The sequence below is a fragment of the Pseudomonas sp. TH08 genome, from assembly GCF_016651275.1.
In the GTDB taxonomy this organism is placed as follows: domain Bacteria; phylum Pseudomonadota; class Gammaproteobacteria; order Pseudomonadales; family Pseudomonadaceae; genus Aquipseudomonas.
Genome location: NZ_JAEKEE010000003.1, coordinates 636,681 through 692,102, shown reverse-complemented (window position 1 = coordinate 692,102; position 55,422 = coordinate 636,681). Strand labels below are relative to the sequence as shown.

Below are 55,422 nucleotides of genomic sequence, written 5' to 3'. Positions count from 1 at the left end.
CAACACCAGGGCGCGGGCGATGGAGATACGCTGGCGCTGACCGCCGGAAAATTCATGGGGGTAACGATGACGGCTTTTCGGATCGAGCCCGACTTCTTCCAGTACGCGAATCACTGCCGCCTCGCGCTCAGCCTCGGTGCCGATGCCATGGGTCAACAAGCCCTCGGCAATGATCTGTTGCACCGACATCCTTGGGCTTAGGCTGCCGAACGGATCCTGAAACACCACCTGAATCTGCCGCCGCAATGGCCGCATCAAACGTTGATTGAGCAGGCTCAGTTGCTTGTTGCCGAAACGAATATTGCCCTCCGATTCCACCAATCGCAGGATCGCCTGGCCCAGCGTCGATTTGCCCGAGCCGGACTCGCCAACAATGCCCAGCGTCTTGCCCCGTTGCAGGGTGAAGCTCACGCCGTCCACCGCTTTGATGTAGTCCTGCTGACGGCTGAACAACGCTTTGGGCAATGGAAACCAGACCTTCAGATCATCCACCTCCAACAGGTTGTGATCGAACTGGCTCGGCACCGGCGCACCGCTCGGTTCGGCCTCGATCAGCAAACGGCTGTAGGGATGCTGCGGTGCGCGGAACAGCGTTTCGCAATCAGCCGCTTCGACGACTTCACCGTGACGCATCACGCAGACCCGCTGCGCGATGCGCCGCACCAGATTGAGGTCATGGCTGATCAACAGCAGTGACATGCCGAGCCTTTGCTGCAGCTCGATCAACAGTTCGAGAATCTTTTGCTGCACGGTCACGTCCAGCGCGGTAGTCGGCTCATCGGCGATCAACAGTTCTGGCTCATTGGCCAACGCCATGGCGATCATCACCCTTTGTCGCTGCCCACCGGAGAGCTGATGTGGATAGGCTTTCAAGCGCTGCAAAGGCTGGCGAATGCCGACCAGCTCAAGTAACTGCAAAGTCCGTTCGCGGGCAGCGCGGCCCTTCAGGCCTTTATGAATCTCCAGCACTTCACTGACTTGCTTTTCCACCGTGTGCAGCGGATTCAGCGAAGTCATCGGCTCCTGGAAAATCATTGCAATCCGGTTGCCACGCAAACCGCGCATCTGCTGCTCGCTGGCGTGCAACAAGTCCACGCCGTTGTAGCTGATCGAACCGCTGCTGCTAACGTTTTTGCCTGGCAGCAAACGCAGGATCGAATGCGCCGTCACCGACTTGCCTGAACCCGATTCACCAACCAGCGCCAAACACTCACCCCGACGAATATCCAGGTTCAAACCGTGCACCACTTCCTGCCCGGCAAAGGCAACGCGCAGGTCACGTATCTCGATCAAATGGTCTTTCATCTCAGCTCCTCGGATCAAACGCATCTCGGCAAGCCTCACCGATGAAAACCAGCAACGACAGAATCAACGCCAAGGCAAAAAACGCCGTCAGCCCCAGCCACGGCGCTTGCAGATTGCGCTTGGCCTGGCCAATCAGTTCACCCAGCGACGCCGTGCCCGCTGGCATGCCGAAACCAAGAAAGTCCAGTGCAGTCAGCGTGGCGATGGCGCCCGTCAGAATGAACGGCAGGTAGGTGAGGGTGGAGGTCATCGCGTTGGGCAGGATGTGCCGACGCATCAGTTCGCTGTCGGTCAGGCCCAGCGCCCGTGCGGCTTTGACGTATTCCAGATTGCGCCCTCGGAGGAACTCGGCGCGCACCACATCGACCAGTGCCAGCCACGAAAACAGCGCCATGATCCCCAGCAGCCACCAGAAACTCGGCGAGACGAAGCCGGACAAAATGATCAGCAGATACAGCACCGGCAGCCCCGACCAGATTTCCAGCACCCGCTGCCCGAGCAAGTCGACCCAACCGCCGTAATAACCCTGCAGCGCCCCGGCAACGATGCCGATCAACGCACTGATGCCGGTGAGGATCAGCGCAAACAGAATCGAAATACGTGTGCCGAAGATCACCCGCGCCAACACGTCGCGCGCCTGATCGTCGGTGCCCAGCCAATTGCTGGAGGAGGGCGGACTCGGCGCGGGTTCGCTGAGGTCGTAATTGACCGTGTCGTAGCTGAACGGGATCGGCGGAAACAGCATCCAGCCGCCCTGATCCTCGATCAACTTATGCACGTAGCTGCTGGCGTAGTCCGGCTGGAATGGCAGCTCGCCGCCGAAATCGGTTTCCAGGTAATCGCTGAGGATCGGAAAGTAAAAAGCATCGTGATAACGAATCACCAGTGGTTTGTCGTTGGCGATCAACTCGCCGCCGAGGCAAATCAGGCACAGACCGATAAACAGCCACAGTGACCAGCGACCTCGCCGATTGGCTTTGAATTGCGCGACACGGCGCCGGCCCAGAGGGGAAAGTGTGAACATCAGGCAGTCCTCGCCGAGAAGTCGATGCGCGGGTCGAGCAGGGTGTAGCAGAGGTCGCCGATCAGCTTGATCAGCAGGCCGAAGAGGGTGAACAGAAACAGCGCGCCGAACACCACCGGGTAGTCGCGCGAGACCGCCGCTTCGTAACTCATGCGGCCGAGGCCATCGAGGTTGAAGATGGTTTCAATCAACAGCGAACCGGCGAAGAACACCTCGATCAGCGCCGACGGCACCCCCGCGACCACCAACAGCATGGCGTTGCGAAACACATGGCCGTAGAGCACGCGGCGCTCGGTCAGGCCCTTGGCCCGGGCGGTGATCACGTACTGGCGGCTGATCTCGTTGAGGAAGCTGTTTTTGGTGAGGATCGTCAGCGTCGCGAAGCCGCCGATCACCAGTGCCGTCACCGGCAACACCAAGTGCCAGAGGTAGTCACCGACCTTGCCCAGCGTGCTCAGGCTGTCGAAGTTATCCGAGACCAGTCCTTGCACCGGAAACCAGTTGACGTAGCTGCCACCGGCAAATACCACGATCAACAGAATCGCAAAGAGAAACGCCGGCATCGCGTAGCCGACGATGATCGCTGTACTGCTCCAGACATCGAAAGCGCTGCCGTTTTTGATCGCTTTGCGAATGCCCAGCGGAATCGAAATCAGGTAAGTGATCAGCGTCGCCCACAAGCCCAATGACAGCGACACCGGCAGCTTCTGCACGATCAGGTCGGTGACCTTGGCGCCACGGAAGAAACTGCTGCCCAGATCCAGTTGCGCGTAATTTTTCAACATCAGCCACAGGCGTTCGTGCATCGGTTTGTCGAAGCCGTAGTGGTGTTTGATTTCCTCGATCAGTGCCGGGTCGAGACCCCGACTGCTGCGCCCGGCACCGCCAATCGCGGCAACCTCGCCACCGCCGCCCATGCTGTGGCCGCCGAAGCCTTGCAGGCGGGCGATGGCTTGCTCCACGGGGCCGCCCGGCGCGGCCTGCACAATGAGGAAATTGACCACCAGGATGCACAACAGTGTGGGGATGATCAGCAGCAAACGTCGACTCAGATAACGCAGCATGTCACTGGCCTCCCGCGAGTCGGGCGTTCATCTGTTGGCTCGTCAACGTTTTGGCCGCGACTTCCCACCAGGTTTCCAGCCCTTCGTTGTAAAGCGGTTGCTGCGCCGGCATGCCAAAACGGTTCTGATACACCGTCGGCGTGCCCTTGGAGTAGTAGTTGGGAATCATGTAGTAACCCCATTGCAGCACCCGGTCGAGGGCGCGGGCGTAATGCACCATGGCTTCGCGGGTGTTGGCCTGCACCAGCCCGTCGATCAGTTGATCGACCGCCGGATTGGCCAGCACCATCGAATTCGAACTGCCGACCTGCGTGGCACTTTGCGAGGCGTACAGGCTGTACAGCTCGCGGCCGGGGGAGACGATCGGATCGCCGCTGCGCGGGAAACTGGTGACGATCATGTCGTAGTCGCGGGCGTTCAGCCGATTGACGTATTGCGCCGAATCGATGCGGCGTAAATTCAGCGTGATGCCGATCTGCGCGAGGGTGCGTTTGAACGGCAGCAGCATGCGATCGAAACCGCCCTGACCGTCGAGGAAGGTGAATTCCAGCGGCTCGCCGTCAGCGTTGACCAAACGATTGTTTTTCGCTGTCCAGCCCGCCTCGGCGAGCAGCTTCAAGGCTTGCAGTTGCTTGTCGCGGATGTAGCCGCTGCCGTCGGTTTTCGGTGCCTCATACACCGTGGTGAAGACCTCGTCGGGGACCTGCCCGCGCAACGGTTCGAGGATCTTCATTTCTTCGGCATCAGGCAGTGCTGTGGCAGCCATTTCACTCTTCGGCCAGAAGCTGTTCTGGCGCACGTAGAAGCCGCGCATCATCTGCTTGTTGGTCCATTCGAAATCCCACAGCAGACTGATTGCCTGGCGGACGCGGCGATCCTGAAAGATCGGGTTTTGCAGGTTGAATACGAAGCCTTGCGCCGCCGTCGGTTTTTCCGGGGCGAGGATCGACTGTTGCAAGCGACCATCGCGCAAGGCCGGGCAGTCATAGCCGACCACGTAACCGGACGAGGAAAACTCGCGGTTGTAGTCGAACGCACCGGCCTGCAAGAGTTGGCGGGCGACGTCGGTGTCGCCGTAGAAATTCACCGTAAGCGTGTCGAAGTTGTACAGGCCGCGACTGACTGGCAGGTCCTTGCCCCACCAATCCGCATCACGCTGGAAGCTGATACTGCGCCCGGCGTCGACTTTGCTCACGCGGTACGGGCCGCTGCCCAGCGGTGGCTCGAAACCGCCGCCGTTAGCGAAATCGCGGGTTTGCCACCAGTGCTCCGGCACGACGCGCATCGTCGCCAGATCCAGCGCCAGTGTGCGGTTGAGGTTGTTCTTGAAGGTGAAGCGCACTTGCCGTGGGCCTTCGATGAGCACGTCCTGCACGTCGGCGTATTGCTGCCGATAACTCAGGCTGCCTTTGGTCATCAGCAAGTTGAAGGTGTAGCGCACGTCTTCGGCGGTGATCGGCGTGCCGTCGGCGAAACGTGCTTTTGGATTGAGGGTGAAACGCACCCACAAGCCTTCGGGGTCGCGCTCCATCTGTTGCGCGACCAGGCCGTAGACGGTGTACGGTTCGTCCAGTGAACGAAACGCCAGCGGCGAGTACACCCAGTCGTTGACCTGCACCACGCTGATGCCTTGATCGGCATACGGCGCGATGTAGTTGTACTGGCCGATTTCCATCGACGCGCGGCTGAGCGAACCACCCTTGGGCGCGTCGGGATTAACGAAGTCGAAATGCTCGAAACCCGCCGGGTACTTCGGCGCCTCGCCGTATACCGTCATCGCGTAGCTGCCGCCGGCCAGCGCCGGTGCCACATTGCACAGCAGCGCGCCGCCAAGCAGCAGGCCTGCCATGTTGCGCATGAAAGTCATGAAGTCACTCCTGAGCCCCTGAAAGATCACGGTTCAACCTGTCGGAGTGAGCCTGTGTGGCGAGGGGATTTATCCCCGTTGGGGCGCGAAGCACCGCCAAAACCTGCAACCGCGAATGACCAGACAGACCGCGATCAATGGTTACGACTGCTGCGCAGCCGGACGGGGATAAATCCCCTCGCCACAAGACTCATTCCTACAGGGATTACGGTGTTGCGGGTTAGAAGTGGTACGTCATGCGCGCAAACAGGGTGCGGCCCAGCGGGTCGGTGTAGCGTGGGTCATAGCCGCTCTGGAAGTTGTAGGCCTGGTTGGAGAACGGCGGGTTGCGGTCAAACATGTTCTTCATCCCGGCATCGACATCCAGCACTTTATTGAAGGTGTAACCGGCCGACAGATCCCACACCGAATACGACGCCACGCGCGCATGGGTATCGCGGTCGTAGTCGTTGTAACCGGTGGTGAAGCGGTTGGTCAGCGACGCTCGCGCCGCGCCGAAGGTCCAGCTGCCGGTGAGGTTGTGCTTCCAGCGCGCGATCACGCCGTCACCCTCGAAGTCGCCGACCTTGTCGGTGAACGGGCCCTTGATGGTGCTCTGGAAGTCGTACTCGTCGACATAGGTGCCTTGCAGGCCCAGGCCGAATTGACCGTACGGCGTGTTCGGGAAGCGATAGTCCAGCGACACATCGACCCCGTTGGTTTCGACGATGCCGAGGTTGGCGTTGCCGGTGACGATGTAATTGAGCGTGCCGTCGGCGTTGCGCACGAAGCGATCCGGGTAGGAACCGGCCTGATCAAACACGGTGGATTCCGGGAACGGCTGAATCTGGTTGGAGATGTGAATCCACCAGAAATCCAGGCCCACCGACAGGTTGTTGATCGGCTGGTAGACGAAACCCAGCGTCACGTTGCGCGCCTTCTCCGGGGCCAGGTCTTCGTTGCCGCCAATCTGGTTGAGGAACTGCTGACCGCAATCGCGGCCGCCATTACCACCCGGTTGCACCACGCCGCCGGTACACAGCACCGGATCGTTGTAGTAGCCCTGAGTGAAGGTGATGCTGCGCGGCGAATACAACTCATACAGCGACGGTGCGCGGAAACCTTCGCTGTACGCGCCGCGCACCACCAGCTCTTTGAGCGGCTGATAACGGAACGAATATTTCGGATTGGTGGTGCTGCCGAAGTCGCTGTATTTGTCGTGACGCACGGCGGCGGACAGTTCGAGGCTGTCGAGCACCGGCACGTTGATTTCTGCGTAAGCAGCTTTCACGCTGCGGTCGCCCTCGACACTGCCGTTCGGGTCGATGCCGAGGCTCTGGATGTCGCCGGCGAACGACTCGAAGTCCTGATGGAATTTCTCTTTGCGGTACTCGCCACCCAGCGCCAGACCGGACGGGCCCGCGCCGAACCAGTCGCCAATCTCACGGCTGATACGCCCGTCGAATCCGGCCACGCGGCCGACCGCAGTGGAGTAGGCGCCGTGGTACATCGCTTCATCGATGTATTGCTGACCGGCCGTAGACTGCGGGCCGAACGGGTTGAGCAGACCGCTGGCCAGACCATTGATCATCGCTTGATCGCTGACGTAACCGCTGGTGACGCTGGAGACGATTTTGTTCTGGTTGTACGAGGCGCCGACGTTGTAATCCCAACCGCCGACCAGACCATCGAAGCTCAGCAAGAAGCGCTGACTGGTGTTCTGGTCTTTCGACTCACGGGGCCCGGCAGCGGTTTCGCGCCAGTTCACATCAACCGGTTGCGTCGGGTCGAGGGCGAATCCGCTCGGGCCGGGTGTAATGCCGTTGCCGGGGTAGTAGGGCGACGACGAATCGAGGCTCAAACCGGTCAGTGGCGCTGGGCCGACAGCGGTGGCGTTGTTGTTGCGCGACCAGAAGTATTCGAGGTTGACGTTGTGATCGTCGGCGAGTTTGCCGGTGGTCTTGCCGAAGAACGACGTCTTCTCGGTTTGCGGCACCAGGTCGATGTATTCGCGGGTGCTGAAGCGGCACAAACCGTCGCGCGCCACCAGGTTCGGCCCGTTGCAATTGCTGTTGGCCAGTGGATTGGTGGCGTTGCCGTTCTGGCTATAGTTGCCGGGGAACGCGGTGCCGGAGGTCTGATCGAGGCCACGCCCGGGATCGTAGTCGCGGGCGAAGGAGCGGTCGTTGGCGTCGAGGTTCTGCTGCTTGTTGTAGTTGAACACGCCAAGGACGTTGAAGCGGTCCTGCTCCAGATCGCCGTAGCCCCAGCTGGCGCTCATGTCTTTGGTTGCACCGCCGCCGCTGTGGGTCGGGGTTTCGCCGCCAAGGGTGAGTTGGCCATCGGTCATGGATTTCTTGGTGATGAAGTTGATCACGCCGCCGATGGCATCGGTGCCGTACAGGGCCGAAGCGCCGTCGCGCAGCACTTCCACACGCTCGATGGCGGCAAACGGGATCATGTTCAGATCCACCGCACCGCCGGCCGAGTTGGTCCCCGACAAAGCGTTGTTGGCCAGGCGTCGACCGTTGAGCAGCACCAGCGTCTTGTTCGCGCCGATGCCGCGCATGTCGGCGAACGAGGCGCCACCGGTGGCCGCACCGACCGAGCCGGCGCTGTTGTTGATCGACTGGCTGCCGGTGATCCGCTGCACCAGTTCGGCGGTGGTGGTCACGCCCTGTTTGCGCAGCTCGTCAGCCTTGAGAATGGTGATCGGCACCGCCGTTTCCGCATCGACACGGCGAATCGCCGAACCGGTCACTTCCACCCGTTGCAGTTGCGTGGTCGGCGCAACCACCGCCGCCGCTGCGGGGACGGCCGCATTGTCGTCCTCCGCGGCCTGCACAGTCCCGGCGCCCATCCCCATGGCCACCAGATACAACGGAACAAAACGGTGACGAGAAATCGTCGCCACCAAAGGTTTCAGCGTAAAGCGTGGAGTGTTCATCAGCATGGTTGTTTCCGACTTTGTTAGACGTTATCGAAATGGCCTTGTGAGCCCTGATTGCGCAGGTCACGGTGGTGCCGCGCCGCGAAAAACCACTTTCTTCAAGCAAGCCGATCCCCTCCGAAGACGCGTAGCGTTTTTTCGGTCGGCCGAGTGCGACGGGATTTCTTCAGCGGTGCCGGGCGCGTATTTTCAACGCGCGCCCGGCACCGCACTCAGTGGGTGGTCATCACCGAAATCTTGCTGATGCCCGAGCGTTCGATGGACGCCATGGCCTTGGCGACCTGGCCATAATTCACCGAGGAATCGGCCTGTAGCTGAACGCGTACTTCGGCGTCCTTGGCCTTGACCTCCTTGAGGCTGGCCTCCAAAGATTCCGGGGCCAGTTCGGTCTTGGCCAGATAGAACTTGCCGTCCTGATCGACGCTGACCACCACCGGGTCCTTTTTCTCGGCGGGGGCGACGGCGTCGGTTTTCGGCAGGTTGACTTTGATCGCGTTGGTCATCAGCGGCGCGGTGACGATGAACACCACCAGCAGCACGAGCATCACGTCGACCAGTGGCGTGACATTCATTTCGCTGAGCACTTCTTCGCTGTCTTGAGTGGAGAACGACATCAGCTGGCCTCCCGCACGGCGGCTGTGGTTTTGCTGGCGATGGCCTGGCGGCTGATGGAAAACGCACTGCGCGAGGCGAGGGCGTCAAAGTCGTGGGCGAAATCGTCCATGTCCGCCGATGCGAGTTTCAGACGACGCAGGAAGAAGTTGTAAATCAGCACCGCCGGCACCGCGACGGCGATGCCCACGCCAGTAGCGATCAGCGCGTGGCCGATGGGCCCGGCGACCGCTTCAAGGCTGGCCGAGCCGGTTTCGCCGATGCTTTTCAGCGCTTCCATGATTCCCCACACGGTGCCGAACAGACCAATGAACGGCGCGGTGCTGCCAATACTGGCGAGGATCGCCTGGCCGTTTTCCAGCGAGCGGCGTTCCTTCTGGATCTGCTGGCGCAAGTTACGCTCCAGTCGATCCGAGCGGTTGATGGTGTGCGCCAGTTGCTGCGTGGTGCGCGGCGAATCTTCCACCAGCAGGGCTTCGAAACCGCTGCTGGCAATGCGCGCGAGCGAGCCCGGATACTGGCTGGCGTGTTCGGCGGCAGTGAGCAGATCGGGCGCGCCCCAGAAGGCTTTGCTGAACTGTTTGTTCTGCGCTTTCTGGCGCAGGTATTGCGCCGATTTGACCAGCAGGATCGCCCAGCTGACCACGGAAAACAGCACCAGACCCCAGAGCACGCCGGGGACAATCATCGAAGACAAATCGTTCATGGTGATACCTCGCTTGCGTTATTCGGTTGTGCGTTGATTGAGCGTTCGGTTATTGCGGCAATTTGAAATCGATGGTCTGGGTGGCGAAGCCGTCAATCGGTGTGTCACCGCGTTTGGCCGGAATAAACTTCCAGTTCTTCACGGCGGCAACGGCGGCGTCATCCAGTTGCGGCTTGCCGCTGGATTTGGTCACGGTCACTGAACCTGCACGACCGTTGGCCAGCACTTGAATGCGCAGCACCACGCTGCCTTCCCAGTTGCGCCGCAACGCCAGCGACGGGTATTCCGGCGGCGGGTTGCCGAGGCTGGCGAGGCCGGAAATCGCCGCCGATTCCTTGACCGGGCCCGGGGCCGCTGCGGGAGCCGGTGGCGCGCTTGGTGTGGCCGGCGCAGCAGGGGCGGCCGGTTGTGCCGGAGCGGGCGGCGCTTTCGGCGGCTCGACTTTCTTCACCGGTTTTGGCTTCTCGACCGGTTTCGGTTTCTCGATGGGCTTGGGCTTTTCCACCGGTTTCGGCGGTGGCTTGACCGCGTCTTCGTCTTCCACCGGTTGCTCGGGTTCGGGCGGTGGTGGCGGCGGTGGCGGTGGTTCCGGCGTCGGCGGAGCGGGTGGCGTCGGGCTGGTCAGCTCGACGGTCATTTCCGGGATCTGTGGCGGCGTCGGCAACGGCTCCGGTCGCGATTGCTGGAGAAACCACCAGGTACCGCCATGTATCAGCGCCGACACGGCGACCAACAAGACCATTTGCTGTTTGTTCAACCCGCCGGGTTGCGAGGTATTGGCTTTAAAGGCCGGCCTGCCCGAAGTTGGCGGGATCGGCGCGTCCCGTAACAAACCCGGCAGGGTTCTGTGCTTTACCGCATCGTTCATTAAAGCTCCCTCGGGTTGATGAAGGGCAATAAGGTGCCGTCCGAACATGTGGGTCATGTTCGAGTGGATGGGTGTAACTTTCTTTTGGGTGTGCAGAAGCCGATAGTTGAACTATCCGGTTAACAAGGCTTGTGCAACTTACTGGCTCAGCGCCATCGACTTCGTCGGTTCATTACCCATTCCCTGGTGTTGTTCTATAGGTAGGAGCTGCCGCAGGCTGCGATCTGTTGATCTTGTTTTAAATGATCAAGATCAGATCAAGGTCAACAGATCGCAGACTTCTCGAATTGTGTTTTGCAACCGCTGTGCCAAATGTTGCTGGAATGTAGGTGGGTTATTTCATTGATGTTACCCATGTCGCATTTATATAAGTTTCGATGGCTGGCCTGTTTATCTTCGGCGCATACAATCCCGTCGCCGCGTACGCAGCGGCTTTTTTCAGGGCGAGTCTGGCCGTGTGCTCTATCTCGCGGATTGGCGAGGCAGAGCGGCAATTCTCGTGTCAGTCGGGGCACTTGCTGGTGCGCGGCGGACTGATTTGGTGCGGGTCAATGTTTTAGCGGGTCACAGGGGCTATTCCTTGTTCTTGTTTAAATGAAATCAATGCCTGAGTCTTTGCTTAGTTGCAGTCGTTGGTGCAGTTTTGGTGCAAATATAAAATAGCTGAAGTTATTGTCTGACAATCCAGCTGAAGACTGATTAGTGCATGGCTCGCGCAATGATATTCAGCGTTGTATTTAAAAAATAAATAAGACTGTGCGCTCGGTGAATAACTCATCGCCGAGCACAGTGGGGGTATTGGGTTAGGTAATACAGTAAACGCGCAGGTGGCCGGTGCTGTTCAGATGAACTCGGCTGTTGGCGTAAAGAGATGCAAAGGCAGTGATGCGGCAGAACGATTGAAGATTCACGCGGTGAACTCCTTGTTGCCAGCTCGGATACGCGAACTTTTGGTTCGGTATCGCACCTTACAAGAACGCGGATAGCGTTCGATGATTGCTCTTGGTGCGGGATCGGCACCGTAAGCGCTGTTTCGCGAGGGTTGAATTCGCAAGTGGCGAGCGCATGGGAAATTCGTGCCAAAACGGATACACAGCCAAGAAATTTCTACATCCGGACAGCCGCCATCTATTCTGTGGCGTGTGACTTTTGTGGTGAGGGGATTCAGCGAAACGTCGCACCGCCCCGATGGCCCGCGCAGCGGTTCAAAAACCAGGCAGCGCTGTTTGCATGACACACCGCGTCGGACAATTTCAGGGCTGCTTCGCAACCCATCGGGGATAAATCCCCTCGCCACAGGTCATCAATAGAGAAGGGGGAGTCATGTATCAGCTCTACGGACATCGCAATTCAGGCGCAGCCGCCATCGAAGCGGCGCTGGAGTTGTGCCAGATCGCCTACCGCTTCATCGATACCGAAGCCAGTGCCGAAGCTGCTGACGCATTGGCGCAACTCAATCCGCTGAAGCAGATCCCGACCCTGCAACTGCCCGATGGCAGTGCGCTGACCGAGAGCGCGGCCATTCTGATTCACCTGGGTCTGGCGTTTCCCAAGTCCGGCCTACTGCCGGCGCAGGCAGCCGCTCGCGACCAGGCCATTCGCGGTCTGGTCTACATCGTCAGCAATTGCTACGCGGCGATTGGCGTTATCGACTACCCCGAGCGCTGGTTGCTGATGCCTGACGAAGCGTCACGGCAGAACCTGATGGCCGGCGCCCGAGAGCGCTTGCACTGGAGCTGGGAGGTGTTTGCCGACCAATTTTCCGCCGAGTTGTACCTGGACGACGAAACGCCGGGGGCGCTGGACGTGCTGGCGGCGGTGGTGACGCGCTGGGCCGGCAGCCGCGAGCACTTGCGCCAGACGCGGCCGGGGTTTTATGCGTGGTTGCAGAGGATTGACCGGCATCCGGTGTTGGCTCCGGTGTTTGCCCGGCATTGGCCAGCCTGAACCCACCACACAACCAAATGCAGGAGTGAGCCCTGTGGCGAGGGGATTTAGCGAAGCGTCGCACCGCCCCGATGGACTGCGCAGCAGACCCTGTTTATTTGGGGGTGCTTCGCGCCCCATCGGGGATAAATCCCCTCGCCACAGGGCTCACTCCTGCGGGGGGATCTTGAGGGGTTTATTCCCCGCGGATGTACTGCTCCAGCTGTTTGATCAGCTCGGCCTGTTCGGCAATCGCTTCTTTCACCAGGTCACCAATCGACAGCAAGCCGATCAACTTGCCGTTCTCCACCACCGGCAAGTGACGCAGGCGTTTGTCGGACATGATGCCCAGGCAGGTGTCGACGGTCTGGTGGGTGTCCACGGTGATCACGTTCGCCACCATGATGTCGCGAACCGGCGTGCCCACCGATGAGCGGCCATGCAGCACCAGTTTGCGCGCGTAATCGCGTTCACTGATGATGCCTACCACTTTGTCGTCTTCCACCACCAGCAAGGCGCCGACGTTCTTCTCGGCCATCTTCATCAGTGCTTCGAGCACCATGTGATCAGGTTTGATCTGGTGCACTTCCTGATTTTTCTGATCTTTGAGCTTGAGCAGTTGGGCGACGGTCTTCATGGCGGTTACTCAGGTGTTGTCGTTGTTATCCAAGCATCGTAGACGCTGACGTACAGAGCAAGGTGGCAAAGCGGCAGATAACACGCAAAAAACGTCATTTACTGAAAATACCTACCCTGAGCCTTTGTGAAATGGAGTTCCTGTGGCGAGGGATTTATCTGTGGCGAGGGGATTTATCCCCGTTGGCCTGCGCAGCGGGCCCAAAAACAGACAACCGGGTTTTCCTGGTACACCGTGTCGGATGGTTTTGGGGCTGCTTCGCAACCCAACGGGGATAAATCCCCTCGCCACAGATAAACCCTCTCATCACAAAGTATTCCAAACTGAAAACGCGGGCGATGAAGGGGCAGCGTAGAATGCGCACCAGATTCAGTTTCCCGAGGTTGCAGTGGTGGATTTACCGCAGGGCTTCGTCCTGACCCGGCATTGGCGCGATACGCCGGTCGGCACCGAAGTCGAGTTCTGGCTGGCGACTGACGCCGGGCCGCGCCGTGTGCGCTTGCCGCATCAGCCGTCGGTGGCGTTTATCCCCGCCGAGCAGCGCGCAGCGGCTGAACGCCTGCTGCACGATGAAAAGAACGTCGAACTGCGCCCGTTGGCCCTGCAGGATTTCGAGCATCGCCCGGTGCTCGGTTTGTATTGCCAGCAACATGGTCAGTTGATGCGCCTGGAAACAGCGCTCAATCGCGCGGGTGTCGACGTATACGAAGCCGATGTGCGCCCGCCTGAGCGCTATCTGATGGAGCGCTTCATCACCGCCCCGGTGTTTTTCAGCGGCACGCCCGATGCCGACGGGGTTTTGCTCAACGCACACCTCAAACCCGCCCCGGCTTACCGACCGAAGCTGCGGCTGGTCTCGCTCGACATCGAAACCACCGAAACCGGTGAGTTGTATTCCATCGCCCTGGAAGGCTGCGGCGAGCGTCAGGTGTACATGCTTGGCGCCGCGAACGGTGATGCCAGCATCGTCGATTTCGATCTCGAATATTGCGACTCGCGCACGCTCATCCTGAAGAAACTCAATGACTGGTTCGCCCGCCACGACCCCGACGCGATCATCGGTTGGAACGTCGTGCAGTTCGACCTGCGCATCCTCCACGAACATGCCCGGCGCCTCGGTGTGCCGCTGAAAATCGGCCGTGGCGGCGAAGAGATGCAATGGCGTGAGCACGGCAGCCGCAATCACTATTTCGCCTCGGCAGCGGGGCGGCTGATCATCGATGGCATTGAATCGCTGCGCTCGGCGACCTGGAGTTTTCCCTCGTTCAGCCTGGAAAACGTCGCCCAGACGCTGCTGGGCGAGGGCAAATCCATCAACACGCCGTACCAGCGCATGGACGAAATCAATCGGATGTTCGCCGAGGACAAACCGGCGCTGGCCAAGTACAACCTCAAGGACTGCGAACTGGTCACGCGGATCTTCGCCAAGACCGAACTGCTGACGTTCCTGCTGGAGCGCGCCAGCGTCACCGGCCTGCCGGCGGATCGCAGCGGTGGTTCGGTGGCGGCGTTCACCCACCTGTACATGCCGTTGATGCACCGCCAGGGTTTTGTCGCGCCGAACCTGGGGACAAACCCGCCGCAGGCCAGCCCCGGCGGCTTCGTCATGGACTCGCGCCCGGGGCTCTACGAGTCGGTGCTGGTGCTCGACTACAAAAGCCTTTATCCGTCGATCATTCGCACCTTTCTGATCGACCCGGTGGGGCTGATCGAAGGCTTGCAGCACCCGGACGACACCGACTCGGTGCCGGGCTTCCGTGGCGCGCGGTTCTCGCGCACGCGGCATTGCCTGCCGTCGATCGTGTCGCGGGTGGCCGAAGGTCGCGAGACCGCCAAGCGCGAGCACAACGCGCCATTGTCCCAAGCGCTGAAAATCATCATGAACGCCTTCTACGGCGTGCTCGGTTCCAGCGGCTGCCGGTTCTTCGATACGCGATTGGCCTCCTCGATCACTTTGCGCGGCCACGAAATCATGTTGCGCACGCGCAAGCTGATCGAAGAGCAGGGGCACGCGGTGATCTACGGCGACACCGATTCAACCTTCGTTTGGCTGCGTCGTCCCCACGGCCAGGCAGAAGCCGCAGAGATTGGCCATGCACTGGTCAAGCACGTCAACGATTGGTGGCGCGAGCATGTACGGGACGAGTTCGGCCTGGAAAGTGTCCTGGAATTGCAGTTCGAAACGCACTACAAACGCTTTCTGATGCCGACCATTCGGGGCGCGGAGGAGGGCAGCAAGAAGCGCTATGCCGGGCTGGTGAGCCGCGCCGATGGGACGGAAGAAATGGTCTACAAAGGCCTGGAAACCGTACGCACCGACTGGTCGCTGTTGGCCCGGCAGTTTCAGCAGGAACTCTACGAGCGGATTTTCCAGCGCAAGCCGTATCAGGATTACGTGCGCGATTATGTGCGCAAGACGTTGGCCGGCGAGTTCGATGATCGACTGATCTATCGCAAGCGCCTGCGCCGCACTCTCGACGATTACGAACGCAATGTGCCGCCCCATGTGCGCGCGGCACGGCTGGCCGACGAATACAACGTGCAGCACGGCCGTCCACGGCAATACCAGAACGGCGGCTGGATCAGCTACGTCATCACCCTGGCTGGGCCGGAGCCGCTGGAAGTGCGTCGCGCGGCCATCGACTACGACCACTACATCACCCGGCAACTGCAACCGATTGCAGACGCGATTCTGCCGTTTGTCGATGACGACTTCTCAACCCTGATCGGCGGGCAACTGGGCCTGTTTTGAGTCAAGCAACTGCAATGTCCACTCATCAAGAATGCCGTGGAAGTAACGTTCCAGTGCCTGATGGAAGAGGCTGTCTTCGGCGGCAAACTGAGCGAACAGCGTCATTGACGAGTGGAATTTCAGGTCATCCGGGTGACCAAAGATTTCTGCAATCGAACGTTGCTGCACGTTCAGCACCAACTGCGTGCACGTGCGCAGCCGCGCGCCAAGCAGCTCATGCGCCAGATAGGCCTGGGCTTCCTCGGCCGCGCCGATCGCATAGCGCCGGGACATTTCACTGCCGCCCAGCCCGGCGAACTGCGGGAACACGAACCACATCCAGTGGCTGCGTTTGCGGCCGTCTCCGAGTTCGCGTTGCACGCGCTCGAACACCGGATCCTGGGCCTGAACAAAACGTTGCAGGTTGAACGGGTCGTACTGATCCGTGCTTCTCATCGCGAAGCCCTCGCCAGTCGGCAGCGGCTCAGACCATGGCCAGCCGCTGCTTGCGTTGTGGCGCTTGAAACGCCTGGTCCAGCGCCGCCAGATCCCCGGCTTCCAGTTGCAGCTGCGCCGCTTTTGCATTGAGTTGCACGTGTTCCGGTCGCACAGCCTTGGGAATCGCAATCACACCATCCTGACGCAGAATCCACGCCAGCGAAACCTGCGCGGGGGTTACGCCGTGACGAGTGGCAATCTGGTTCAGCAACGGTTCAGCCAGCATCGCGCCGCCCTGACCGATCGGACAGTAGGCCATCAGCGGCATACGCTGCTGTTGGCACCATGGCAACAGATCGAATTCGATGCCGCGCTCTTCGAGGTTGTAGAGCACCTGATTGGTGGCGCAGGCCGGATTGGCCAGTTCCTGCAGGTCATCGACATCAAAATTCGACACGCCCCAGCGGCCGATCTTGCCGTCCTCGCGCAGGCGTTCGAAGGCCTCGACGGTTTCCTCCAGCGGATACTGGCCGCGCCAATGCAACAGATAGAGATCGATGTAATCGGTGTCGAGCCGACGCAGGCTACGCTCGCAGGCTTGCGCGATGCCCTTGCGACTGGCGTTGTGCGGATAGACCTTGCTGACCAGAAATACCTGATCGCGCAGGCCGGTGATGGCTTCGCCGACCACTGTCTCGGCACCGCCCTCGGCGTACATTTCGGCGCTGTCGATCAGGGTCATGCCCAGCTCGATCCCCGTGCGCAGGGCTGCGACTTCACGCTTGTGGGCGGAGCGGTCTTCACCCATACGCCAGGTGCCCTGGCCAATCACCGGCACCTGCACGCCGGCCAATTCGAGGGTACGCATGCAAACCTCCTAGCTGAAAATGTCGATACCTTTAGTGGGCAGCAGGATAGCCCAGGGGTTCAAAAAGCAAAAAGATCGCAGCCTGCGGCAACTCCTGCTTCAGGTTCGGATTTCCCCCTGTAGGAGCTGCCGCAGGCTGCGATCTTTTGATCTTCAGCTTTTATTTGGCGGAGAACTTCAGCACCACGCTGTGCGTGTAATCCTGCCCCGGATCCAGTCGCGTACTCGGGAAGTCCGGCTGATTCGGCGAGTCCGGATAGTGCTGCGTCTCAAGGGTAAACGCGCCCCAATGCGGATAAACCTTGCCACCCTTGCCCTTGACCGTGCCATCGAGGAAGTTGCTGGTGTAGAACTGCACGCCGGGTTCCGTGGTGAACAACTGCAGCACACGACCGGACTGCGGATCACTCACCTCAGTAGCAACTTTGCCGATGTCGCCCTTGGTATCCAGCGCCCAGTTGAAGTCGAAACCACCCTGTTTCGGCTCAGCGAATTTCAGCTGCGGATGATCAGCCTTGATGTGCGTGCCGATCGCGGTCGGTTTGCTGAAGTCCATCGGTGTGCCGGCCACTGGCGCCAGTTCACCGGTCGGGATCAGCTTGGCCGTCACCGGCGTGTAGTGGCTGGCGTGCAGGGTGGCGACCTGTTTGAGAATGTCGCCATTGCCGGCGCCGGCGAGGTTGAAGTAGCTGTGGTTGGTCAGGTTGAGCACCGTCGGTTTGTCGGTGTTGGCCTTGTAGTCGATGCGCAGTTCGTTGTTGTCGGTGAGGCGATAGGTCACCTCGGTGGTGAGGTTGCCGGGGAAGCCCATTTCACCGTCCGCCGACAGGTAAGTCAGGGTCACGCCGACCGAATCCTTGTCCTTGGTTTCCTGCGCTTTCCAGACTTTCTTGTCGAAGCCCAGTGTGCCGCCGTGCAGCGCATTGGTCTTGTCATTCTGCGGCACTTGATAGCGCTTGCCGTCGAGTTCAAACGCACCTTCGGCCAGGCGATTGCCGAAACGGCCGATGGTCGCGCCGAAGTACGCGGTGCCTTTCTGATAGCCCTGCACATCATCGAAACCGAGCACGACGTCATCGAACTTGCCGTGCTTGTCGGCGACTTTCAGCGATTGCAGGGTTGCGCCGTAAGTAATGACGGTGGCTTGCATGCCGTGGCTGTTGCGCAGGATGTATTGCTCGACGGGCGTGCCGTCATTGGTTTTGCCGAAGGCTTTGTGTTCGGCGCTGAGGCCCGCCGCGTTGGCGGAAAGGGTGGCGATCATCAGAGAGAGTCCGAGGCCGGAGAGCAGGTGACGGGATTGAAGCATGGTTGACCTTCCTTTTTGTTGTTGTTTTCAACTCCCCGCGTAGGAGCTTTCTAAGGCTGCGATCTTTTGACCTGGTCGTTTAAGAACAAGATCAAGAGATCGCAGCCTTCGGCAGCTCCTACAAGGGTGGCAATAGTCATGCTATTTGTGGTGTGAGTAAAAATTTATAGCGGATTAGAGGTTTATTGCAAAGATAAAGTCGGACTAAATGATCGGGCTCGTCACGCCGAAGGTCGGGAAGCGGCGTCAGCACTGCACTTTTCTGAATTCAGCGGCTCTATCCATGGCCAGGATGCGGTGACTCCCGCCGCACAGGAATGTGCCCGTTCGAGAATTCATGCCGAGAGTTTTTCATCTGATCGCCCGTTCAGTTTGCCGCCCATGCCTGTTGCTGGCCTGTTTGTCGTCGCTGTTGATCAGCGGTTGCACGCATCAGGACGGCAACGGCTTCATCAACCAGATTCGCGAAGGTCAGCCTCAGGAGTTCCTGCAGACCAGTGTCGACCGCATGGCCACCCTGGCAATGCGCGACAACCTCAACAGTCTTTATCGATTGATGGGCAAGCTGTACTTGCGTAACCCGGACGAGCTGCGCAAATCCGGGTTTCTCAACATCAACACGGCGGTGAAACAGGTACGCCTGGCGATCGAGCAACAACAGCCACTGCCGGTGCTCGGCGGGCGCAAGGATCTGGCGGCGCTCAGCTACGCGATGAGCCCGGAATTTCTCGGTGATCGCGTCGGCGCGTTCATCTATGCCATCGGCAGCATGCTGGTGACTGCCCATGGCAACCGGGTCGAGTTCTACATGACCGATGCGATCAACCCGACCTTCGTCCACAACGCCGCGCGCAACATCGAAAAAGCCACGTGGATTTTGTCTCAGCGACAGAACAAGGAAGGCCAGCCGCTGCTGTTCTCCAATGAAATTTCGGAGGAGGGCAGCAACCTGAGTTTTGCCACCGAGTTCGGCAAAATCGTCGCGCGCCTGGATCTGCTCACGCAAATGCTCGATGAGCGTTACAGACGGATCGGCCTTAACTACGCGCAGAGTCTGCTGTTCCTGAATTTTTTGCCGGTGCAGTGAGTTCGCGGGGGTGATGACGGTCAACGCACCACAAGAGTTTGTGGTGCGCAGAGATCCAGTGTGGGAGCGAGCCTGCTCGCGAAAGCGGTATTTCAGGCGCTGAAGTATTGACTGATCCAGCGCATTCGCGAGCAGGCTCGCTCCCACATTGATCAAATAGCCAATGCGGTTTTTGTATACAATCCGTCACCGCTATTGATCAAAATGGAGCAGCCCCCGTCATGACCGACCCCGCAAGCGCCGATTTCAACTGCGTCGACCGCACCGCCCGTGCGGACAAACTGCCCTACGCCGCGTTGCTGGCGTTCGCCATGACCGGTTTTATCGCCATCCTCACCGAAACCCTGCCGGCCGGGCTGCTGCCGCAAATCGGCGCGGGCCTCAATGTCAGCGAGGTGCTCGCCGGGCAATTGGTGACGCTTTACGCGCTGGGCTCGATTGTCGCGGCGATTCCGCTGACCGTCGCCACGCGCGGCTGGCCACGACGGCGGGTATTGTTGATGACGGTGGGCGGGTTTCTGGTCTTCAACACCGTCACCACGTTTTCCAGCCATTACGGTTTGACCCTGGCCTCGCGCTTCTTGGCCGGGATGGCGGCGGGGCTGTCGTGGGGGATCATGGCTGGTTACGCGCGCGGGATAGTGCCGGTGCATCAGCAGGGGCGGGCGCTGGCGATCGCCATGCTCGGCACCCCGGTAGCGCTGTCGTTGGGCACACCGGCAGGGACTTGGCTGGGCAATCTGATCGGCTGGCGTGCGTCGTTCGGGATCATGTCGGCGCTGGCTCTGGTGCTGGCGGCGTGGATCGTCATTGCAGTGCCGGATCGACCGGGACAGGCCAGTGACGAGCGTCTGCCATTGCTCGAATCGTTGCGCCTGCCGGGCGTACGGCCGGTGTTGTTCGTGGTGCTGACGTGGATGCTCGGGCACAACATTCTTTACACCTACATCTCACCTTTTCTGATGCAGGCCGGTCTCGCGGACCGGGTCGATCTGGTGTTGCTGGTGTTTGGCCTGTGTTCGCTGGTGGGGATCTGGATCATCGGCTTGTTGGTGGATCGCTGGTTGCGCTGGCTGACGCTGATCAGCCTTGCGGTTTTTGCACTGACGGCACTGGTGTTGGCGCTGATCACGCCGTCACCGTTGCTCATTTATGCCTGCATGGCGGTGTGGGGCTTGTCCTTTGGCGGCTCGGCAACCTTGCTGCTGACCTCGGCGGCGGACTCGGCCGGTGAGCATGTCGACGTGGTTCAGGCGATGCTCACCACCTCGTGGAACGTAGCGATTGCCGGCGGTGGTTTGTTCGGCGGCTTGCTGCTTGATCGGGCGGGGGCAATGTCGTTTCCGTGGGCATTGTTGATTCTCTCGCTGATTGCATTGGCCACGGTGTGGATCAACAGCCATCACAGTTTCAAACCGGGCCGGCGGGTGCATTGATCTTCTAATCACTACATCATCCCTGTGGGAGCGAGCCTGCTCGCGAATGCGGTGGGTCATTCAACTCATCTGTCGACTGACATTACGTCTTCGCGAGCAGGCTCCCTCCCACAGGTGGAGAAGGGTGCTGAGTGCGATATGGCATAACGATAGACCGTATCGATATATGTAGTTATAAGAAAAATCGCTATGCTGCGGGCCAGATTTTTCCTGTCGTTTTTCTGGACGTCTTAATGGAATTGGCAAATTTCGGCCTGGTGATTGCCGGGCTGGTGGTAGGTTTTATCGTCGGCATGACCGGTGTCGGCGGTGGTTCGTTGATGACGCCGATCCTGCTGTGGTTCGGTATCAACCCGGCGACAGCCGTAGGCACCGACCTGCTGTACGCCGCCATTACCAAATCCAGTGGCGTGCTGGTTCACCGCAAGAACAAGAACATCGACTGGGCGATCACCGGTTGGCTGACCCTCGGCAGCGTGCCGGCGGTCGTGATGACCCTGTGGTTCCTCAGCACCCTGCACACCGCGCCGGATGCGATGAATGCCATCATCAAACAGGCGCTGGGCTTCGTGCTGTTCGCCACGGCGCTGGCGATTTTCTTCAAAAAACGCTTGCTCGAATTCGCCCATAAACGCGCCGGCGGCAACTACAACCCGAGCGGTTCACGGCTGAATGTGATGACCGTGATCACCGGTCTGATCCTCGGCACCATGGTGGCTCTGACCTCGATCGGTGCCGGCGCCCTCGGTACTGTTGCACTGTTCATCCTCTATCCGCTGTTGCCGACCCGTCGTCTGGTCGGCACCGAAATCGCCCACGCCGTGCCGCTGACTTTGGTTGCGGGTCTGGGCCATGCCAGCATGGGCAACATGGATTGGGGTGTGCTGGGCTTCCTGCTGGTCGGTTCGCTGCCGGGTATCTGGCTCGGCAGCCATCTGACCGGACGCATTTCCGATGAAGTGCTGCGCCCGTGCCTGGCGACGATGCTGGTGCTGATCGGCTACAAACTGGCGTTCTGATCCGGCCTCGATCCCTGAGCCGGAACAAAACCTGTGGTAAGGGGATAAATCCCCTCGCCACAGGGGTTAACTCAGTCAGCAAAGGTGTACTTCATCACCGTTACCGGCAAATCTTCGTACACCACATCCTCAATGACCTCCCAGCCCAGCCGCGCATACAACGACTGCGCCGCGTCGGTGTACAGATACAACTGCGGCACACCCAGCGCTGCAGCCTCTTCGACTATGCGCTTGACCAGTTGCGACGCGACCCCGCGCCCGCGCTGTTCAGTCTTCACATACACCCCGGCCAGCCACGGCGTCAGCTCGGGACGGGTTTTCATGTCGCTGTCGATCAGCAGGGCGCCACCGAGCAACGTACCTTTTTCAATCGCCACCACCACGCTTGGAATCGCGCCCTTGCCACAGGCCGCGCGCATGCGTTCGGTACGCGCCTCAAGGGTGTCGCCCGGACGAAACTCACCCCATTCCTTGAAGTTGAGTTCGGCCAGTTCTTCAATCAATTCGGGGTGATCGCACAGGTATTCAATCTGCATGGGGGGAACTCCATTCCGTCGTCAGAACTGCCACCCTAATGCGGTCATAAAAGGTAATCAAATCCGCGTTGTTATCGCGCTGGATATGTTGCGCAATGTCGCGCCTGACCTAAGCTTCTGACAAGGCGACAGATATTTGCCGGGTCAGCCCGGAACAATCGCCACGATGCGCAATCATTAGAGCGTGGATATCAAAAGGAGATGCGCATGCTCATCAGGTCACTGACCCTGACACTCTTGCTGGCGATTGCCGGCCCCTTGTTCGCCGCTGACAACGATTCGCCCATCGCCGGGGATATGGGCCGCGCCCGACCGCTGATCGTGATCGCACAAAGCACCGTCGACCCCGTGTGGGTCAGCCTGAAAAAGTCGCTGGAGGATCCAGCCAACAAGAAGGGTGTCGCCGACCGCAACATCAAGGTCTACACCATCCTCAACATGTCCGGCCAACTCGACGGCAAGGACATGGGCCAGCAAGACACCATGGCGCTGCTGCGCTCGCTGAAACTCGGCGCCGGGGCTTATCCGAAAGTATTCCTGGTGGGCAAGGACGGCGAGACCAAACTCTCGGCATCGGGTGATGAGGCGAAAGCGCTCGACCTGAAGAAAATCTTCGACACCATCGACGCCATGCCAATGGCCGAGAAGGAAGCCGCCGCCGCTGCCCAGGCACCGGTCGCTGCTGCGCCAGAACCGGCAAAAGGTACCAAAGGTGCCAAGCCAACCAAACCCGCCAAACCAAGCAAGCCGCCGGAAATGCCGGACGATTGAGCGCATGGCCTGAATCAAAAAAATGGGCGACCTCAACAGGTCGCCCATTTTTTATTGCCTGCAAAGATCGCAGCCTGCGGCAGCTCCTACAGGATCGGGTTTTCACTCGGTCAATGTAGGAGTTGCCGCAGGCTGCGATCTTTTGATCTTCAAGTTTTGCCAATATCAATCGGCTGCCAGGTGCATCACGGCAGAATCTGGCGGATTACATTGACCAAAACGGGAGAGAAGGGCTGAAGCTGACCCTTTTGAGGCGTCAACATATCTTCGAGAAGGATGCTCAAGAGATCTTCGTCCTCCAGTCCGTCAGGTCGCAGCCCTCCGGTAAAGATAAGGTCATCGACCATCCGTTTGCGTTTTTCGATGAGGCCCCGATTGCTTTCTTCGGTATCGCCCAGATTCAGCGTCTTGATTGATTCTGTGGCACGGTCGGTTTTGCCAACGACACGTCCGGACAGGTAAAACTTGAGCTCGGTTTCGCACTCAGCCATGAACGGCGTCACTTTAAGCGGCTGAGTCTTTCGACCATGCCCACAGTGATGACGGTTTTCGCAACTGGCAACGATATTGCTGAAATCCAGGGTGCGCGCAGGGAATCGATCCTGCGCGGCGATGTGTTCGTTGTGGGCAGCGCCGACGGTGATGGATTGGCAGCAATAAGCGCAGAGTCCGAATTGTTCATTGATACAAGCCGTGCGAACGGATTGACGTTCTTCTGCGGGCAAATCGCGATAAGTCGCGGTGTTGTTTCTGACCTTCCATTGGCTCAGCGATGCTGGCTCAGTTCCTTTGAGAATCTTACGCACTGCGCAACTCCAGTTTGCGGATCAGCAAAGCGGCTTTTGCCAGCTCGATATGCCCCTCGGGAAGCTCCTTGGAAAGCTCGGCGAAAAGCGTCTGAGCTTTCTTCAGCTCACCGTCCTGCAAACATTCCATCAATCGATTGAGGCGTTTCTGCACGTCGCTGTTGCGGATGTCGGTGTCCATGACTTCCAACAGCACCTGATTGGCATCTAGACCGTACAAGCCGCTGTGTTCGTGGATTTCACCGTCATTAAGCACGTAAACCAGCACATCTTTGGCATCGCTGATCACCAGCGGCGAGTGCGTGGTAAGGACGAACTGGCAGTTCGGGAAGGTTTCGCTCAACTGTCGGATAAGGCTGCGCTGCCATCTCGGGTGCAGGTGCAGATCGACTTCGTCGATCAGCACGATGCCGTCGCCGTGCAGCGGGTTGTCCAGCGACTGGTTCATCATCGCCAAGCGCCGTGCGATGTCACCGACCAGCGCCATCATCGATTTCTCGCCTTGGGAGAGTTGGGCGACGTTGAGGGTGACGCCGCCCTTGTCGATTGCCATGTGCAGGCGCGGTTTGCGCTGGACGCGCAGATTGGTGAAGCCTGGCATGAATGCGGCGATGGCTGAGCGCACGGCGGTCAACTGGCGGTCGCGGGAGGAGGCTTTCAGATTGGCGAGGGTTTTCCAGACGTCGCTGTCGGTGCCGAATTTCTCGGAGATTTCGGCCAGTGCGGTGTCGGAAATGCCGGTCTCGTTTTCGCTGTCTTCGCGCTCGCGAAACCATTCGAAGAAACGACGGAAGTCGACGCCTCGGTTGAGCGAGTTGTCGTAACCGTCGAGTTGGTCGAAGGTGTGTTTGGTGCGGATTTTTAGCGGGATTTCGAGGACGGAGCGTTCGACCGGGTAGTAGGCGATCAGGGGAGGGAGGCTTTGTCGTTGGCGGTGAGCTGGGTGCGGTAGTGGTCTGCGAGACGGCTGATACCCGACAGCTCGTTATGCGCAGTACTCTTTCGTCCTTGTCTAGTTCTGGCAATTCCCCACATTGGAGGAATATCAATATCGTAGACAGGCGCATCTGAACTTAGATGTGCTTCGTCCGTTACGCCAAGCATGATTAACGCACTTGAAGCACCATTTCGAATGCTTTCCTCAGCAGGAAAGTTGCCACTCCCTTTCTCATTGCGAATTCGGGCAACCAACCAGCTCAGTAAGGTAGCCATCGACTTTAAAACGGTGGTCTTACCTGCGCCGTTATTTCCTACCAGAACCGTAACGTTCGAGTGATGTTTCTTGGTGGGAGCCAGCACAATTCTCAAGTCGGTGAATCGGCCGACATCTTTCAGTATTAACGCTTGTATTTCCATTACAACGCCCTTTGAGGGTCAGTCGGTTTAGAGGCTTTGGCGCGCATTATGTCACCCGTTGACGCGGATTGATTCGATGCAGTGTAGATACAACAAATTCAGTCGTTCCTCAAAATTCGTTGCAGCATATTCCTACAGAAATGTCTGAGGCAAAGGCCTGCGTCGACCGTGGATTTTTCCTGCAAGTCGCGGCGGCGTTGGTGAACTGGTGCGCTGTGGGGCAGGGGGATAACCTTCTTTGGCCGCTGGAAAAAACAGTGGTCGGATGTGGAAGTCCGGGGATGGTTGTGAGCGTATGTGCGCCTGTAAACACATGTTGGAGGTTTTATGCCAACATTGTTTGCTTATGGCAGCTATGCGCAGGAGCACTCTCGAGTGCACCGGGTTCCTCACGACCTCCCCGGACTTCCACACCTGCGCAAAGCTGCCACCCTCTCGTGGAAGTGAGTTCGGCAGTTTTTTCTTCAAAATATTGAGGTCGTCACTTATGAAAAAACACACTCCGAATCCCCCTGAATCCTTAACCGATTCAGGATCCTTCGACTCCCGCAACAATCGCCTCCGCGACCCGAATCATCCCGATCCCGTCAGCTACGTTTTCACCCTCCGTCCCGATATCGATACCCCCACGCTACTCACCCACGCCCGCGAAACCCTCGCCTCGCTCAACGTCCTGACCACCGACATGGCCTGCAAGCTGGACGATTCCCAGCGCAGCCTCGCCTTGGCGGTCCAGCAATTGGCCGTGATCGGCGAGTTGCTGGTCAATCGCGCACTGGACAATCTCGACCCGGTGCAAACCGCAATTCAACATTGAACACGGAGGTTCAAGCATGGCGCGCTACATCCCCATCACCGGTATCGACTGCAAGATTCCATGCCTGCTGATCGACAGTGAAGCACCCGTAGACGTGTTGCACGGTACGGCGGCGTATCGCTTGCGCTGCGTGACGCAGTTGCTGGAAACCCTGGCGCTGGAGGAGGGCAAGGGACACGATGCCTTGCTGTTGCAGGATTTCGCCCGGGTATTGGCGATTCCGTTGCGTGACAGTTGTGACCTGATGGATGTCATCGGGTGGCGGTTGCAGGCGCAGCTTTAAGCGCTGAAACAAAAAGATCGCAGCCTGCGGCAGCTCCTACAGGATCGGGTTTTCACTCGGTCAATGTAGGAGTTGCCGCAGGCTGCGATCTTTTGATTTTCAGTCCTTCAGCGCGCTGAATATTTCGTGGGCAATTTTCACCCGTTGCGCATTCGGGTAATTCTTGTTCGCCAGAATCACGATGCCAACGTCCTTCGACGGCACAAACGCCACGTACGCGCCAAAGCCACCGGTTGCGCCAGTTTTGTTGTAGAACACATTGGCCGGTTCAGGCTGTGGCGGAGTCAGCCATTTGACCTTGTGCGCCTCCATCGCCATCGGTGTCGAGTTGCCGTTCTGCAGTTTTTCCAGGCTGATCGGGTAAGCATAGCTTTCCCAACCAAGGCCTTGGGTCATGTCGCCGACGGTGTAGTAACCGGTGTGGGTCGCGGCGATGGCTTGTTGCAGCGGCGCTTCAAGGCTGGCCGGTTTCAGGTTGGCCTGCACGTAACGCAGCAAGTCCACTGCACTGGTCTTGATGCCATAGGCTTCGGAATCCAGTGCGCCCGGACTGACCCGAACGGGTTGGTCTTTCTTGTCATAGCCCTTGGCGTAGAGTTTCTCTTCGGCTGCGGGCACTTGAATGTAGGTGTGCTTGAGGCCAAGTTTCGGCAGCAGGGTTTGCGTCATCGCCTGATCAAACGGCTGGCCCAGACTTTTCGCCGTCAGGTAACCGAACAAACCCAGGCTCGGATTGGAATACAGGCGATGACTGCCCGCCGGATAATCAGGTTTCCACTGCTGGTAATAGCCGAGCATCTTGTCCGTTGAATCCGCGTCGGCGGGGAATTGCAGCGGCAAACCGCCCGCGCTGTAGGTGCCCAGTTGCAGCACGCTGACGTTGTCGAAAGCGCTGCCTTTGAGTTCCGGCCAGAGTTGGCTGGCCTTGGTCGACAGATTCAGTTTGCCCGTTGCCTGGGCGTAACCGGCGAGGGTTGCGGTGAAGGTTTTGCTCACCGAACCGATTTCAAACAGGGTGTTTTCGCTGACTTTCTGCCCGGTGTCTTTGGCCGCGACGCCGTAGTTAAAGTAATGCGGTTTACCGTTAATGGTCAGTGCAACGGCCAGGCCGGGAATATTCTGTTGTTGCATCACTGGCGTGACGGCAGCGTTGACCAGTGCTTGCAGTTGTTCGTCGGTTTGCGGTGCGGCCATGCAGGTGGCGGCGCCGAAGAACAGGCCGAAAGCGCTGCAGGAAATGACTTTGCTCGGGTTGATGAATGACATGAGTGAACCACTCTCCATGAGTGTTGAGGGTGTTATCCCGCTAGACTGCGGGCAAATGCAACGTTGGGCGGCTGATCAGCGCCGACAATTTAGGCAGTCTGGCACTCATCGACAAACGATGAAATCTCGGATTAGCCATTAGAAAAATTTGGGACTGGGCATGATTCGACCTCAATTGCCGCTCAATGCGCTGCGCGCCTTCGAGGCCTCGGCGCGTCATCTGAGTTTCACCCGTGCGGCCGTGGAGCTGTGCGTGACTCAGGCTGCCGTCAGCCATCAAGTCAAAAGCCTTGAAGCGCAGCTCAACGTAACGCTGTTCAAACGCTTGCCCCGTGGGCTTATGCTGACCAGTGAAGGCGAAACCTTGTTGCCGGTGCTGAGCACCTCGTTCGATCACATCGCACAGATTCTGGAACGACTTGCCGGCGGACACCCTCGCGAAATGTTGACCGTCGGCGCAGTCGGTACATTCGCTGTCGGTTGGCTGTTGCCGAGGCTGGCCGATTTCAAGGCGAAACATCCGCTCATAGATTTACGGCTGTCGACCCACAACAATCGCGTGGATGTTGCGGCGGAAGGGCTGGATTACGCGATCCGTTTTGGCGCCGGGGCGTGGCATGGCATCGAAGCGACGCGACTGCTCGATGCGCCGCTGTCGGTGTTGTGTGTGCCGGAAATCGCTCGGCAATTGCACACGCCGGGGGATCTGTTGCAGCAGACGTTGCTGCGTTCCTATCGCACAGATGAGTGGCCTGAATGGTTTCAGGCAGCGGGTCTGGCGACCCAGGCGGCGCCGCCGCAAAGCATTGTCTTCGACTCGTCGCTGGCAATGATGGAGGCAGCGTTGCAGGGCGGCGGGGTGGCGTTGGCGCCGCCGTTGATGTTCGCCCGGCAACTGGCGGCGGATGCGATTTGCCAGCCGTTTGCCGTCGAGATCACCACTGGCAGTTATTGGCTGACACGGTTGCAGTCGCGCCCGGAAACAGCGGCGATGCTTGCGTTCAAAAACTGGCTGCTGCAAATCTCTGGTTAATGCAAAACCCCTGTGGGAGCGAGCCTGCTCGCGAAAACGGTGTGTCAGTCGACAAAAATGTTGGCCGTCATACCGCATTCGCGAGCAGGCTCGCTCCCACAGGGGAAAGTGGTGGATTGGAGATCAGGTTCAGCGCACCAGACACGGCCGCTTGTTATCGAACTTCCACCCCGGAATCAGAAACTGCATGGCCACGCTGTCATCCCGCGCACCCAGGCCCATGCCTTTATAGAGTTCGTGCGCCTTGGCCACTTGATCCATGTCCAGCTCAACACCCAGCCCCGGTTTCTTCGGCACCTGCACGCAGCCGCCGATGATTTGCAGCGGTGCCTTGGTCAGGCGCTGGCCGTCCTGCCAGATCCAGTGGGTGTCGATGGCGGTGATGTCGCCCGGCGCTGCGGCAGCCACGTGAGTGAACATCGCCAAGGAAATATCGAAGTGATTATTGGAATGCGAACCCCAGGTCAGGCCCCACTCATGGCACATCTGCGCGACTCGAACCGAACCCTGCATCGTCCAGAAGTGCGGGTCGGCCAGCGGAATATCGACTGACTGCAACTGGATCGCGTGGCCCATTTCACGCCAGTCGGTGGCGATCATGTTGGTGGCGGTTTTCAGCCCGGTGGCGCGGCGGAACTCGGCCATCACTTCACGGCCGGAATAACCGTTTTCCGCACCGCACGGGTCTTCTGCGTAAGCCAGCACATGGTGCTGATCACGGCACAGACGAATCGCTTCCTTCAGTGACCATGCGCCATTCGGATCGAGGGTAATCCGCGCCTCCGGGAAGCGCTCGGCCAGCGCCGTCACCGCTTCGATTTCGGCATCGCCACTGAGCACACCACCCTTGAGTTTGAAGTCCTTGAAACCGTATTTCGCCTGCGCCGCTTCAGCCAGACGCACCACGGCTTCGGCAGTCATGGCTTTCTCGTGGCGCAGGCGGAACCATTCATTGTCGGCGTCCGGCTCGCTGCGGTAGGCGAGGTCGGTTTCGCGCTGATCACCGACGTAGAACAGATAGCCGAGCATCTTCACTTCATCACGTTGCTGACCTTCACCGAGCAGCGCCGCGACCGGTACGTCGAGGTGCTGACCGAGCAGGTCGAGCAGGGCGGCTTCTAGACCAGTGACCGCGTGGATGGTGATGCGCAGGTCGAAGGTTTGCAGGCCACGGCCGCCGGCATCGCGCTCGGCAAAAGTCTGGCGCACTTGATTGAGGATCTTTTGATAGGTGCCGATCGGGCTGCCGATCACCAGGCTGCGTGCATCTTCCAGTGTCTGGCGAATGCGTTCGCCGCCGGGTATTTCGCCGACACCGGTGTGGCCGGCGTTGTCTTTGAGAATGACGATGTTGCGGGTAAAAAATGGCCCGTGAGCGCCGCTCAAATTGAGCAGCATGCCGTCGTGGCCGGCCACCGGGATGACTTGCATGTCGGTGATGATCGGGGCTTTGGCGCTGTCGTGTGCATTCATTGTTGTTGTCCTTGTGAGTCGTCTGCGAAAACGCCAGTCAGGCGTGTTTCGGCGCGGCGTCGGCCACGGCGATTTCAGCGGCGGGTTTGGGTGCGGTGCGTGCGAAGAAAACAATGATCGCGGCGATGATCGAGGTCGCGGCCAAGCCATAGAGGCCGCCCTGAATCGAGCCGGTGTGCTCTTCGAGCAGGCCGAACGTGGTCGGCGCGACGAAACCGCCGAGGTTGCCTACCGAGTTGATCAGCGCGATCACTGCGGCGGCGATTCGTGCATCCAGATACGCTTGGGGAATCGGCCAGAACAGCGACGAGGCGGATTTGAACCCCAGCGCCGCAAAGCAGATCGCGACGAAGGCGAAGATCGGCCCGCCGGTGGTGGACATGAACATCCCCGCTGCAGCTATCAACAACGCAGTGGCGACCCAGGCTTGTTGATGTTTCCATTTGGCGGAAAACGAGGCAAAGGCGTACATGCCGATGATCGACAACAGCCACGGAATCGAATTGAAGAGCCCGACCTGAACGTCGCTCATTTCGCCCATCTTCTTGATGATGCTCGGCAGCCAGAACGTCGCGGCGTAGATCGTCAACTGGATGAAGAAGTAGATCAGGCAGAACAGAATGATCTGCCGATCCTTGAGCAGTTTGCCCATCGATGGACGGATGGGTGTGGCGGCTTCGCGGGCCTTCTGTTCATCGTCGATGGCTGTGACCAAGGCGTCCTGTTCGGCACGGGTCAGCCATTTCGCATCGTGGGGTTTGGCGTCGAGCCAGAACCAGACGAACACGCACAGGCACACTGAAAACATCCCCTCGATGAAGTACATCCATTGCCAGCCGTGCAGGCCGAGTCCGTTGATTTGCAGGAGCAGGCCGGACAACGGCCCGGAAATCAGCGAGGCCACGGCCGAACCGCTGAGGAAGATCGCGATCGCTTTGCCGCGTTCAACGCCGGGCAGCCAACGGGTGAAGTAGTAGATCACGCCGGGAAAAAATCCGGCTTCGGCTACGCCGAGCAGAAAGCGCAAAACATAGAAGTGGGTTTCGTTCTGGATGAACGCCATGCCGGCGGCGACCAGACCCCAGGTGAGCATGATGCGGGTCAGCCAGATGCGTGCGCCGACTTTTTGCAAAAGCATGTTGGAGGGGACTTCGAACAACGCGTAACCGATAAAGAACAGGCCAGCGCCGAAGCCGTAAGCGGCGGCACCGATGCCCAGATCGTGTTCCATGTGGGTGCGGACAAAACCGATGTTCACCCGGTCAATGTAATTGACGATGAACATGATCACGAAGAGCGGCAGGACGTGGCGTTTCACTTTCGAGATGGCGGACGCCAGCGTTGCATCAACGCCCTCGTTCATCCCGGAGACGGAGGTTTTCACTTGGTTTTCTCCCACTGATTATTTTTATGCGGGGCAGGGCTGGGTGTTGCGTGTTGATAGACATCATACAACTGAGATTTTTTGTCCTACAAGTGGGAAGGACTGATTAATTTCCTCTGGTGCGCGGTTTTTTTATGCCTTTTTAGGTTTTTCCCCTGATTTTATGCGTCGATATTGATGTGCGAGAGAAGGGGATGCCGCTTGCTAATGGTATTTAGCCTTTGTGGGAGTGCTGAGAAAACTGGCGGAGATTGAGTGTTGTCATACAAGTTGGCTGGCTTTTCCACGCTAGAATCAATCTCGTCATTCCCCCGCGCGGTGATACGATCCGCGAGCCCCGATCATCGGAACCGACCATGCAAGAAGACCTCGACGCCCCCGGTCGCAAACGTGCGCACAACCTTGCCCATGACCTGGTGGAAAAGCTTACCCAGAGCATCCTGCTCGGTCAGATGTCGCCCGGTGACAAGCTGCCGTCGGAAAACTCGATCGTTCAGGAACACGGCGTCAGCCGCACCGTTGTGCGCGAGGCGATTTCCAAATTGCAGGCTTCGGGACTGGTCGAGACGCGCCACGGCATCGGCACGTTCGTGATCGAGCGCGCGCCGGAGCAGGGGTTGCGGCTGAATGTCGACACGGCGCTGGGCGTGCGCAGCATTCTCGAGTTGCGCATGGGCCTGGAGACTCAGGCGGCAGCATTGGCAGCGCAACGGCGAACCGAGCAGCAACTGCTGCTGATGCGCCAGGCGCTGGATGACTATCAACGTCTGCTGGCCAATAACGACAGTTGCGTCGAGGCGGATCGACGCTTTCATCTGTTGATCGCCGAGGCCACCGGCAATATCTGTTTCAGCGAAATCATGCTGCACCTGGGCAGCGCGATGATTCCGCGTACGCGGGTCAATGCTGCCGAGCGTGGTGCGGCGGACCTGAGCAAGCTCGGGCAACTGGCCAATCTGGAACACGAGGCGATTCTGAACGCGATCAAGCGCCAGGACGCGGACGCGGCCCGTGCGGCGATGTGGCTGCACCTGACCAACAGCCGCGATCGCTTCCGCGCACAGAGCTGATCGCCGTTGGTCTGTTCGATAGCACGCCGCACACAGGGCAGCTTCCAAGGTTTACGGCCCGGGTATTCCGGACCTCCTTGGTGAGGTGCGTCATGGCTAACGATTTGCTGTTTCAGGGTGGTGTTCTGCCGACCGATCCGACCCGGCCAATGCCCGGCACCGACGAGCCGACACTGGCGGATCACGATGCGCCGCCGGGTATGGCACCGGGGCGCGATCCGTTGAGCGATGCCGACCGGCCGGAAGACTGGAAGGAACCGCCAGCGGCCGATGACGTACCGCCAGCGGATGAGCCGACGCCATTGTCGGATGATCGGCGCTGATCGAAGTCTGGTCTGATTGATCTGCTGTCGTTCAGGGCCTCATCGCGAGCAGGCTCACACCTGCAATGTGCTGGGGTGTACACCAAATATGGGTACACCCAGCCATTGCCGGCGTGAACCTGCTCGCGATAGCTGCTTCAGGTTCAACACCTTCTCAGATCACACCCCAACTGCCCGAACCCCGCCAACCCGCCGCTCCAGATTCAACGCCAGCACACTGATCAGCACCACCACCGACCCCGCCAACACCATCAACGTCGGTCGCTCGCCTAACCCGACCGAAGCAATCGCCATCGCCGTCGGCGGTATCAGGTACAGCGTCATCGTCGCCCGACTCAAATCCACGTGCTTGAGCACAAATCCCCACGCCAGATACGCCAGCGCACTGGGGAATACCCCCAGCGCCAACACCGCCCATTGCACGCGCAGCGGCGCTTTCATCACCGTTTCGCTCAGCCCCGGCAGGTAAATCATCAGCATTAACGTCCCTGACCACACCGCGTAGCACGCCAGGCTGAAGCCGTCGTAACGCCGGGCATGATGTTTTTGCAAAGCGAAATAAACGCTCCACGACACCGCCGCCAGCAGGATCAGCAAGCCATGCGCGTCGATAGCGCCGAGGCCTGTGTCACCACTGACCACAATCACTACGCCGATGAAACCGAGCAACACGCAACCCCAGCGCCAGACACTGACGTGATCCTTGAACACGAAGCGCGCCAGCAGCGTGCTGAACAATGGACTCGATTGCGCCAGCACACTCGAAGCGCCGGCACTGACGCCTTGCTGGCCGATGTTCAACGCAACGTGATGCAGGCTGACAGCGAAGAATCCCAACGCAAACAGCAGTGGCACATCGCGCCACTGTGGCAAGCGAACACCTTTGAACGCCGCGATCACCGCCATCAGCAACGACGCCAGCAGAAACCGCAACAACGCCAGATGCCCGGGCTCGTAGGCTTGCAGGCCGAGATGAATACCGGTCGGCGAATACGCCCAGCAGCCGACGACAAATGCCATGGCCAAAAGGATTTTCAGAGGAGTAGGGGGCGACATGATCGGGCACCGGAAGGTTTGGTGGGTCGAGTATCCGATCGGCCAATCATTCGCCACAACTGACTTATACTGCGCTGAATGTTCACTCAGAGTGATGGATATGGAGCTGGCGCAAATCCGTATGTTCAAGACCGTGGCCGAACTTGGCAGCATTGCCCGAGCGGCAGAAAAATTGTTCTGCGTGCCGTCGAACATCACCGCGCGCATCAAGGCGTTGGAGGCTGAGCTTGGCGTTGCGCTGTTTCTGCGCGAGGGGCGCGGGTTGCGCATCAGTCCTGCGGGGCAGACGTTTCTGGCCTATGCGGAAAAAATTCTCGCGCTGACCGCTGAAGCCAAACGCGCCGTCGATCCATCGGCGGAGCCGTCCGGTCCGCTGCGCATAGGCGCCATCGAGTCCTCGGCGACCGGGCGATTACCGCGATTGTTGGCGAAGTTTCACAAGCGCTTTCCGCAGGTGGCGCTGGAACTCACCACCGGCACCTGGGGCCAGTTACTCGACGACACGCTCAGCCATCGACTCGACGGCGCGATTGTGGCAGTGGACGTCGAGCGCTCTCAGCTCAAACGCACGCCGATGTATCGCGAAGAGCTGCTGCTGATCGCCTCAACGTCGTTCGGGCCGGTGCGCGGCATCGATGATCTGCAAGACAAAACCGTATTCATGTGGCCGCAGGGTTGTCCCTATCGGGCGGCGCTGGAGCAGTGGTTATTGCGTCAGGGGCAGGCGCTGCCGATTGTCAGTCTCGCCAGTTACGGGGCGATTGTCGGCTGTGTCAGTGCCGGTGCCGGCGTGGCGTTGGTACCCAAGGGTGTGTTTGATCAATATGCCAAAGGCGCCGGCTGCGTGGGCTATGAGTTCCCCGAGCTGACGGCCATCGACAACCTGTTTTACTGGCACGAAAATGCCGGGGTACACCCGGCACGCGAGGCGTTCGTGGCGATGCTGCGCGAAGAGTTCACCTGACCCCGAGGCTGAATAGCTGACAAAGGTAGGAGCTGCCGAAGGCTGCGATCTTTTGATTTTGATTCAAAAAGGCAACATCAAAAGATCGCAGCCTTCGGCAGCTCCTACATGGGTTACACGGGTTACACGGTGGTGAGGTCGCGCATCAGTAAGGCGAAGCGCAAATCCACCGCATCCGGGATTGGCAGATACACCGTATGCCCGTCCCCCGGCGCGACGTCGATGGCTTCACCTTTGATGCTCTGCAATTCATGCAGATCAAAGTGAAAATTACCCTTGGGCGTCATCAATTCCAGGTGATCGCCCAATGCAAACCGGTTCTTGACCTTGACCTCCGCCAGGCGATCACGCCGTTCGCCGGTCAACTCGCCGACAAACTGTTGGCGCTCCGATACCGAACTGCCGTGCTGATAGTTCTGGTATTCATCATGCACATGTCGACGCAGAAAGCCCTCGGTGTAGCCGCGCTGGGCCAGTGATTCGAGATCGGTCATCAGGCTGCGATCAAACTCGCGTCCGGCCACCGCATCATCAATGGCCCGGCGATACACCTGCGTCGTGCGTGCGCAATAGAAGTGCGATTTGGTCCGGCCTTCGATCTTCAGCGAATGTACGCCCATGCGGGTCAGACGCTCGACGTGCTGCACCGCGCGCAGGTCCTTGGCGTTCATGATGTAGGTGCCGTGCTCGTCTTCGAACGCGGGCATCAATTCGTCGGGGCGGTTGGCTTCCTGCAACAGGAACACCTGATCGGTTGGCGCGCCGAGGCCCAGCGTCGGCTCGGGCTGACAGGTCTGCACGATCTCGCCCAGTTGGTTTTCCGTGGCGGGCTGCGCCGCGTATTTCCAGCGACAGGCATTGGTGCAGGTGCCCTGGTTGGCGTCTCGCCTGTTCATGTAACCGGACAGCAGGCAGCGCCCGGAATAGGCCATGCACAACGCGCCATGGACGAAGACCTCCAGCTCCATGCCCGGCACTTGCTCGCGAATCTCGCCGATCTCTTCCAGCGACAACTCACGTGAGAGGATGATCCGGCTCAACCCCTGTTGCTGCCAGAACTCGACACTCGCCCAGTTCACCGTATTGGCCTGCACCGACAGATGGATCGGCATCTGCGCAAAATGTCGGCGTACCAGCATGATCAGGCCCGGATCGGACATTATCAGCGCGTCCGGTGCCATCTCGATCACCGGCGCCAGATCCTTGAGGAACGTCTTCAGCTTGGCGTTGTGCGGCGCGATGTTGACCACCACGTAGAAGCGCTTGCCCTGCGCCTGTGCTTCGCGAATGCCCAGCGCCAGATTGGCGTGATCGAACTCGTTGTTACGCACGCGCAAGCTGTAACGCGGCTGACCGGCATAGACGGCATCGGCACCGTAGGCGAAGGCGTAACGCATGTTTTTCAGGGTGCCGGCGGGAGCCAGCAGTTCCGGGGCGGCGAGGCTAGAGTTCATGGCGGTGTCGGTCGCAAAAGCGCGGCAGGGTAATGCGCTTGCCAATCGAGTGTATTGATATGGATCTATGTTTGCGCGAGTGGTGGTTATCTGTGCAAAAACTGCACAGATCATGTGCCGGTTGCACTGTGTTCGATGGGGCGATACGCGCTTAACCTTTGCTCATCCACTCAATAGCAGAAGGAAAGTCCCATGCAACGTTTTACCCGTCGTTTTCTTGCCGCTTGTGCATTCTCCGGTGTTTTGGCCAGCACCGCCGCCGTGGCTGGCAGCCATCCGACCATCCGGGCGATGTCCGGCGCCACGCCGACCGATCACTTGCCGGCGGGCAAATCCGCACTGTTGGTGATCGATTTCCAGAACGAATACTTCACCGGCAGGATGCCAATCCCGGACGGTGCCGCCGCCCTGGCGAAAACCCGTGAGCTGATTGCCTTCGCGGACAGCCACAAGATTCCGGTCTACCACGTTCAGCACGTCGCGCCGGCCGGTTCGGCGGTGTTTGCCATCGATGGCGAAACGGTGAAATTTCATAAGGACATGCAGCCACGCGCCAACGATGTCGTGCTGCAAAAGACCACGGTCAGCGTGTTCGGCAGCACGGATCTCAACGAGCGCCTGAAGAAGTCGGGGATTGAAACCGTGATCATCGCCGGCCTGATGACCCACGCCTGCGTCGCCGGTGCAGCCCGGGATGCCGCGCCGCTGGGCTACAACGTGATCGTTGCGTCCGATGCCTCGGCGACCCGCGCAATCACTCGCGCCAATGGTGCTTCCATCGACAAGGACTCGCTGCACAAAGCGGCGCTGGCGGAAGTCGAAGACACCTTCGGTGACGTGCTGAGCACCGGGCAGATCGTCAAACTGCCGGTTCGCTAATCAGCCCGCGCTGATCCGCAACTATGCTCCATGAACAAAGATGGCACTCGCGCGGATGGCGGCTGACTAAGTTGGGCGGGCGTGCGTGGCGCCTGACTGACATGGATCGGACATGAACGAAAAAAGCCTTCAATTCAAATCCCTCACCGTGCTGCTGTTGCTGGTGACGGTAGCCTTTATCTGGATTCTGTTGCCGTTCTACGGCGCAGTGTTCTGGGCGGTAATCCTCGGCATCGTGTTTGCGCCGATGCAGCGCAGGTTGCAGGCGAAGTTCGGCTGGCAGCGCAACCTGACGTCGCTGTGTACGCTGAGCATTTGTCTGGTGATTGCAATTTTGCCGGTGATCATTCTCAGCGTGCTGTTGGTGCAGGAAGGGGCGACGGTCTACAAGAACATAGAAAGCGGCGAACTCGATATTGCGGCGTATCTGGCGCAGTTTAAACACAGCCTGCCACCGTACTTTCAGCATTTGCTCGATCGTTTTGGTGTCGGTGAACTTAATGCGTTGCGTGAGAAAATCGTCAAGGCGGCGATGCAGGGCAGCCAGGTGTTGGCCAGTCAGGCTTTCAGTTTTGGACAGGGCACATTCGAATTCGTGGTGAGTTTTTTCATCATGTTGTACCTGCTGTTTTTCTTTCTGCGCGACGGTCCCGAACTGGCGCGCAAAATGCGCACGGCGGTGCCGCTGGAAGAAAACCACAAGCGTCGTCTGCAATTGAAGTTCAACCGGGTGGTGCGTGCGACAGTCAAAGGCAATCTGGTCGTTGCGGTCACGCAGGGTGCTTTGGGAGGGGCGATCTTCTGGTTTCTCGACATTCCCAGCGCGCTGCTCTGGGCGGTGCTGATGGCATTTCTGTCGCTGTTGCCGGCAGTGGGCGCGGGGATTGTCTGGGCGCCGGTCGCCATTTACTTCCTGCTCAGCGGGATGATCTGGCAAGGCGTGGTGTTGGGGTTGTTCGGGATCTTCGTGATCGGGCTGGTGGACAACGTGCTGCGTCCGATTCTGGTGGGCAAGGACACGCGCATGCCCGATTACATGATTCTGATCTCGACCCTGGGTGGCCTGGCGGTGTTCGGCTTGAACGGTTTTGTGATCGGGCCGTTGATCGCCGCATTGTTCATGTCGAGCTGGGCGCTGTTCGTCGAAACCAAACCCAGGGTGCAACTGCCTTAAGCGTTGAATGCACCGTCGACGATCTTCTGCGACAGGGCCTGTGCCGCTGGCAGCGAAGTCAGCGGGCCGCTGATTGGCTCGCCGTCGCGCATCAGATACCAGCAGGCCAGCAATCCCAGCTCTCTGAGCGAGGCGGGAACGGCGCTGCCGATAACGGACATGATTTGAACCTGAGCCATGACAAGTACCTCCATCAATCGATGGAGCTACCTTAAGGACTCGCCGGCTCTACGGAAAATCAACGTTTTCGATAGTGGTCATTGACGCCGTTGAGGGCTGGCTCAATCGACCACCTGGTCGAGCATGTGCATCACTTCGTGCTCATTGAGCAGACCTTTGTGCACCAGATTCTCCGCCAGCAGGGAGAGAAGCTTGGCGCAGCGATGGCCTTCGAGGTGCTTTAGCTCGGTCAGCGCGCTGTATACCTTGCTTGAGGTGCACAAACCGACGATGCGGTGCGGGTTTTGTGTAGGCATTGAGTCGTCCTTGTTGTTATCAACCTGTTGTTTACGGACGGATTCAGATTGCGGTTCCGTCATGACAAATAGATGACCGTTTAATGTTTTGCCGCCAACGGTCAAGGCCATCATGCCGACTTTAGCTGCACAAACTGTCCCGACAACGACCTTGGCGAGATTTTTTCAGACCTGGGCCGACCAACGGTCATAAAAAAGCCCCGCTATAAAAGCGGGGCTTGTTGTTCAGATTACCAGCGTGGGCCGCCGTAATAGTGTGGTCGACCATAGTAGCCACGCGGCGGGCCGTAATACACCGGGGCCGGTTGGACGTACACCGGTTGTTGCACATACACCGGCGCTGGCTGGTAGTAGACCGGTGGCGGCGGTTGTTGCACATAAACCGGTGGTGGTGCGGCATACACGGGCGCCTGTTGCACATAGACAGGGCGGTCCTGGTTGATAAGCGCCGAACCGATAATGGCCGAGCCGACGATCGCGCCAAACACCGCAGGGCCTTGCCAATAGTTGCCGCCATGGGCTTCTGCTTGCCCTGCGACAGCGAATGCACCAATCAGCAGGGCCACGATAGGGAGTTTACGAATCATGATAAGTCCTCGGTTCTTCGACCCGGCGGCAGGGCCTGCACCAGGCCCACAGTTGTCGCGGGGATACTTCTATGACAGCGAAATTCTGAAATTCAGCACAGCCGCTGGGTAAATTTTGTGTAAGGTCTGTACCGGCTTCTTTACCGGGCCAATCGATGGCCGCCAAACCCTTGGTAGACAGGCCTCTATGATCGTTCAGAACCCGATGGCATGGCCAATCCCGTCCATCCGAAAGTGCGTTTGAAGGAGAAGTTTCATGCAGATGAACCCGAACAAAGACACCCAGCTGTGCATGTCCCTGTCAGGACGCCCAGGCAATTTCGGTCTGCGTTTTCATAACCATTTGTATGAGCAGTTGGGCCTGAATTTCTACTACAAGGCCTTCAGCAGCCAGGACCTGAGCGGTGCGGTCGGTGGTATTCGCGCCTTGGGCATTCGCGGTTGCGGCGTGTCCATGCCGTTCAAGGAAGCCTGCATTGCCTTGGTCGATGAGCTCGACGCGTCGGCAGCGGCGATCCAGTCGATCAACACCATCGTCAACACCCATGGTCATCTCAAGGCTTACAACACCGATTACATCGCCATCGCACAGTTGCTGGAAATCCATGCGGTGTCAAAGCAATCGACGTTCGCCCTGCGCGGCAGTGGCGGCATGGCCAAAGCGGTGGCCAGTGCCTTGCGTGATGGCGGCTATAGAAACGGCGTGATCATTGCGCGCAACGAGCGCGCTGGCCGGGCGTTGGCGGACTCTCTGGGCTATCGCTGGCAGGCAGAGCTGGGCGATGAGCGGCCACAGATGTTGATCAACGTCACACCGGTTGGCATGGACGGTGGGCCGGAGGCGGGGCAGCTGGCGTTTGAGCCTGAAGTGATCAAAGCCGCCGAGACGGTGTTTGATGTGGTGGCAATTCCGTCGGAGACGCCGTTGATCGTGCGCGGGCGTGCCGAGGGGAAAAAGGTCATTACCGGGCTTGAGGTCATCGCGATCCAGGCGCTGGAGCAGTTTGTGCTGTACACCGGCGTGCGTCCGAATGAGCAGCAGTTTGCGGCGGCGGTGGCGTTTGCCCGTAGCTGACTTCCTGGTTTTGTGTTGATTTGGCGGGCCTCTTCGCGAGCAGGCTCGCTCCTACATTGGAATGCATACCCCTGTGGGAGCGAGCCTGCTCGCGAAGGCCGCCCCTCGGTTTCAATTTCGATTGCCTATACTGCCTCACCAGCAAGCACAGACTTGCCCTCCACAAAAACCGTGTCCGAGGTTCAGCATGCATCCGCCCATCCTCAATCTGCATCAGGTCGAACTCCAGCCACTGCCCGAAGCCCTGTCTCCCGAAGGCGAAACCGCCGCACGTTATCAGCAACGTTCGGCTCGGATCGGCCAGCAGCTCGGTGCGCAAAAACTGGGTTACCGTTTATATGCGCTGCCGCCCGGCATGCGTGGCAGCCCGTTCCACAGTCATCGGGTCAATGAAGAAATGTTCTACGTGGTGGCTGGCGAGGGTGAAGTGCGTCTGGGTGCGGAGCGTTTTCCGATCCGCGCCGGTGATGTGATTGCCTGCCCGGCGGGCGGCCCGGAAATGGCGCATCAGATCATCAATACCAGCGCGGGCGAGCTGCGTTATCTGGCGGTCAGCACTCAGCAGCAACCGGACATTTGCGAATACCCGGATTCGAACAAGTACGCGGTGATGGATAACTTCAAAGTTGATGCTGAGGGCCATGTATCAGGCTTTGTCGCCGTCGCGCGGCAGGCGGATGGTGTCGATTACTGGGACGGCGAATAACGTGCGGGTCCCTGTGGGAGCTAGCCTGCTGGCGATGACATTGGCACATTAAGAGGATGTGTCGCTGACAGACCGCTATCGCTAGCAGGCTAGCTCCCACAGTGGGGTGTTGGATTATTCGAGGCGGGCCAAGCGCTCTTCCAGCGCTGCAATCCGCGCCTCAAGCTCTTCGATCCGCTCGACTGAAACGCCGCCGCTCGTGCGTTCGCCCGGATTTTGCCGCGCGGCCATGATCGCCTCGATGTCCGCGGGATCGCCCAGCGCGTGGGTGTAACGGTCTTCACGTTGCCCGGCCTGACGCGGAATCAGCACCGCCAACCCCCGCGCAATCAAACGCTCAAGCTGATGCACCACCTGCTCGGCATCTTCAAAGTCGTGCATGCGCCCACTGCGGGTCAGCAGTTCATTGATGGTTTGCGGGCCGCGCAAAAACAGCAATCCCGTCAGAATCACCTGCGCCGGTACCAGTTCCAGCGCTTTGTCGACCTTGTGCTCCCAACGATCGGCGCGACTGCCCATGACCAGCTTGGCGAAACCGCGGCCTTCCAGCGCTCGCAGGCTCTGGCCGACCTGACCCTGAGTCAGGTTCATCACCGGCTCGCGGCTGGTTTTCTGGTTACAGGCCGTCACCAGCGCATTGAGCGTCAGCGGATAGGTTTCCGGGCTGGTCGCCTGCTTCTCGATCAGCGAACCGAGAATGCGGATTTCCGTGGCGTTGAGCCGTGGCTCATCGAAGGTGGATTCTTGTTCGGTGGTCATCGCGCGTTCCCTTTGCAGTCGAAGGCGCTTAGCCTAATCCTTGCCAAACAAAAGGCAAGCCGTGTGGTCATCAAGCATGGCTATAATCGCCCCCACGTTCCACCCAGCCACTACACGAGACTGCCATGACCATTTCCCTGTACGCCGCATCTGTCCCGGTTTTTCAACAAATGCTCAACGCGCTGAGCGATGTCCTGAAAAAGGCTGAAGCCCACGCCACCGAGAAAAACATCGACCCGAACGCCTTCCTGCAAGCCCGCCTGTACCCGGACATGTTCCCGCTGGTGCGTCAGGTGCAGATCGCTGTCGACTTCGCCAAAGGCGTTTCCGCGCGTCTGGCTGAAATCGAATTGCCGAAATACGACGACACAGAAACCACCTTCGCTGACCTGCAAGCGTTGATCGCCAAGGTCTTGGCCTTCATCGGCGAGATCAAGCCAGAGCAGATCAATGGCAAGGAAGGCATCGAAATCGTTACTCGTCCGGGCACCCCGAAAGAGAAGCGCTTCAGCGGTCAGGCTTACCTGTTGACCTACGGTCTGCCGCAGTTCTTCTTCCACGTCACTACCACTTACGCACTGCTGCGTCATAACGGTGTTGAAGTGGGCAAACGCGATTACATGGGCGCGTTCTAAAACTTCCGGCAACAAAAAAGCCCGCCAAGGTTTGCGCCTTGGCGGGCTTTTTATTTTCCATTGTGGGAGCGGTTATGCGGTGCGCTGAGCTTTCGCTTCTTCGCCCAGGCACGCCGCTGCGGTAAACAGCACGTCGGTGGAGGAGTTCAACGCCGTTTCTGCCGAATCCTGCAACACACCAATGATGAAACCGACCGCCACCACCTGCATGGCAATCTCGCTCGGAATGCCGAACAGGCTGCATGCCAACGGGATCAGCAGCAGCGAGCCACCGGCCACACCGGAAGCGCCACAGGCGCAAATCGCTGCGACAACGCTGAGCAGGATTGCGGTCGGGATATCCACGGCAATGCCCAAAGTGTGCACGGCCGCCAGTGTCAGCACAGTAATGGTGATCGCCGCGCCAGCCATATTGATGGTTGCGCCCAGCGGGATCGATACCGAATAGGTGTCTTCATGCAGGCCCAGGCGCTTGCTCAATTCCAGATTGACCGGAATGTTCGCCGCCGAACTGCGGGTGAAAAACGCGGTAATGCCGCTTTCACGCAGGCATTTCAGGGTCAGCGGATAGGGGTTGCGACGCAGCTTCCAGAACACGATCAACGGGTTCATCACCAGCGCCACGAACAGCATGCAGCCGAGCAACACGGCCAGCAGGTGCGCATAACCGATCAGCGCGCCGAAGCCGGAGGTCGCCAGCGTAGAGGCCACCAGACCGAAAATGCCCAGCGGTGCGAAGCGAATCACCAAACGGACGATCACGGTCACGCCGTTGGACAGATCACCCAGTACTTCGCGGGTGGTGTCGCCGGCATGGCGAATCGCGATGCCCATGCCGATTGCCCACGCCAGAATACCGATGAAGTTGGCGTTCATCAGTGCACTGACCGGGTTATCGACCACGCTCAGCAACAGGCTTTGCAGCACTTCACTAATGCCGCCGGGTGCGGTGACCGCGACGTTTTCGGTGGCCAGCACCAGATGAGACGGAAACGCCATGCTCGCGACCACGGCCACTGCCGCTGCGGCGAACGTGCCGAGCAGGTAGAGGAACAGAATCGGCCGGATGTGGGTTTCCTGGCCGTGTTTGTGGTTGGCAATCGAGGCCATCACCAGCACGAACACCAAAATCGGTGCCACGGCTTTCAACGCCGAAACGAACACTTTGCCGATGAACGCCGTGGATTTCGCCGCTTCCGGGGCGAACATCGCCAAGGCGATACCGGCGACCAGACCGATCACGATTTGCGTGACCAGGCTCAGTTTGCTCAAGCGTTGCAAGAGAGAAGGGGATGAAGCAGTCATAGCGGCATCTCTGTTTTTTTATAGGGTGCAAGGTTGCGTGAAACGATGGCAAAACACGGGCAGACCATCGTCACTCACCAAAAGGGCTGACGCGACATCAGCGCCATCAAGCTGGCTGCTGACCAGGGTGTACGTTTTTCAGGGCGCGGACTTTATCACAGCGTAGGCCTTATCCTTCAGGCCTGTGACGATCTGCCACCGGATCAGGCAACAAAGTCGGCAGGTTTGTGCAAGTCAGTCCGGACACACTCTGTTAAGATTCTCCATCCTCATTTTCAAGTTCTGCCAGCGGGCCTCCGGGTCATCGCTGGTGTCGTCGTTTTGTTGGAGTTTCCCATGCTGTTGCCCATCCTTCTGTTGTCCGCCGCCGGCTTTACGGTGCTGACTACGGAGTTCGTCATCGTCGGCCTGCTGCCGGCGATTGCCCGAGACCTCGAAGTGACCATCCCGCAAGCCGGGCTGCTGGTGACTCTATTCGCTTTTACGGTGGCGATGTTCGGTCCATTCTTGACCGCGTATTTCGCCCGTTTCGAGCGACGCAAGCTGTTCATCAGCATCCTGATCATGTTCGGTCTGGCCAATACCGTGGCGGCGCTGGCGCCGAATATCTGGGTGATGGCGTTTGCCCGGTTGATCCCGGCGCTAGGGTTGCCCGTGTTCTGGGCCTTGGCCAGCGAGACGGCTGTGGACATTGTCGGCCCGGATTTCGCCGGTCGCGCGATCGCCAAGATCGGCTTCGGCATTGTCTGCGCGACGGTGTTCGGCATTCCGGTCGGCACGCTGATTTCCGATGCGTTCGGCTGGCGCAGTGCTTTCGGCATTCTGGCGGTGATCGCGTTCGCCAAGGCCTTGCTGCTGTTTGTTTATTTGCCGAAGACCAACCTGCATCAACATCAGGTCAGCTTCCGTTCGCAGTTCAAGATCCTCCGTAGCCCGTTGATGATTGGCCATATCGTGCTGTCGATTCTGGTGTTCAGCGGTATGTTCACGGCTTACACCTACCTGGCCGATATTCTTGAGCGCCTGGCCGGTTTCAACGGCACCGTGGTCGGCTGGTGCCTGATGGGCTTCGGCGCGGTCGGGCTGATCGGCAACTCGCTGGGCGGCCGTGCGGTGGATCGTCATCCGCTGGGAGCATCGGTGTTGTTTTGTGCGTTCATGATTGCCGGCATGGTCTCACTGGTGCCGAATATCCATTCGACGCTGGGGCTGGCGGTGGCCATGGGGATCTGGGGCGTGACTCAAGCCGCGTTGTTCCTGGTCAGCCATGTGCGCCTGATGAAAGCCGCACCAGAAGCGCCAGCCTTTGCCGCGTCGCTGAACATTGCCGGGGCTAATCTTGGCATCGGCCTGGGCGCAATGGTCGGTGGCCGGGTCATCGACAGTGCGGGTCTGGGCTTCCTCGGCTTTGCTGCCGCCGGATTCATTTTGCTCTCGGTATTCCTCGCCATGGTGTTGATGACACTCAAGCCGCGCGAAGTGTGCGCAGAGGCCTCATAACGCGGTAAACAGTTCGCGTCGAGCGCCTTCGGTAATCGCAACGATGCCGGGGTGCTTGACCTTGCGTTCCACCGAAATGGCATAGAACGATTCAGTCACCGCGTCGGTCTGGCCAATCAGCTCGACTCCGCACTGGCGCTTCACTTCCTCGGCAATCACGCTGGGGCCGATAAAAATCCCGCTTCCAGACTGCCCGAAGGCCTGCATCAAGGCACTGTCATCAAATTCGCCGACGATTTGCGGCTGGATCTGCTGCTCGGCAAACCAACGCTGCAAACGGCTGCGCACCACGGTTTCCGCCCCGGGAATCAACAACGGTGCGCCGTGCAGACTGCGCGGGAAATCCTGCCCGTAGCGCTCGGCCAGTTCGGCGGTGGCGAAAAAACTGATCCCGCACTCACCGAGCTTCTGGCTATAACCTTTGATGTCGAGGTGCGAGGGCATCGGGCTGTCGGAAATCACCAGGTCCAGGCGCTGGATCGCCAGATCCGCCAGTAACCGTTCAAGTTTGTCCTCGCGGCAGGTAATGCGTAGCGGCTCGTTCAGTTCCATGGTCGGCGCGATCAGGCGATAGACGATGGACTTGGGCACCACATCGGCAACACCGACGCGAAACAGGATCTGCTGTTCGTTGGGCTGGGCGCGCAGCATCAGCTCCAGTTCACCGCCGAGCTGGAACATCTGCTCGGCGTAGGGCAGGGCCTGACGCCCGGCTTCGGTGAGTTCCAGTTGCCTTCCCACCCGTTTAAACAGCTCGATGCCATACGTCTGTTCCAGTAAGGAAATCTGCCCACTGATGGTCTGTGGGGTCAGATTCAGTTGCTCGCATGCACGCACGATGCTGCCTGTCTTCGCCACCACCCAGTAATAATGCAGTTGTCGATAATTAAGCATCCAGCAGCTCCCCCATCATTGAATTTCTGGATTCGTAAAAATCGAAGTATAGCCGCTAAAAATACGAATTTTACTGAAGTGTTTGCTTGCCTAGAATGCCCAGCCATCGACGGCCGGTCTGGTGACCCTGTCTGTTCTATCAAGGAAGCATCATGAAACTTAAAACCACGGCACTGTTGCTGATTACGTCTTTACTGGTTCTGACAGGGTGCGATCAGGCTGAAAAAAGCGCCCAGCAGTTGATGGGCAAGGCGGCGGAAAGCGCCAAGCAAGCCATCGACGATACCCACAAAGCTGCCGAGCAGGCGCTCAGCGACGCCACCGGCGGGTTGATCGAGAAAAAACAAACGCCGGAAAAAGACGCGGAACAATCCGAATCTTCCTCCAAAACCATCTAAATCGTCTTACACAGAGTCAGGACTGACCCATGGAATATCTGTTAGAACTCGCCGCCAGCCCTGCTGCCTGGGTTGCATTGGCCACATTGGTGGTGATGGAGATCGTGCTCGGCATCGACAACCTGATCTTTATCTCGATCCTGACCAACAAACTGCCTGAGCAGCATCGGCAGAAGGCCCGTCGCATCGGTATCGGCATGGCGCTGATTCTGCGTCTGGCCCTGTTGAGCACCATTGCTTTTATCGTGCAGTTGACCGCGCCGGTGATCGAGATCCTGGGGCAGGCTTTCTCGTGGAAGGACATGATTCTGATCGCCGGTGGTCTGTTCCTGGTCTGGAAAGCCACGACCGAGATCCACCACAGCATGGATCCGTCGCCGGATGATCCGAAGACCGCGACGTCGACCGTGGCCCTGGGCTTCGCTGCCGCTATCGGTCAGATCCTGTTGCTCGACATGGTGTTCTCGATCGACAGCATCATCACCGCTGTCGGCATGACCGAACACTTGCCGATCATGGTGATTGCAGTCGTGGTGTCGGTACTGGTGATGCTGTTTGCCGCTGAGCCGCTGGCCAAGTTCATCAACGACAACCCGACGGTAGTGATGTTGGCACTGGGCTTCCTGATCATGATCGGCATGACGCTGATCGCCGAGGGCTTTGGTGCCCACGTGCCGAAAGGCTATGTATATGCGGCCATGGCGTTCTCGGCCGGTATCGAGGTGCTGAACATGCTGTCACGTCGTGCCAGGCAGAAGAAACTTGCTGCGCAGGCATAACCGGCAATAAAACTGAAGGCCGCCTGAACTCCCTGAGGCCAGGCGGCCTTTTTTTGTGTGCTTATTGTAGGAGCTGCTACTTCAGATGCAGTTACCAAAAATCAATGCGCAGTGGCGTGACGTACGCGGTGCTTTGAAGTCTTTTCAGCAGGCGCAGGCTGAGCGGGATGGTGATGACGCCGCGCAACCCGCAGCACGCCCCACAGCATGGCGGTGGCCACGGCCAGCCATCCGGCAATCAGCATTATGATAGTCATGGTCAGGCTCATCAGTGCCTCCTCTTTGCCCTGCATCGGGCGCTCACTTTTTCAATTCGCTCTGTTTCAGTGACAGTCTAGTCAACGAGGTGTTTCAGACTATTGACCGAAGGTCGCGGATGACCAATCAGTTCGCTCTATGCAATCAATGGGTCTGCGGTTTAAGGCTATACCGCAACGATGCGCGGCCCTATGATCGCAGGCGTTGCCGGAACACGATGACCGGCGTCTGAACAGAGAGTGACGATGGTGCAGGTATTTTCTCGAATTCGTGCGGCGTTGCTGATCGCCGGTTGCGCGGCGGCATTGGCGGGTTGTGCGGGCAGCGTTGCGCCTGAGGTCAAGCGTCTGCCTGAGCGAGTCGAACTCAGCGGCACGTTTTATCGCGGCCAGGCCAATCAGAGCGGGCCGCAAGTATTGGCCAGTCTGCTGTCGCAGCAAGGCATCGTGATAACCCCCGGGTTGCTGGAAAAACCCCTGCACTTGCCGGGTGCTGAAGACAAATTGCAGCAGAACCTTCAGAACCTCGCTCGCGAGTACGGCATGGTCGTCTACCCGCTGGACAGCAACCTGCCGGCATTGTTGACGCAGGTCGCCGCCGGTTATCCGGTGATGGTGCGGTTTAGTGAAGGGTCGGCGTTCTGGGCAGAACCGCGCTATGCCATTCTCTCCGGTTACGACCGTAACAAGCAGAAGGTGCTGTTGCGCGCTGGCATGAATCGTCGTGAGTTGATGAGCTTCAGCTCGTTTGAATCGGCCTTCGAAAAGTCTGGCGGCTGGGCCATTCTGATACAGAAACCGTCGCAGATTCCCGCGGCCGTCGACCGTCAGCGTTGGCTCAAAGCCGCCGATGAGCTGGCGCAGGCCGGTCAGGAAAACGAAGCTGCTCAGGCCAGGAAGGCGTTGGCTGCGCACTGAGTTTCCGTTCGTCATCTGCCGGGCACGTCTGTGCCTGGCAGGCCTCTTACCTCTATAACCCGATTTCGCGGGTGCATCAGGAGGCGAGCATGGCAGATTCCCCATCCCCAAAAGGCCCTCATTCGTCCGAACACTCTACGGGCGACGATTTAGGTTTCGATCCGGATTCGCCGGATCTCGATGATCCGCAGGTCGATCCCGTCGGCCCGGCCAAAGCACCCAAAGACGTGAAGCCGGGTGAGGACGACAAGAAGCCGGCCAAGCCCTATGACCCGTTAGCCAATCTGAAACCTTGATGTGAGGTGCGTATGAGTACCGATTCAAGCTTTGATGATCAAAAACCCGACAGTGTGCCGACAACGCCCGAGACAGAGGTTGATCCGGTGCTGGATCCTGACAGTCCGCTGCGTGATCCGCTGGCGCGGCCGAATGTACTGACGCCGGATTCTGTGCGCGATCCGAGCAAGGGGGATGGCATTCCTGATGATGATCAGATGCCATTGCCAAACGACTGATTCACGGATGAAAAAAGCCCCGAAAATTCGGGGCTTTTCCTTGTGTGACGGCTTACTTCGAGGCTTCAACCACGCCGCTCTGGCGCGACTTGAGGTTTTTCTCCGCTTTGTATTGCTGAGCTACCGCTGGAACGCTGGCGCTCTTGCCGGTTTCCATCCAGCTGCGGATACGGCTGGCGTCGGCAAAATGGGTGTATTTGCCGAACGCATCAAGTATTACCAGCGCTACAGGGCGGTTGCCCATTCGGGTCACCAGTACCAGGCAATGTCCGGCGGGATTGGTGAAGCCGGTTTTGGTGATCTTGATGTCCCAGTCGGCTTTATTGACCAAGTGATCGGTATTGCGAAAACCCAGGGTGTAATTGGGTTTACGGAAAGACACGGTCTTTTCCTTGGTGGTGGTGAGTTCGCTGAGGATTGGATATTTGTTCGCGGCCACCAGCAGTTTGCTCAGGTCGCGGGCGGTGGAAACGTTGCGCTCCGACAGACCGGTGGGTTCGACGTAGTGCGTGTTGGTCATGCCGAGCGCCTTGGCCTTGGCGTTCATTGCCGCGATGAAGGCGGCATAACCGCCCGGATAGTGATGCGCGAGGCTGGCGGCGGCACGGTTTTCCGAGGACATCAGAGCAATCAGCAGCATCTCGCGGCGCGGCAGTTCACTTTTCAGTTTGACTCGAGAGAACACACCCTTCATTTCCGGGGTGTGGCTGATATCGACATCGATCCATTCGTCCATGTTCTGTCGGGCTTCAACCACTACCAAGCCTGTCATCAGCTTGCTGACGGAAGCGATCGGTACGATCACGTCAGGGTTGCTGGAGTAGATGACTTTGTTGGTCTGCATATCCATGAGCAGGGCGCTGCCGGAGGCGATCTTCAACGTTGAAGCGTCACGGGGGGCAGCGGTGGTTTCCGCAGCGTTGATCGTTGGCGTGATGCATGTGCCTGCAAATGCAAAAAACAGGCTCAGAATCGAAAGACGAATTTTCACGCGGGCGAACTCATAAAGGTTGGATATTCCGTTAGTTTGTAACGGGTTATTTCTTAAAAGCGGCGCATTTTAGGAGTATGGCTGAAGAACTGTCGATGGTTGTTTGATTGACCTGAAAATCTCGTGAAAAGGCCTGTAAAAAGAGGGGTTTCCGGCGAACGGTTATAGTTTTTTCTCAGATATGAAAAACCCCGCACAGGGCGGGGTTTTTGTATTGCCGAAAATACGCTTCAGACGTGCAGGGTTTCTGCCGCGTAGAGAGTGTTTTCCAGCAGGCAGGCGCGGGTCATCGGACCAACACCGCCGGGCACTGGCGTAATCCAGCCAGCGCGGGGCAGGGCGGTTTCGTAGACAACGTCACCGACCAGTTTGCCGTCGTCCTGACGGTTGATGCCGACGTCGATGACGATTGCGCCTTCCTTGATCCATTCGCCCTTGACCAGGCCCGGCTTGCCGGCAGCCACGACCACCAGGTCGGCACGGCCAACATGGCCGGCGAGATCCTTGGTGAAGCGGTGGGTTACGGTCACGGTGCAACCGGCCAGCAGCAGTTCCATCGCCATCGGACGACCAACGATGTTGGAGGCGCCGACGACCACTGCGTCCAGTCCATAAAGGTCGACGCCGGTGCTTTCCAGCAACGCCATGATGCCTTTCGGGGTGCATGGACGTAGCAGCGGGATGCGCTGGGCCAGACGACCGACGTTATAAGGATGGAAGCCGTCGACGTCTTTGTCCGGGCGAATGCGCTCCAGCAGCTTGGACGCGTCCAGGTGTTCCGGCAGCGGCAGTTGCAGGAGGATGCCGTCGATCGCAGGGTCATCGTTGAGGCGATCGATCAGATCGGTCAGCGCGTCTTGTGTGGTTTCAGAGGGCAGGTCGTAGGCTTGAGAGAGGAAGCCAACCTCTTCACAGTCTTTACGCTTGTGCGAGACATAAACCTGAGAGGCAGGATCGCTGCCGACCAGGATCACCGCGAGGCCGGGAGTGCGCAGGCCTTGCTGGCGACGCTCGGCAACTCGTTTAGCGATCTGCTGGCGCAGGCTGGCGGCGATCGATTTGCCGTCGATTAGTTGTGCAGTCATTGCGCGTGATTAACCATCGAGAGGGGAAAAAATGAGAACGCATTCTCGCATGTCAGGCGGTGAGGGCAAAGGCGCTTGGTCAGCAAATTCCCCTAACCCCTTTAATTAAATGAATTTTTTTCAAAAAAGATTTGACGACCTTGGGAGCCCTCTATACTATTCGTCGCACTTGTCGGGCACAGCCTAGCACTGGTTAAGAAGGTGATGCGGAATCAACGTTCTGCGAAGGCTGGAAGCACTTAGTTTGTAGTCCTTTAAGAGTACAGATTAATAAGGCGCCCGTAGCTCAGCTGGATAGAGCATCCGCCTTCTAAGCGGATGGTCGCAGGTTCGAGTCCTGCCGGGTGCGCCATTAGGCAGCTTTGGCACAAGTAACGCGATATGGTGGGCGTAGCTCAGTTGGTAGAGCACGGGATTGTGACTCCCGTTGTCGTGGGTTCGATCCCCATCGTCCACCCCATATTTCGAAAAGCGCCAGATTTAACGGTCTGGCGCTTTTGTTTTAAAGCTTCATCTGCGGATGTGGTGGAATTGGTAGACACACTGGATTTAGGTTCCAGCGCCGCGAGGCGTAAGAGTTCGAGTCTCTTCATCCGCACCAATTAAAGCTTCATTCATGCCTTCGGGCTGGTGAAGTTCAACAAAGAAGTTGTTTGGCTTTTTTGTTACGCAATATGGTGGGCGTAGCTCAGTTGGTAGAGCACGGGATTGTGACTCCCGTTGTCGTGGGTTCGATCCCCATCGTCCACCCCATATTTCGAAAGGCGCCAGATTTAACAGTCTGGCGCCTTTTTTGTTTTAGCGGTTTCAAAAGTCGGCGTCGCCTTCTTTGGGTCGCAGGGGCAGGGCGCTTCGTCGTATTTATGTTGCTCGATGATGCCGTGCTGCCCGCCGGGCTTGCTTGCAAGTCCGGCCGTCAGGGAGTGATTGGCAGTCCCTTCAATATATAGAAGAGGTTGGCGCAGAGCCCTGGCGTGATTGGTTGTATTCGCCTGTGGGGCGCGCTGCAATCGTGCATCGGTCCCTATAAATTGCCTGCTGTTTTTTTACCCGTTTTCAGTAGGGTGACTTCTTGAGTTTGACCCACTAGAATGCATGCCCTTGATTCTGGGGTCGGAAACGGCCGGCTAACGTCTGTGCAACGAGGAATATCCATGCAAGTTTCTGTTGAAAATACTACTGCTCTTGAGCGCCGCATGAGCGTCACCGTGCCGGCTGAGCGCATTGAGAGCCAGGTCAACAAGCGTCTGCAGCAGACCGCCCAAAAGGCCAAGATTGCTGGCTTCCGTCCAGGCAAAGTGCCAATGAGCGAAATCAAGCGCCGTTTCGGTGCTGACGCTCGTCAGGAAGCTGTAGGCGACGTGATCCAGTCCTCCTTCTACGAAGCTGTGGTTGAGCAGAAGCTGAACCCGGCGGGTTCGCCTTCGATCGAGCCTAAGTCGCTCGAAGCTGGCAAAGACCTGGAATACGTTGCTGTATTCGAAGTGTTCCCTGAGTTCACCGTTGCCGGTTTCGAAGGCATCACCGTTGAGCGCCTGAGCGCTGACGTGGCTGACGCTGATCTGGACAAAATGCTCGACATCCTGCGCAAGCAGAACACCCGTTTTGAAGTGACCGATCGCGCCGCTCAGAACGAAGACCAACTGAACATCGATTTCGTTGGCAAGGTTGATGGCGAAGTGTTCGCTGGCGGTTCCGCCAAGGGTACTCAGCTGGTGCTGGGTTCCGGCCGCATGATCCCTGGCTTTGAAGAAGGCCTGGTCGGCGCCAAGGCTGGCGAAGAACGCGTTCTGAACCTGACCTTCCCAGAGGACTATCAGAACCTGGACCTGGCTGGCAAAACCGCCGAGTTCACCGTGACCGTCAACACTGTTTCCGAGCCTAAGCTGCCTGAGCTGAACGAAGAGTTCTTCGCTCAATTCGGCATCAAGGAAAGCGGCATCGACGGTTTTCGCACCGAAGTTCGCAAGAACATGGAGCGTGAACTGCGTCAGGCGATCAAATCCAAGGTCAAGAATCAGGTAATGGACGGTCTGCTGGCCACCAACCCGATCGAAGTGCCTAAGGCTCTGCTGTCCAACGAAGTTGACCGTCTGCGCGTGCAGGCTGTTCAGCAGTTCGGCGGCAACATCAAGCCTGACCAACTGCCGGCCGAGCTGTTCGAAGAGCAAGCCAAACGCCGTGTTGTGCTGGGTCTGATCGTGGCTGAAGTGGTCAAGCAGTTCGACCTGAAGCCTGACGAAGCTCGCGTTCGCGAAATGATTCAGGAAATGGCTTCGGCTTACCAGGAGCCTGAGCAGGTTGTGTCGTGGTACTACAAGAACGAGCAGCAACTGAACGAAGTTCGTTCGGTTGTGCTGGAAGAACAAGTTGTGGATACTGTTCTGCAGAAAGCTAGCGTGACCGACAAGTCGGTCTCTTACGAAGAAGCTGTCAAGCCGGTAGAAGCTCCAAAAGCCGACTGATTGTTTTTGCGTTAAGAAGTACACACATAAGCCAGCCTTCGAGCTGGCTTATGCGTATTCAAGACATAACTATTTGGGAGTGACTGCAGAGCATGTTCCGTAATTCGTATATTCAGCAGAACTCTGATATCCAGGCCGCAGGCGGCCTGGTCCCGATGGTTGTCGAGCAATCTGCTCGTGGCGAACGCGCCTATGACATCTACTCGCGCCTGCTCAAGGAGCGAGTGATCTTTCTGGTTGGTCCGGTAGAGGACTACATGGCCAACCTGATCTGTGCGCAACTGCTGTTCCTTGAAGCGGAAAACCCGGACAAGGACATCCATCTCTATATCAACTCCCCGGGCGGTTCGGTGACGGCTGGCATGTCGATCTACGACACCATGCAGTTCATCAAACCCAACGTATCGACCACTTGCATCGGCCAAGCCTGCAGCATGGGCGCGTTCCTGCTGACCGCAGGCGCTCCAGGCAAACGTTTCTGCCTGCCTAACTCGCGTGTGATGATTCACCAGCCACTGGGCGGTTTCCAGGGCCAGGCTTCGGATATCGAAATCCATGCCAAGGAAATCCTCTTCATCCGCGAGCGTCTGAACACGCTGATGGCCAAGCACAGCGGCCGCACTCTTGAAGAAATCGAGCGCGACACCAATCGCGACAACTTCATGAGCGCCGAAGCTGCGAAGGAATACGGCTTGATCGATGAAGTGATCAACCAGCGCCCCGCTTAAAATAAGCAGCTCAAAATAGGCTTGGTCGGCGAGTCTGTTCGCCAGCGGGCTTGAAAAAGCCCGCAATAGCCTTCATCTTGTGTTGCAAGCCTATCGGATTTGGATCGAACGAATGACTGACACCCGCAACGGCGAGGACAACGGCAAGCTGCTCTATTGCTCCTTCTGTGGCAAAAGCCAGCATGAAGTGCGCAAATTGATTGCCGGCCCCTCGGTCTTTATCTGCGACGAGTGCGTCGACCTGTGCAATGACATCATCCGCGAGGAGGTGCAGGAAGCCCAGGCCGAGAGCAGCGCGCATAAATTGCCTTCGCCTAAAGAAATCAGCGGCATCCTTGACCAGTACGTCATTGGTCAGGAGCGTGCGAAAAAGGTTCTGGCCGTAGCGGTGTACAACCACTACAAGCGCCTGAACCAGCGTGACAAAAAGGCTGACGACGTCGAACTCGGCAAGAGCAACATCCTGCTGATCGGCCCGACAGGCTCCGGTAAAACCCTGCTGGCCGAAACCCTGGCCCGCTTGCTGAACGTTCCGTTCACCATCGCCGACGCAACCACCCTCACCGAGGCCGGTTACGTAGGTGAAGATGTCGAGAACATCATTCAGAAGCTGCTGCAGAAGTGCGATTACGACGTCGAAAAAGCCCAGATGGGCATTGTCTACATCGACGAAATCGACAAGATTTCCCGCAAGTCCGATAACCCGTCGATCACCCGCGATGTTTCCGGTGAAGGCGTGCAACAGGCCTTGTTGAAGTTGATCGAAGGCACGGTCGCTTCGGTACCGCCGCAAGGTGGCCGCAAGCATCCGCAGCAGGAATTCCTGCAGGTCGACACCCGTAACATCCTGTTCATCTGTGGTGGTGCGTTCTCTGGTC

General features: G+C 58.7%; 54 protein-coding genes, 4 tRNA genes and 1 pseudogene (2 of these 59 running past the window's edge). 30 read left to right on the top strand and 29 right to left on the bottom strand.

The annotated features are described in order from the left end of the window. The 8 genes from JFT91_RS16475 to JFT91_RS16440 all read right to left on the bottom strand — a co-directional run. A protein-coding gene (locus JFT91_RS16475) for an ABC transporter ATP-binding protein (RefSeq protein ID WP_201233080.1) crosses the window boundary here: on the bottom strand, window positions 1-1,305 show its 5' portion. The gene continues 330 nt to the left of window position 1, outside the view; the window shows 1,305 of its 1,635 coding nt (coding positions 1-1,305); its start codon is at window positions 1,303-1,305; the stop codon falls past the left edge of the window. Window position 1,306: 1 nt separating this feature from the next. After that, complete coding sequence (locus JFT91_RS16470) at window positions 1,307-2,329, bottom strand: ABC transporter permease (protein ID WP_201204790.1); 1,023 nt, start codon at window positions 2,327-2,329, stop codon at window positions 1,307-1,309. Further along, entirely contained in the window at window positions 2,329-3,393 is a 1,065-nt protein-coding gene (locus tag JFT91_RS16465) for a microcin C ABC transporter permease YejB (protein WP_201204788.1), read from the bottom strand. The genes JFT91_RS16470 and JFT91_RS16465 overlap by 1 nt, the downstream gene beginning before the upstream one ends. Before the next feature lies 1 nt (window position 3,394). Continuing rightward, window positions 3,395-5,260: an extracellular solute-binding protein gene (locus tag JFT91_RS16460; protein WP_201233079.1), complete on the bottom strand. Its 1,866-nt coding sequence runs from the start codon at window positions 5,258-5,260 to the stop codon at window positions 3,395-3,397. A gap of 220 nt (window positions 5,261-5,480) precedes the next feature. Beyond that, entirely contained in the window at window positions 5,481-8,192 is a 2,712-nt protein-coding gene (locus tag JFT91_RS16455) for a TonB-dependent receptor (protein ID WP_201204786.1), read from the bottom strand. A gap of 209 nt (window positions 8,193-8,401) precedes the next feature. Then, entirely contained in the window at window positions 8,402-8,803 is a 402-nt protein-coding gene (locus JFT91_RS16450; RefSeq protein WP_201204785.1) for an ExbD/TolR family protein, read from the bottom strand. Next, complete coding sequence (locus JFT91_RS16445) at window positions 8,803-9,489, bottom strand: MotA/TolQ/ExbB proton channel family protein (RefSeq protein ID WP_371748312.1); 687 nt, start codon at window positions 9,487-9,489, stop codon at window positions 8,803-8,805. Before JFT91_RS16445 ends, JFT91_RS16450 begins: the two co-directional genes overlap by 1 nt. A gap of 67 nt (window positions 9,490-9,556) precedes the next feature. Beyond that, on the bottom strand, window positions 9,557-10,375 hold the full coding sequence (locus tag JFT91_RS16440; RefSeq protein WP_201233078.1) for an energy transducer TonB: 819 nt from the start codon (window positions 10,373-10,375) through the stop codon (window positions 9,557-9,559). 1,323 nt (window positions 10,376-11,698) lie between these two features. On the opposite strand from JFT91_RS16440, the gene JFT91_RS16435 reads away from it, so the two are divergent. After that, window positions 11,699-12,322, top strand: coding sequence for a glutathione S-transferase N-terminal domain-containing protein (locus JFT91_RS16435; RefSeq protein WP_201233077.1), 624 nt, complete (start codon window positions 11,699-11,701; stop codon window positions 12,320-12,322). Window positions 12,323-12,497: 175 nt separating this feature from the next. Here JFT91_RS16435 and JFT91_RS16430 read toward each other — a convergent pair whose 3' ends face one another. Beyond that, a complete protein-coding gene (locus JFT91_RS16430; RefSeq protein ID WP_008084932.1) occupies window positions 12,498-12,938 on the bottom strand; it encodes a CBS domain-containing protein in 441 nt (146 codons plus the stop codon). A gap of 391 nt (window positions 12,939-13,329) precedes the next feature. On the opposite strand from JFT91_RS16430, the gene JFT91_RS16425 reads away from it, so the two are divergent. After that, window positions 13,330-15,690: a DNA polymerase II gene (locus JFT91_RS16425; RefSeq protein ID WP_201233076.1), complete on the top strand. Its 2,361-nt coding sequence runs from the start codon at window positions 13,330-13,332 to the stop codon at window positions 15,688-15,690. On the opposite strand, the gene JFT91_RS16420 is transcribed toward JFT91_RS16425, so the two are convergent. The 3 genes from JFT91_RS16420 to JFT91_RS16410 form a co-directional block, all read right to left on the bottom strand. Further along, entirely contained in the window at window positions 15,655-16,125 is a 471-nt protein-coding gene (locus JFT91_RS16420) for a DUF1810 domain-containing protein (protein ID WP_201233074.1), read from the bottom strand. The genes JFT91_RS16425 and JFT91_RS16420 overlap by 36 nt on opposite strands. Window positions 16,126-16,153: 28 nt before the next feature. Next, window positions 16,154-16,975, bottom strand: a complete 822-nt coding sequence (locus JFT91_RS16415; protein WP_201233072.1) for an aldo/keto reductase — start codon at window positions 16,973-16,975, stop codon at window positions 16,154-16,156. A gap of 160 nt (window positions 16,976-17,135) precedes the next feature. Beyond that, a complete protein-coding gene (locus JFT91_RS16410) occupies window positions 17,136-18,284 on the bottom strand; it encodes an aldose epimerase family protein (protein ID WP_201233070.1) in 1,149 nt (382 codons plus the stop codon). Window positions 18,285-18,621: 337 nt separating this feature from the next. On the opposite strand from JFT91_RS16410, the gene JFT91_RS16405 reads away from it, so the two are divergent. The 3 genes from JFT91_RS16405 to JFT91_RS16395 all read left to right on the top strand — a co-directional run bounded on the left by JFT91_RS16405 (window position 18,622) and on the right by JFT91_RS16395 (window position 21,826). Continuing rightward, window positions 18,622-19,371 (top strand): hypothetical protein, encoded by a 750-nt coding sequence (locus JFT91_RS16405; protein WP_201233068.1) that lies wholly within the window; start codon window positions 18,622-18,624, stop codon window positions 19,369-19,371. Between the two features lie 221 nt (window positions 19,372-19,592). Next, entirely contained in the window at window positions 19,593-20,807 is a 1,215-nt protein-coding gene (locus JFT91_RS16400) for an MFS transporter (protein WP_201233066.1), read from the top strand. 233 nt (window positions 20,808-21,040) lie between these two features. Continuing rightward, window positions 21,041-21,826 (top strand): sulfite exporter TauE/SafE family protein, encoded by a 786-nt coding sequence (locus JFT91_RS16395; protein WP_201226470.1) that lies wholly within the window; start codon window positions 21,041-21,043, stop codon window positions 21,824-21,826. A gap of 71 nt (window positions 21,827-21,897) precedes the next feature. On the opposite strand, the gene JFT91_RS16390 is transcribed toward JFT91_RS16395, so the two are convergent. Further along, complete coding sequence (locus JFT91_RS16390) at window positions 21,898-22,362, bottom strand: GNAT family N-acetyltransferase (RefSeq protein WP_201233064.1); 465 nt, start codon at window positions 22,360-22,362, stop codon at window positions 21,898-21,900. 207 nt (window positions 22,363-22,569) lie between these two features. On the opposite strand from JFT91_RS16390, the gene JFT91_RS16385 reads away from it, so the two are divergent. Then, window positions 22,570-23,133, top strand: a complete 564-nt coding sequence (locus tag JFT91_RS16385; RefSeq protein ID WP_201226468.1) for a DUF4174 domain-containing protein — start codon at window positions 22,570-22,572, stop codon at window positions 23,131-23,133. A 185-nt stretch (window positions 23,134-23,318) separates the two neighbouring features. Here JFT91_RS16385 and JFT91_RS16380 read toward each other — a convergent pair whose 3' ends face one another. Beyond that, the gene (locus JFT91_RS16380; RefSeq protein ID WP_201233062.1) at window positions 23,319-23,939 is read right to left on the bottom strand and encodes a retron system putative HNH endonuclease; all 621 of its coding nucleotides are present in this window, start codon (window positions 23,937-23,939) and stop codon (window positions 23,319-23,321) included. Next, window positions 23,932-25,295, bottom strand: a pseudogene (locus tag JFT91_RS16375) (AAA family ATPase). Before JFT91_RS16375 ends, JFT91_RS16380 begins: the two are co-directional and overlap by 8 nt. A gap of 487 nt (window positions 25,296-25,782) precedes the next feature. Between JFT91_RS16375 and JFT91_RS16370 the strand changes: the two are divergent. Next, complete coding sequence (locus JFT91_RS16370) at window positions 25,783-26,112, top strand: DUF6124 family protein (RefSeq protein WP_201233060.1); 330 nt, start codon at window positions 25,783-25,785, stop codon at window positions 26,110-26,112. Window positions 26,113-26,128: 16 nt separating this feature from the next. Then, window positions 26,129-26,395, top strand: coding sequence for a hypothetical protein (locus JFT91_RS16365; RefSeq protein WP_201233059.1), 267 nt, complete (start codon window positions 26,129-26,131; stop codon window positions 26,393-26,395). 99 nt (window positions 26,396-26,494) lie between these two features. Here JFT91_RS16365 and ampC read toward each other — a convergent pair whose 3' ends face one another. Continuing rightward, complete coding sequence (ampC, locus tag JFT91_RS16360) at window positions 26,495-27,589, bottom strand: class C beta-lactamase (RefSeq protein WP_518524877.1); 1,095 nt, start codon at window positions 27,587-27,589, stop codon at window positions 26,495-26,497. Window positions 27,590-27,821: 232 nt separating this feature from the next. On the opposite strand from ampC, the gene JFT91_RS16355 reads away from it, so the two are divergent. Beyond that, the gene (locus JFT91_RS16355; protein ID WP_201226466.1) at window positions 27,822-28,694 is read left to right on the top strand and encodes a LysR family transcriptional regulator; all 873 of its coding nucleotides are present in this window, start codon (window positions 27,822-27,824) and stop codon (window positions 28,692-28,694) included. Window positions 28,695-28,823: 129 nt separating this feature from the next. On the opposite strand, the gene gudD is transcribed toward JFT91_RS16355, so the two are convergent. Together gudD and JFT91_RS16345 are read right to left on the bottom strand one after the other, a co-directional pair. Continuing rightward, the gene (gene gudD, locus JFT91_RS16350; RefSeq protein ID WP_201233057.1) at window positions 28,824-30,167 is read right to left on the bottom strand and encodes a glucarate dehydratase; all 1,344 of its coding nucleotides are present in this window, start codon (window positions 30,165-30,167) and stop codon (window positions 28,824-28,826) included. Window positions 30,168-30,204: 37 nt separating this feature from the next. After that, complete coding sequence (locus tag JFT91_RS16345) at window positions 30,205-31,551, bottom strand: MFS transporter (RefSeq protein ID WP_201226464.1); 1,347 nt, start codon at window positions 31,549-31,551, stop codon at window positions 30,205-30,207. Between the two features lie 356 nt (window positions 31,552-31,907). On the opposite strand from JFT91_RS16345, the gene JFT91_RS16340 reads away from it, so the two are divergent. Then, on the top strand, window positions 31,908-32,621 hold the full coding sequence (locus JFT91_RS16340) for a FadR/GntR family transcriptional regulator (RefSeq protein WP_201233056.1): 714 nt from the start codon (window positions 31,908-31,910) through the stop codon (window positions 32,619-32,621). Window positions 32,622-32,713: 92 nt separating this feature from the next. After that, on the top strand, window positions 32,714-32,944 hold the full coding sequence (locus tag JFT91_RS16335; protein ID WP_201204761.1) for a hypothetical protein: 231 nt from the start codon (window positions 32,714-32,716) through the stop codon (window positions 32,942-32,944). A 159-nt stretch (window positions 32,945-33,103) separates the two neighbouring features. Here JFT91_RS16335 and JFT91_RS16330 read toward each other — a convergent pair whose 3' ends face one another. Continuing rightward, window positions 33,104-34,000, bottom strand: a complete 897-nt coding sequence (locus JFT91_RS16330) for a DMT family transporter (protein WP_201233055.1) — start codon at window positions 33,998-34,000, stop codon at window positions 33,104-33,106. 100 nt (window positions 34,001-34,100) lie between these two features. Between JFT91_RS16330 and JFT91_RS16325 the strand changes: the two genes are divergently transcribed. Further along, window positions 34,101-34,964 carry a LysR family transcriptional regulator gene (locus JFT91_RS16325; RefSeq protein ID WP_201204757.1) on the top strand — a complete coding sequence of 288 codons (864 nt, stop codon included), beginning with the start codon at window positions 34,101-34,103 and terminating at the stop codon, window positions 34,962-34,964. A 122-nt stretch (window positions 34,965-35,086) separates the two neighbouring features. Here JFT91_RS16325 and trhP read toward each other — a convergent pair whose 3' ends face one another. Continuing rightward, window positions 35,087-36,418 (bottom strand): prephenate-dependent tRNA uridine(34) hydroxylase TrhP, encoded by a 1,332-nt coding sequence (gene trhP / locus JFT91_RS16320; protein WP_201233054.1) that lies wholly within the window; start codon window positions 36,416-36,418, stop codon window positions 35,087-35,089. A 192-nt stretch (window positions 36,419-36,610) separates the two neighbouring features. Here trhP and JFT91_RS16315 point away from each other — a divergent pair, with 192 nt between their 5' ends. Beyond that, window positions 36,611-37,297 (top strand): cysteine hydrolase family protein, encoded by a 687-nt coding sequence (locus JFT91_RS16315; protein ID WP_201233053.1) that lies wholly within the window; start codon window positions 36,611-36,613, stop codon window positions 37,295-37,297. A 112-nt stretch (window positions 37,298-37,409) separates the two neighbouring features. Next, window positions 37,410-38,471, top strand: coding sequence for an AI-2E family transporter (locus JFT91_RS16310; protein WP_201226458.1), 1,062 nt, complete (start codon window positions 37,410-37,412; stop codon window positions 38,469-38,471). Here the strand turns inward: JFT91_RS16310 and JFT91_RS16305 are convergent. The 3 genes from JFT91_RS16305 to JFT91_RS16295 form a co-directional block, all read right to left on the bottom strand. Then, on the bottom strand, window positions 38,468-38,650 hold the full coding sequence (locus JFT91_RS16305; RefSeq protein WP_201233051.1) for a hypothetical protein: 183 nt from the start codon (window positions 38,648-38,650) through the stop codon (window positions 38,468-38,470). The two genes, JFT91_RS16310 and JFT91_RS16305, sit on opposite strands and share 4 nt — an antisense overlap. Before the next feature lie 102 nt (window positions 38,651-38,752). Then, window positions 38,753-38,947: a hypothetical protein gene (locus tag JFT91_RS16300; RefSeq protein WP_201226457.1), complete on the bottom strand. Its 195-nt coding sequence runs from the start codon at window positions 38,945-38,947 to the stop codon at window positions 38,753-38,755. A gap of 230 nt (window positions 38,948-39,177) precedes the next feature. Next, on the bottom strand, window positions 39,178-39,534 hold the full coding sequence (locus JFT91_RS16295) for a hypothetical protein (RefSeq protein WP_141128115.1): 357 nt from the start codon (window positions 39,532-39,534) through the stop codon (window positions 39,178-39,180). Window positions 39,535-39,790: 256 nt separating this feature from the next. Between JFT91_RS16295 and JFT91_RS16290 the strand changes: the two genes are divergently transcribed. Both JFT91_RS16290 and JFT91_RS16285 read left to right on the top strand, forming a co-directional pair. Further along, on the top strand, window positions 39,791-40,609 hold the full coding sequence (locus JFT91_RS16290) for a shikimate 5-dehydrogenase (protein ID WP_201233050.1): 819 nt from the start codon (window positions 39,791-39,793) through the stop codon (window positions 40,607-40,609). Window positions 40,610-40,796: 187 nt separating this feature from the next. Continuing rightward, complete coding sequence (locus tag JFT91_RS16285; protein ID WP_201204743.1) at window positions 40,797-41,315, top strand: cupin domain-containing protein; 519 nt, start codon at window positions 40,797-40,799, stop codon at window positions 41,313-41,315. Between the two features lie 114 nt (window positions 41,316-41,429). On the opposite strand, the gene JFT91_RS16280 is transcribed toward JFT91_RS16285, so the two are convergent. Continuing rightward, complete coding sequence (locus JFT91_RS16280) at window positions 41,430-42,074, bottom strand: YceH family protein (RefSeq protein ID WP_201226454.1); 645 nt, start codon at window positions 42,072-42,074, stop codon at window positions 41,430-41,432. A 125-nt stretch (window positions 42,075-42,199) separates the two neighbouring features. Here JFT91_RS16280 and JFT91_RS16275 point away from each other — a divergent pair, with 125 nt between their 5' ends. Then, the gene (locus JFT91_RS16275) at window positions 42,200-42,709 is read left to right on the top strand and encodes a DUF1993 domain-containing protein (protein ID WP_201147105.1); all 510 of its coding nucleotides are present in this window, start codon (window positions 42,200-42,202) and stop codon (window positions 42,707-42,709) included. A gap of 72 nt (window positions 42,710-42,781) precedes the next feature. Here JFT91_RS16275 and sstT read toward each other — a convergent pair whose 3' ends face one another. Next, on the bottom strand, window positions 42,782-44,014 hold the full coding sequence (gene sstT, locus JFT91_RS16270) for a serine/threonine transporter SstT (protein WP_201226452.1): 1,233 nt from the start codon (window positions 44,012-44,014) through the stop codon (window positions 42,782-42,784). Window positions 44,015-44,350: 336 nt separating this feature from the next. Between sstT and JFT91_RS16265 the strand changes: the two genes are divergently transcribed. Then, on the top strand, window positions 44,351-45,514 hold the full coding sequence (locus JFT91_RS16265) for an MFS transporter (protein WP_201226451.1): 1,164 nt from the start codon (window positions 44,351-44,353) through the stop codon (window positions 45,512-45,514). On the opposite strand, the gene nhaR is transcribed toward JFT91_RS16265, so the two are convergent. Further along, window positions 45,509-46,408: a transcriptional activator NhaR gene (gene nhaR, locus JFT91_RS16260; protein ID WP_201233049.1), complete on the bottom strand. Its 900-nt coding sequence runs from the start codon at window positions 46,406-46,408 to the stop codon at window positions 45,509-45,511. The two genes, JFT91_RS16265 and nhaR, sit on opposite strands and share 6 nt — an antisense overlap. Window positions 46,409-46,560: 152 nt before the next feature. On the opposite strand from nhaR, the gene JFT91_RS16255 reads away from it, so the two are divergent. Both JFT91_RS16255 and JFT91_RS16250 read left to right on the top strand, forming a co-directional pair. Then, on the top strand, window positions 46,561-46,806 hold the full coding sequence (locus JFT91_RS16255; protein WP_201147102.1) for a hypothetical protein: 246 nt from the start codon (window positions 46,561-46,563) through the stop codon (window positions 46,804-46,806). Between the two features lie 29 nt (window positions 46,807-46,835). Further along, window positions 46,836-47,585: a TerC family protein gene (locus tag JFT91_RS16250; RefSeq protein ID WP_201226449.1), complete on the top strand. Its 750-nt coding sequence runs from the start codon at window positions 46,836-46,838 to the stop codon at window positions 47,583-47,585. A 101-nt stretch (window positions 47,586-47,686) separates the two neighbouring features. On the opposite strand, the gene JFT91_RS16245 is transcribed toward JFT91_RS16250, so the two are convergent. Beyond that, on the bottom strand, window positions 47,687-47,842 hold the full coding sequence (locus tag JFT91_RS16245; protein WP_201233242.1) for a hypothetical protein: 156 nt from the start codon (window positions 47,840-47,842) through the stop codon (window positions 47,687-47,689). A 246-nt stretch (window positions 47,843-48,088) separates the two neighbouring features. Here JFT91_RS16245 and JFT91_RS16240 point away from each other — a divergent pair, with 246 nt between their 5' ends. From JFT91_RS16240 to JFT91_RS16230, 3 genes are all read left to right on the top strand, one after another. After that, entirely contained in the window at window positions 48,089-48,760 is a 672-nt protein-coding gene (locus JFT91_RS16240; protein WP_201233048.1) for a C39 family peptidase, read from the top strand. A gap of 89 nt (window positions 48,761-48,849) precedes the next feature. Continuing rightward, window positions 48,850-49,056: a DUF6021 family protein gene (locus JFT91_RS16235; RefSeq protein WP_201204726.1), complete on the top strand. Its 207-nt coding sequence runs from the start codon at window positions 48,850-48,852 to the stop codon at window positions 49,054-49,056. Window positions 49,057-49,068: 12 nt separating this feature from the next. Further along, complete coding sequence (locus tag JFT91_RS16230; RefSeq protein ID WP_201204724.1) at window positions 49,069-49,275, top strand: hypothetical protein; 207 nt, start codon at window positions 49,069-49,071, stop codon at window positions 49,273-49,275. A 52-nt stretch (window positions 49,276-49,327) separates the two neighbouring features. Here JFT91_RS16230 and pbpG read toward each other — a convergent pair whose 3' ends face one another. Next, window positions 49,328-50,266 carry a D-alanyl-D-alanine endopeptidase gene (gene pbpG / locus JFT91_RS16225; protein WP_201226447.1) on the bottom strand — a complete coding sequence of 313 codons (939 nt, stop codon included), beginning with the start codon at window positions 50,264-50,266 and terminating at the stop codon, window positions 49,328-49,330. Window positions 50,267-50,496: 230 nt separating this feature from the next. Next, window positions 50,497-51,351: a bifunctional methylenetetrahydrofolate dehydrogenase/methenyltetrahydrofolate cyclohydrolase FolD gene (gene folD / locus JFT91_RS16220; RefSeq protein ID WP_201233047.1), complete on the bottom strand. Its 855-nt coding sequence runs from the start codon at window positions 51,349-51,351 to the stop codon at window positions 50,497-50,499. Window positions 51,352-51,626: 275 nt separating this feature from the next. Here folD and JFT91_RS16215 point away from each other — a divergent pair. The 7 genes from JFT91_RS16215 to clpX all read left to right on the top strand — a co-directional run. Continuing rightward, window positions 51,627-51,703, top strand: a tRNA-Arg gene (locus tag JFT91_RS16215). Window positions 51,704-51,735: 32 nt separating this feature from the next. Next, window positions 51,736-51,811 (top strand) — tRNA-His (locus JFT91_RS16210). Between the two features lie 56 nt (window positions 51,812-51,867). Continuing rightward, window positions 51,868-51,952, top strand: a tRNA-Leu gene (locus JFT91_RS16205). Between the two features lie 76 nt (window positions 51,953-52,028). Then, window positions 52,029-52,104: transfer RNA gene (locus JFT91_RS16200), tRNA-His, on the top strand. Between the two features lie 401 nt (window positions 52,105-52,505). Then, a complete protein-coding gene (gene tig, locus JFT91_RS16195; RefSeq protein WP_201147097.1) occupies window positions 52,506-53,816 on the top strand; it encodes a trigger factor in 1,311 nt (436 codons plus the stop codon). Window positions 53,817-53,908: 92 nt separating this feature from the next. Continuing rightward, window positions 53,909-54,544 carry an ATP-dependent Clp endopeptidase proteolytic subunit ClpP gene (clpP, locus tag JFT91_RS16190; protein ID WP_007951559.1) on the top strand — a complete coding sequence of 212 codons (636 nt, stop codon included), beginning with the start codon at window positions 53,909-53,911 and terminating at the stop codon, window positions 54,542-54,544. Between the two features lie 112 nt (window positions 54,545-54,656). Then, window positions 54,657-55,422 carry the 5' portion of an ATP-dependent Clp protease ATP-binding subunit ClpX gene (gene clpX, locus JFT91_RS16185; protein WP_003223632.1) on the top strand. 518 nt of this gene lie beyond the right edge of the window, so 766 of the gene's 1,284 nt are visible here — the first part of the coding sequence; its start codon is at window positions 54,657-54,659; its stop codon lies off the right edge, out of view.

What these genes read in the sequence shown, in the direction of transcription:
- JFT91_RS16470 (WP_201204790.1), bottom strand. Translation starts at nt 2,329, where the DNA reads ATGTTCACACTTTCCCCTCTGGGCCGGCGCCGTGTCGCGCAATTCAAA.
- JFT91_RS16465 (WP_201204788.1), bottom strand. Translation starts at nt 3,393, where the DNA reads ATGCTGCGTTATCTGAGTCGACGTTTGCTGCTGATCATCCCCACACTG.
- JFT91_RS16460 (WP_201233079.1), bottom strand. Translation starts at nt 5,260, where the DNA reads ATGACTTTCATGCGCAACATGGCAGGCCTGCTGCTTGGCGGCGCGCTG.
- JFT91_RS16455 (WP_201204786.1), bottom strand. Translation starts at nt 8,192, where the DNA reads ATGCTGATGAACACTCCACGCTTTACGCTGAAACCTTTGGTGGCGACG.
- JFT91_RS16450 (WP_201204785.1), bottom strand. Translation starts at nt 8,803, where the DNA reads ATGTCGTTCTCCACTCAAGACAGCGAAGAAGTGCTCAGCGAAATGAAT.
- JFT91_RS16445 (WP_371748312.1), bottom strand. Translation starts at nt 9,489, where the DNA reads ATGATTGTCCCCGGCGTGCTCTGGGGTCTGGTGCTGTTTTCCGTGGTC.
- JFT91_RS16440 (WP_201233078.1), bottom strand. Translation starts at nt 10,375, where the DNA reads ATGAACGATGCGGTAAAGCACAGAACCCTGCCGGGTTTGTTACGGGAC.
- JFT91_RS16435 (WP_201233077.1), top strand. Translation starts at nt 11,699, where the DNA reads ATGTATCAGCTCTACGGACATCGCAATTCAGGCGCAGCCGCCATCGAA.
- JFT91_RS16430 (WP_008084932.1), bottom strand. Translation starts at nt 12,938, where the DNA reads ATGAAGACCGTCGCCCAACTGCTCAAGCTCAAAGATCAGAAAAATCAG.
- JFT91_RS16420 (WP_201233074.1), bottom strand. Translation starts at nt 16,125, where the DNA reads ATGAGAAGCACGGATCAGTACGACCCGTTCAACCTGCAACGTTTTGTT.
- JFT91_RS16415 (WP_201233072.1), bottom strand. Translation starts at nt 16,975, where the DNA reads ATGCGTACCCTCGAATTGGCCGGCGTGCAGGTGCCGGTGATTGGCCAG.
- JFT91_RS16410 (WP_201233070.1), bottom strand. Translation starts at nt 18,284, where the DNA reads ATGCTTCAATCCCGTCACCTGCTCTCCGGCCTCGGACTCTCTCTGATG.
- JFT91_RS16405 (WP_201233068.1), top strand. Translation starts at nt 18,622, where the DNA reads ATGCCGAGAGTTTTTCATCTGATCGCCCGTTCAGTTTGCCGCCCATGC.
- JFT91_RS16400 (WP_201233066.1), top strand. Translation starts at nt 19,593, where the DNA reads ATGACCGACCCCGCAAGCGCCGATTTCAACTGCGTCGACCGCACCGCC.
- JFT91_RS16395 (WP_201226470.1), top strand. Translation starts at nt 21,041, where the DNA reads ATGGAATTGGCAAATTTCGGCCTGGTGATTGCCGGGCTGGTGGTAGGT.
- JFT91_RS16390 (WP_201233064.1), bottom strand. Translation starts at nt 22,362, where the DNA reads ATGCAGATTGAATACCTGTGCGATCACCCCGAATTGATTGAAGAACTG.
- JFT91_RS16385 (WP_201226468.1), top strand. Translation starts at nt 22,570, where the DNA reads ATGCTCATCAGGTCACTGACCCTGACACTCTTGCTGGCGATTGCCGGC.
- JFT91_RS16370 (WP_201233060.1), top strand. Translation starts at nt 25,783, where the DNA reads ATGAAAAAACACACTCCGAATCCCCCTGAATCCTTAACCGATTCAGGA.
- JFT91_RS16365 (WP_201233059.1), top strand. Translation starts at nt 26,129, where the DNA reads ATGGCGCGCTACATCCCCATCACCGGTATCGACTGCAAGATTCCATGC.
- ampC (WP_518524877.1), bottom strand. Translation starts at nt 27,589, where the DNA reads ATGGCCGCACCGCAAACCGACGAACAACTGCAAGCACTGGTCAACGCT.
- JFT91_RS16355 (WP_201226466.1), top strand. Translation starts at nt 27,822, where the DNA reads ATGATTCGACCTCAATTGCCGCTCAATGCGCTGCGCGCCTTCGAGGCC.
- gudD (WP_201233057.1), bottom strand. Translation starts at nt 30,167, where the DNA reads ATGAATGCACACGACAGCGCCAAAGCCCCGATCATCACCGACATGCAA.
- JFT91_RS16340 (WP_201233056.1), top strand. Translation starts at nt 31,908, where the DNA reads ATGCAAGAAGACCTCGACGCCCCCGGTCGCAAACGTGCGCACAACCTT.
- JFT91_RS16335 (WP_201204761.1), top strand. Translation starts at nt 32,714, where the DNA reads ATGGCTAACGATTTGCTGTTTCAGGGTGGTGTTCTGCCGACCGATCCG.
- JFT91_RS16330 (WP_201233055.1), bottom strand. Translation starts at nt 34,000, where the DNA reads ATGTCGCCCCCTACTCCTCTGAAAATCCTTTTGGCCATGGCATTTGTC.
- JFT91_RS16325 (WP_201204757.1), top strand. Translation starts at nt 34,101, where the DNA reads ATGGAGCTGGCGCAAATCCGTATGTTCAAGACCGTGGCCGAACTTGGC.
- trhP (WP_201233054.1), bottom strand. Translation starts at nt 36,418, where the DNA reads ATGAACTCTAGCCTCGCCGCCCCGGAACTGCTGGCTCCCGCCGGCACC.
- JFT91_RS16315 (WP_201233053.1), top strand. Translation starts at nt 36,611, where the DNA reads ATGCAACGTTTTACCCGTCGTTTTCTTGCCGCTTGTGCATTCTCCGGT.
- JFT91_RS16310 (WP_201226458.1), top strand. Translation starts at nt 37,410, where the DNA reads ATGAACGAAAAAAGCCTTCAATTCAAATCCCTCACCGTGCTGCTGTTG.
- JFT91_RS16305 (WP_201233051.1), bottom strand. Translation starts at nt 38,650, where the DNA reads ATGGCTCAGGTTCAAATCATGTCCGTTATCGGCAGCGCCGTTCCCGCC.
- JFT91_RS16300 (WP_201226457.1), bottom strand. Translation starts at nt 38,947, where the DNA reads ATGCCTACACAAAACCCGCACCGCATCGTCGGTTTGTGCACCTCAAGC.
- JFT91_RS16295 (WP_141128115.1), bottom strand. Translation starts at nt 39,534, where the DNA reads ATGATTCGTAAACTCCCTATCGTGGCCCTGCTGATTGGTGCATTCGCT.
- JFT91_RS16290 (WP_201233050.1), top strand. Translation starts at nt 39,791, where the DNA reads ATGCAGATGAACCCGAACAAAGACACCCAGCTGTGCATGTCCCTGTCA.
- JFT91_RS16285 (WP_201204743.1), top strand. Translation starts at nt 40,797, where the DNA reads ATGCATCCGCCCATCCTCAATCTGCATCAGGTCGAACTCCAGCCACTG.
- JFT91_RS16280 (WP_201226454.1), bottom strand. Translation starts at nt 42,074, where the DNA reads ATGACCACCGAACAAGAATCCACCTTCGATGAGCCACGGCTCAACGCC.
- JFT91_RS16275 (WP_201147105.1), top strand. Translation starts at nt 42,200, where the DNA reads ATGACCATTTCCCTGTACGCCGCATCTGTCCCGGTTTTTCAACAAATG.
- sstT (WP_201226452.1), bottom strand. Translation starts at nt 44,014, where the DNA reads ATGACTGCTTCATCCCCTTCTCTCTTGCAACGCTTGAGCAAACTGAGC.
- JFT91_RS16265 (WP_201226451.1), top strand. Translation starts at nt 44,351, where the DNA reads ATGCTGTTGCCCATCCTTCTGTTGTCCGCCGCCGGCTTTACGGTGCTG.
- nhaR (WP_201233049.1), bottom strand. Translation starts at nt 46,408, where the DNA reads ATGCTTAATTATCGACAACTGCATTATTACTGGGTGGTGGCGAAGACA.
- JFT91_RS16255 (WP_201147102.1), top strand. Translation starts at nt 46,561, where the DNA reads ATGAAACTTAAAACCACGGCACTGTTGCTGATTACGTCTTTACTGGTT.
- JFT91_RS16250 (WP_201226449.1), top strand. Translation starts at nt 46,836, where the DNA reads ATGGAATATCTGTTAGAACTCGCCGCCAGCCCTGCTGCCTGGGTTGCA.
- JFT91_RS16245 (WP_201233242.1), bottom strand. Translation starts at nt 47,842, where the DNA reads ATGACTATCATAATGCTGATTGCCGGATGGCTGGCCGTGGCCACCGCC.
- JFT91_RS16240 (WP_201233048.1), top strand. Translation starts at nt 48,089, where the DNA reads ATGGTGCAGGTATTTTCTCGAATTCGTGCGGCGTTGCTGATCGCCGGT.
- JFT91_RS16235 (WP_201204726.1), top strand. Translation starts at nt 48,850, where the DNA reads ATGGCAGATTCCCCATCCCCAAAAGGCCCTCATTCGTCCGAACACTCT.
- JFT91_RS16230 (WP_201204724.1), top strand. Translation starts at nt 49,069, where the DNA reads ATGAGTACCGATTCAAGCTTTGATGATCAAAAACCCGACAGTGTGCCG.
- folD (WP_201233047.1), bottom strand. Translation starts at nt 51,351, where the DNA reads ATGACTGCACAACTAATCGACGGCAAATCGATCGCCGCCAGCCTGCGC.
- tig (WP_201147097.1), top strand. Translation starts at nt 52,506, where the DNA reads ATGCAAGTTTCTGTTGAAAATACTACTGCTCTTGAGCGCCGCATGAGC.
- clpP (WP_007951559.1), top strand. Translation starts at nt 53,909, where the DNA reads ATGTTCCGTAATTCGTATATTCAGCAGAACTCTGATATCCAGGCCGCA.